This window comes from Paenibacillus sp. TCA20 (assembly GCF_000732325.1).
Lineage (GTDB): Bacteria > Bacillota > Bacilli > Paenibacillales > Paenibacillaceae > Paenibacillus > Paenibacillus urinalis.
Genome location: NZ_BBIW01000009.1, coordinates 1 through 57,671, shown reverse-complemented (window position 1 = coordinate 57,671; position 57,671 = coordinate 1). Strand labels below are relative to the sequence as shown.

Here is a 57,671-nt window from a genome sequence, read left to right as displayed (position 1 = left end):
CCTTGTTTCACCTGGACATTTGCTTCCCGGAACAGCCACTGCTCCCTGCCATACCGTTTGTTTATGTTGTGAGCTTCAAGCATCATGAGCTTATCTCCCTACCCTCGGGTTATGTTCGTATCTTCTGCGTTTAACACTGCCCTGGCAGTGAATCAGATCAGCTGCCCTTCTCTTGCTGCGGCTGCCATGGCATAGTCAATTTCCTCCGGCACGGCAAAATCGTTCTGAGGCAGCGCTCGCCATAATGCCTGTGTATACGGGTGACGAAGACGCTCGCCCTTCCCAGTAAAATCAGCAGCCTCCGCCATTTCAAGTACCGTCCCGGAATAGAACACGGCAACCCGGTCCGCAATGGACAAAGCCGCTTCCAAATCATGTGTTATAAACACAACAGCTGTGCCGGCATCCGCAAACTGCCTGAACATATTCAGCGTCTCCTGTACAACCCCCTCATCGAGTCCCGGCGTAGGCTCATCAGCAATGAGCAGTCTGGCGCCGCTGACCGATGCAATGGATACAAGCACACGCCGGGCCATCCCGCCCGACAGCTGAAACGGGTAGCGCTTCGCCGCCTTCGGACCAAGCCGCATTTTTCGAAAGGCTTTGATCTGCTCCTCGACAGGATCTCCAACCCGCACAGCTTGTCTGACCTGCATGCCAACTCTCATCAGTGGATCAAGGAAGTCAACAGATTGTGGCACAATTGCGATTTCTCTGCCTCTCAGCTTCTTAATCAGCTTTGGAGTAAGGGACTGTCCATCGAAGGTGAGACTTCCATTCCATTTAGCGTTTCTTGGTAAAATTCCTAGTATAGCGTGGGCCAGCAGGCTTTTACCTGAACCGCTGGCTCCAACGACCGCTACAATTTCACCTGGATCAATGGTCATGGAAAGATTACGGATCATGGGCATATCCATCTGCCTGAGTCCCTTGTCATATCGGGTAAACGAAATATTTAAATCGTGGATTTCCAATAAAGATGTTGTCATAGGCTCTCCCTTCTACTCCTGTGAACGATGCGGACTGATCAGCGCATGCAAATTCTCGGCCAGCACATCAAACGCACGTACGACAATAAGCAGGCATAGTCCCGGGAAGAATGCCAGCCACCACATGCCTGTGGACAAATACCTCATCGATTCCGACAAAATGATGCCGATTGCCGGCTGATGCGGTGACAACCCCATGCCGAGGAAGGTTATAGAGGCCTCATGCAGAATCGCGTGCGGGAACAGCAGGAGTGTCCCAACAATAAACTGGGGGAGCAGATGAGGCAGCAGATGCCTCGTCGCAATCCACCATTTGGACCTGCCCATCTGCTCGGATATAAGCACGAACTCGCTCGTTTTCAAATACATTATTTCTGCACGAATCAAACGGGCAAGGCTCGGCCAATGCGTCAGTCCTACCGCAATAATGACTCCCTTGACGCCGCCGCCCATGACAAATGCGAGCAATATAAGCAGAACCAGATGCGGTACACTCAGGAACAGGTCAATCAGCCATGTAATGATTCGGTCGACGGTTCTGCCAAGGCTAGCTGCCATCAGTCCAAGTACAGCCGCAATGATCCCACTTGCCAGAGCTGCTGTCAGGCCGACACCAAGACTGAGAACAAGTCCTTTCATCGTTCTGGCGAGCATATCACGTCCCAGCCAGTCTGTTCCGAACGGATGTGCAAGAGATGGTGCCTGGTTCCGCTCAGTCAAATGAGTATCTAACATGGAGCTGCTCTGCAAGAGTGCAAGCAGTACCGGAATAACTAGCAGAACGATCGCAATGACTGAATAGATCACCGTTCTCGTTCTGCGATTAAGCGTGGTCATCATAGCGATTGTCCCTCCCTGATTCGAGGGTCAATCCAGCGGTATACAAGCTCTGATAGAAGATTCCCTGTGAAAACAAACAGCGTACTGAACAGCACAATGCCCATCAATAGCGGAACGTCGCCGCGCGTGCTCGCCTCCACCGTTGCTTGTCCCAGTCCGGGGTAAGAAAATACCTGTTCGACCAATACGGCACCACCAAACAGCTCGCTAAAGGAAGCGAACTGCAGCGTCACTGCGGGCAGGAGGATGTTGCGAAGTCCATGCCGGCGGAACAGGATGAAGCCGGCTTCGCCTCTTGCCTTCGCAAACAGTACATATTCGCTATCCAGCACCTCGACCAGCTTCTCTCGGGTATGCAGAGCAATATTGGATATTCCTACAATGCTGAGCGTGAGTGCTGGCAGGATCATATGACGCACCCGGTCCAGCCAGGTAACCTCTGCCGCTTCAACCCCTGCTGGAACACCCAGACCCACCGGAAAGACAGGAATCCATACCGTAAACAGAATGAGCAGCAGCATACCCGCCCAGAACGTCGGTGTGGATGACAGGCCATAGCAGTACCACTTGATGATGCGGTCAATCCAGGTTCCCTGCTTCATCGCTGCCAGTACTCCGGCGGCAAACCCGATCAATCCCGACAGCACCCAGGCTGCAAGCATAAGCACGAGAGAGCTCTTGAATCGATCTGCAATGACATCCAATACAGGTTCGCGGTGAATCATTGAAGTCCCGAAGTCGCCTTGTACCAGCGCATTGCCCCATGCTAGAAACCGCTCTACAGGCGGATCATTCAGCCCCCAGTATTCGGATATCGCTGCACGCTGCTCTGGGCTTACACGGAGCATATCTGCTCCGATATAAGCCTGCGTCGGATCAATCGGTGTATTGCTGATTAATATGAAGGTAATGACGCTTACGGCAGCAAGCAAGAGAATAAGCTTGAAGAACTGCCGTGCCACAAATTTAACGGTAACGGTCATCACGGCCATCAGCTATTCCTTCCATTCCCATTCTTCAATATTGGCCGTAATCGGCCAGCCGTGACCATGCGGGTGAATCTGCTGTTCCCCAATATCCAGCTTCTCGTTCACGAGATATAGATGGTTCAGGTTGACGAGCCAGGCCCATGGTGCGTCACCCGATGTGCTGAGGCCGGTCGTGCCGTCCCACTGTGCTTTTTTCCACAGCTCCATTGCTTCATCTTCGTCCGCAGCAGCAAGCGCGGCTTCCATATACTCATCAACCTGCGGGTTGTTGTAATAACCCGGGTTATAATATTCCATTCCAGCAAATTGGCTGCTGTACACATTGTACATTTCGAGCGGATCATTGCTTCCGAACCCTAACAATACAGCATTTGAGAACATCAGCTTATCAATCTCGTCCCAGCTCTTCCCTTCTACTGTAATGCGGATTCCCAATGGCTTGACCATGTCGGCGGCTGCGATGGCAAGGGACTGTCTGGTAGAATCACCAGAGGAGTAGATCAGCGTAAATTCCGCTTCAATACCATTCTTGTCCACGGTTCCATCTCCATTGGAATCCTCCCATCCACCTTCAGCCAATATGTCCTTCGCCTGCTCAATACTGCCATCCTCGAATACGGTATCCGAATTCCACCATGGCAGGTTGTCGCTGATGGAATAGGCTGGTGTTCCTTCTCCTTCCAAAATCCCTTCTACGAGCGCATCGCGGTCAATGCCGACATTTATCGCCTTTCGAATCGAAATATCCGCAGTAACATCATTGCCGATCGGGTAGCCCTCTTCTGTTGTACGGCCTTCCTCTGGCACATACGGGAACATAATGCCCCGGTTGTCAACGGACTGCAAGGATTCGAGCTTCATCCCTGGAATTTGCTGTGTGCTGAATGCCGGGGTCACAAATGCAGCGTCAACCGTACCTGCTTTTGCTGCCGCAAAGGCAGCATCCTCCTCCAGGAACAGGAAGGTCAGCTTGGAGAAGCTGGGCTTCTCACCATAATATAGTTCGTTTCGCTCGACGATCAGCTGCTGCCCTTTATCCCACTGGACAAACTTGAACGGACCCGAGCCAACGGGGTTCTGCGCGTAGTTATCCCCATAGGCATGTTCGGGCACGATGCCGAGTGTCGCCAGAACATAGACGAAGGTTGATTGCGGCTGCTTGAGCGTGAGCTCCACCGTATAGTCATCCATGGCCATTACAGAATCTAGATTGGTGAGATCAACTACGGAGCTGCTATCCTTCGCTGTTTCATATGTAAACACAACATCATCCGCCGTCAGCGCCTCTCCGTCGCTGAACCGGGCATCCTCTCTCAGCTTGACGGTCCAGATGAGCCCGTTCGTACTTGTCTCATAGCTTGCAGCCAGATCACTTACGATCTCCATCTCACTGTTACGTTTGAGCAGTGTGCTCTGGAACAAGGGCGAACCATACCGGCCCCAGCCTGTCGTTGGGTCAAATCCTGTATCCGGCTCACCTCCGACGGCAAGTATCAGTTCTTCCTTCCCTGCTGACTTGTCCGCTGTCGATGCAGAGGCTTGAAGCTCACTTCCTGTCTCCTTCTTGACCGGCTGTGCAGAACAGCCTGCTGCAGCAATTACCGCAAAAGCCAAAACCGCCAGTTGAATGGAACGGCCTCTTAACTTCATACTCCCCCGCTTCCTCTCTATGAACAACATAAAATGAACTTCGACAATTTTACCACTGCTATGCGATCTGTCTGTTACCTCACGGTAAAGGAAATGTAAAATTCTTTATTTTTCAATAAAATCATTCAACTTTCTTCTCTCTTTGACATTGTCATGATTAGCTTGGTGTACGTTTCTGGACCTGGTATTTATGTGGATACACAAAAAAATAGCCAGATCATCATGGCTTAGATAAGCGATGATGATCTGGCTATGTGGTTAATGTAACGTAATATGCTCTTCAAGTGCAGGAGAATCGGGCACAATGCTGAAGAAGCTTTTTCCCGGAACGAGCGGCAGCTCCTTCCCGTCTTTATAGAACCGAATGATGTCCCCTGAGGATTTTTTCCACTCTGCACGAATCAGCTGGCCCTGCTGGAACAGCATCGCCTCACCGCCGGATGACAGATCAAGGGCGAGTCTGCCTACATCATCCAGCACCCGATGTGAGGTCGACAGCACAACAATATTTGAAGCAGCTAAGCGTGTTCCATCATTTGCATCCAAATCCTCAGTACCATTCACGCTTCTTAAATATTGCTGCCTAGTACTGTCGTATTCGTAGCTTACGGTATAGCTGTCGTTCAGATAATAAATATCAAATGAACGGACTGCTTCTCCGCTTACCTCCGCTCCTTGCTCCAAATACGAATATACGGGTGCGTTGTTCTCTAGTGAGTATCCTCGGTTCTCTGCGCCTTCTCGCAGCTGATCGACAGAAGAATACAGATTGTGCGGTGCTTTGCGGTCACTGCTGCGGAAATAATAAGGTCCGCCATTCGAGATTTCATCGAGATATGGCTTCCCCTCATTTTGCAGTATCGAGTAGGCAGCCGGGCTTCCTCCCGCATGTGCCAGTATACCTCCATAGCTCTCGCCAAGCTCGATGAGGTACGGGCGAATGCTGCGGATTGGACCTAACGTTTCGGCAGCTCCTCCGCTCTGGAAGATCGCAATCAGCCGGGTAATGCCCCCCTCAGCCAGCACTTCATATATATGATCGGCTTGACTAAGCCCGGATTGGGGTCTTGCTGCCGGGGCATTATTGATCATTACCGCAAGAGGTCTTTCATCGACAGGCTCTGCAGAGCGAATACCTGTTAACGGAGCAGCATAAGCCAGCTCAGGCTCGGGCTCCGCTTCGGGCTCTTCTGTCAACTCCTCAGCGGGCCCCGGCGTCTCCACTACCGGCTCTGACGGCTCAGCTTCCGGTGTGCTATTGGATGAGCAAGCGGTTGTAAGCAGGATGAGTAAGAATAAGATGTATAATGAGGGCTTCCATCTTTCTACGATCTGCACGTAAGTGTGTTCCTCCTTCATCATCAGGGAAAGTAGCAGCATGCTTTTCTACCATTTAATCACAAATTCGAGCGAAATGTCTTTGATTTCCTGCGAGAAATTGCACAGATCAGATGAGATTCATGGAAATAGGCGTTTTTTTTAGATATATTGTGATTTTTATCACAAACATACGATGGGATATGTTTTAAGATAAAGACATCAAAAGAGTGATCACTTTTATAGATAGAACGAGCAAAAGAGTGTACAAAGATAAAGGCATTAACTTCTATCGCTCAATCTATCTTGATATTAACGAATGATCTTCAGACAAGGGGAATCCTACGATTCCTCACAAAAAAAGGATGGAGTGGTTTATATGTTTACAACATGGCTGAGAGAAAACAAGGTTGCAATGTGGCTGCTGACCGTACTTCGGGTATATCTCGGATATGACTGGATGACTCACGGCTGGCAGAAGCTGACGGGCGGAGGCTTTGATGCTACAGGATTCCTGACAGGAGCAATCGAGAAATCGACAGGTGAGGGTGCTACAGTTCAGGGCTGGTGGGGTGCATTTCTTGAAGGCTTTGCCCTTCCAAACGTAGAATTGTTTAACTTCCTCGTACCGCTCGGTGAATTCTTGGTCGGTGTAGGCCTCTTGCTTGGATGCTTCACTACCTTGGCTGCAGTGATGGCGATGGTCATGAACTTTGCGTTCCTCTTCTCGGGAACGGTGAGCACGAATGCACAGCTGGTACTTCTGCAGATCTTCATCGTTGTCGCTGGATACAATGCGGCTAAGATCGGTCTCGATCACTGGGTGATCCCTTATATCCGCGGAATGTACAACAAGTTCAGACATCGTAAGGACCCGGTGGCAAAAGTGAACACGAAGACGCAGCACACCTAAGCCCCGAAATAGATGATATAGAAACAGGGCAGGCCGCCCGACAAATCTTCCTCCATCGAAAAAACATGGAGAGCAGGCTTATCGGGGACCTGCTTTTTGCTATAACCGTTCATACCGGCACGCTTCCGTGGTATACTCTCTTCACGGCCCGCTTGTATGGGCATTTAATCCATGATGGAGGTGTGACAACCCCTTGGCTACGAATCGCCGTTTAATTACCAACCTTGACTTTGAAGAAGCCATGACTCGCAAAAGACGCATTCGCGTTTTTAAGGATAACCAGCAGATCGACTCCGGCGGTGTTATTATTCGCTATGATGAGATGACCATTGTCATTCAATCCAGTGTCAGCGATATTGCCTATCATCAGCGGCAGGACTGTGAGTTCTTCGAGCTTAAATCTTAGGACCTGCCGGTTGCTCGTATATAAACAATAAAAGGCATCCCCTGGGGGAAGATCGTCTCTTCCATTAGGGAATGCCTTTAACTTCGTTATAAGTTAACCGAATTGCCAGCAATTCAGACTCAAACTGCCGTACTGATAGGCTTGAAACCTCTTCTGTGCTCTGCGTTCCTTGTCTGCTGCTCCCATTGCATAGAATAAGGGTGCAAAATGCTCTGATGCATAAGAAGGGACCGCATCTTGGGCATTCGGGGCTTTTTTCTCGTAATCATAAAGGTCTCGAAGATTCCACTCCTCCAGCTTCAATGTGAGCCATTCATCAAACTCGGCAGCCCACGCTGCGGGTTCTGAATCTGGACTAAGCTTCCTCAAATTATGTACCAGCCCGCCGCTGCCAATCACTAATATATCCTCGTGTCTTAAAGGCTCCAGCATACAGCCGATACGGTATTGCTCCTGCTCTGACCGCATGGAATCGACAGACAAGCTGACGACCGGAATATTCGCTTCCGGATACATATGCCGAAGAATGACCCAGGCACCGTGATCAAGTCCTCTTCCTGTAACGAGCTTGTAGGGCAGATTCTGTGCTGCCATCAATTGGCCAATCCTCATCGACAGCTCCGGATCGCCCGGGGCAGGATATTCAATCTTGTACATTTCTTTAGGAAATCCGTAAAAATCATGCATCGTTGTATGAAACTCATCTACAGACAGTGACTGCACCGGCTCATCATAATGAGCGGAGAATAAGGCAATACCTTTCGGGACCGGTAAGCTGGCACCAAGCTCTCTCAAGAACGCTGTGTAGTTGTTGTCCTCTATGACGAGGGTGGGTGAACCGTGCGCAATAAACAATGCAGGTAACGTCATTGCTGCCAAGCCTCCAGACACAGGTAGAATGGGTGTATGTGTTTATTTTACATCTAGAGGTGGACGAAATAAAGTTGATTCATTCAGTACTGAAACATTTATTTCTTCCATTAGATCATCCAATGCTGCCAGTCTTGGCTCGCATTACGCTGCTCTGTTAACCACGCACGGGTACGCTTGATGAGCTGCTCACGTTCCGGTCCCGATGAAAAGGTATGGTCTCCTTGAAAAATAATATCCTTATCACAGCGACCCTCGCTGCGCATCCAGAATACCTTCTGATATAAAAAGGCGTAATCGACCGGGATCGTATCATCGCTCGTTCCGTGAATGACCAGCACATCACCTGAGAATTTGAGCGCCTCCTGAAACGGCTGGAAATCGGCGAGCGATTCAAAGTATGCCGGAGTAAAGCGATAGCCTAAATAATCTGCCGCCCCCTCTTTGACAGAGGTGTCGTATTTGTCACGGCCTGTTATTTTTATAATATCATTAAAAGGATACCCTACAGCAGACCACAGAATAAGCTTGGTTACTCGCTTGTCCCTTACTGCGGTATGAAGTGCTGTAGCTCCTCCGAGACTGTGACCTAGCAGCGTCACCTGCTGAGGATCGACATCACAGCAATCCAGGGCATAGTCAAGCACGCTCTTCGTCTGATTTATCATCGACTGCAGCCCTTCAGCGCCATATTCACCTGTACTCTCACCACAGCCGATATAATCAAACCGAAGCACCAGGTTCCCGTCCTCCGCCAGTTCTCTCGCCGTTTTGACAAATAAACGGTCAACACCAATACGATTACCAACAAACCCATGGCAAATAACGATCAGCGGTACTCGTGCCGGCTTCTTGCCTTCTGAGATTTCGGATACCACCGGATAATGGATCGTTGCTGCTATTTCCTCTTCCCCATGCTTAATGCCAATTTGTCGTTCCATATGACTTCCTCCCAGTAAAAAGTAACACCTAAACGAATACCAAACTATATTTCAATTAATTCCGATAAGTTTAATGTGAATTAGTTGAAGATAGTGTAGCACCATTCTTTACCGAAAGTCAATCCACTCCATGGAATTCTCTATGGCCTATTCATAGCTCCGGCGAAACATCGCATGGGTTTCTGATTTGCCCTTCCATTCCACAGGCTCCGCTTCAGTCTCCCCGCGCGGTATTACTCCCTCATCATCTGATCCAAACTCCGTATCCGCTATTGTCCGATAGACGGGTGCTACATTCGCAATCTCAGCACTGATCTGGGCTGTTCCCTTCACCCGCTGGGTCTCTGCAGAACGGCTCACTTGATGAGCCCATGCAAATTCCTCATTACGACTCGTTGTTTCTTCAATATGTTCTGCCTTCACAACCTCATCCTTGACTCCTCTCGACTGGCTGTTTAACAGATACTGTCTCGTTGCATCGTTCTGTGTCATGATCGAAACCCTCCTTATATATGCGTACTGCTCTTAGATAAGCACACGACATAGTGTGTGACAGGAGATAACTGGCTATACACTCCCGCTCTGACCCTGAATTGGCCTCATAAAACTTAATGAGACGGATTAATCCAAGCTCTGATTCGGAATAATAACAAGCAGCAATCGAAGATTACAGGAAAGGAAGATATCACATGAAGCTCATGTTCCACTGGATTGAACATCACCTGGGAAGTGTATTTCTCTGTCTTGCCGTCATCGCTGCCATAATATATGTAGCTGTTCATCATACTCAGCTGTTCTATAAAGAATAAGCCTACACCTAACTTTGCTAATTCCACCTTACTCCCGTATACTTTATTCATATGATGTACGGATATAGGACAGAGGAGTGGACAATAAAGTAATGAATCGCAGCAAACAAATCATGCTGATCAGGAATCGGCAAACTACGGTCATTGGTCAGATGACATCTCCTTCCAGGGAGTTCTATGCCCTGATCGAGGAACAGGTCAGGAACTCGCGCATTCCTGAGCTCGAGCTCGAGGAGCTGCTGCTCCGCATGGGACAGGAAATCTTAGAAGCACAACGTAAGGGCACCGATCTGAAGCAATTATTCGGCGGTAAACCGGACAAGTATATTAAAGAAGAAGAGAATAAATATGCGCTGGGAGCAGCACCCGCTGCAAATTCGAAAGCCTCCTCCACCGTCTCAGCTAAAGATGCGGATAAGATTAATAATGAAAATACAGATAATACCAAAGGAATTAAATTCAATCTCATGATTGCCTGGGCTGCGGTATCGATGGTATTTCTGCTAATGGGACTCATCGGGCAGGTGACTTCGTTAGCGGGCCAAGATCCATCATCCTATACGAGTATCAGCCTGTTTACATTAGCCCTCATCGCCGGTGGCGCGATTGTATTAATTCAGATTCTCCTCTCTTTTAATCATGCACCGGAGGATGAAGAGACCCATCGGTCACCGAGACGCGCTGGATTTAATCTGAAATCCATCATCAATTATCTCATCGTCGTGGTCATCATTTTGCTTCTGGGCTACATATTCGGCAATATGCTTCCCGCTATTCAGCTGTCTGCCATTGCCCTCATCGCTATTGGAGCCATCGGACTTGTGCTCGTTAAACCGATCTTCGGAAGAAAAAAAAGGGCTTAATTCATACATAAACCCCAGAGAAGCCTCAGCCATTGCGGGATGCTCTAGGGTTTATTAACATGTGGATAACATACCAAAGAAGCTCGAATTGCCGCTAATCGCAATTCGAGCTTCTTCCTAATTCCGTCATGCTCCTAAACTGCAGCCATTATATATCCTTAGCAGCCGAGTCTTCTCCGTGTTCACCTGATGTGCGCTGTGATTGAGGTGCAGCTGCAGCAGGCAATTCCTCCATTACAATCGTGTCACTTGCTCTCGACAGGCTGTTCACAGTTGCCTTGTCTCCATCAGCTACGGATAATACAAAGATACGATAGGTAACGCCCGCCTTCAATGTGCTGCCATCTGCATCCAGCGCGTACGTATCAAGCACCGCGCTCAGGTTGTCTCCCATTCTGGAAACCGCGGTATACTGGCTTCTTGGCAATGCATTCGCTTGCTCCAGCGTAAATTGATCTGCATTCGCCGCCTTCACCGCAATGACGGCGTAGAAGGACAATCCGGCTTCATTGCCTGCCTTATTGAAATCCACCTTTATGGCGGGATTCTGAGCAGGCTTATTCTCCACCTTCGTTATGACGGCAGTATCCACTGCGACAGGTGCCTTATTGATCGCGAACGTGTTAGATGGCTGTGACAAAGCATTTTCCGAGCGTACTTTGCCATCTGCTAGCGACAACACGAACACCTTATAATTTGTTCCCGGAGTGAGACGATCACCCCTGACGTCCTTGGTATTCTCGTTCAGCACTTGTGACAGATCTGACCCTTTCTTCGCCACTGCTGTATAATTCCCCGAGTCCACCCGATTTGCCCATGCCAGATCAAACCTGCTCGCTTCATCGGCCCGCACTACCATAACAAGATAACGGGACAGCCCTGTCTCATCCGAAGCCTTCTTGAACTTCACGGTGACATCACGTCCATCCCCATTGGTTCCGTTCACTACCGCCTCTACCGAGGAAGCTGGCTGGGCACTACTCGCCGATAGCTGGATCACAGATGAAGCACCGGACAGAGAGTTCAGCTTGCTGTCACCTCTGTTACTGACCGCAAGAACGAATACGCGGTAGCTTACTCCGCTGCGAATAATGGAACCGTCTGTATCTCTCGCATCAGCAGACAAGGCTACAGATAGATTGCCGCCTGTTTTGTTTACACGCGTGTATCTTGAGCTGTTCATGCTGCTTGCAATAGATACATTAAAAGCCCCTGCATTCCCCGATTTCACGACGAATACGCGATAATGATCCACACTTGCTTCATTCGATGATTTGTTAAACGTCACTCTGAGGTCACGGCCATCCCCATAATCCTGAATATCACTCACCGCAAGTCCACTGATCGGCTTCGTTACCGAGTTGTTCACAAGGGTAATCTGGGCTGAGGCACCAGAGAGCAGATTGGAGTATCCTCCCTGCTGATTGCCCATGGATGCAACAAAGACTCGGTACGTCTCTCCTTCTCGGATTGTATTACCGCTGGTATCCTTAAGTTTTTCAGGCAAGGTGGTGGTGATATTGTTACCTGTCTTGGAGATATCGTAGTAACGGTCCGAGCCCAGCTTATTCGCTTCAGTCATATTAAATGACGATGCTTGATTATTCCTAACAACATATATTCTATAAAAACCGACCTTGGCCTCATTGCCTGCTCTATTGAAGGACAATTGTATATCCCGGCCATTGCCATAATCATTTACATCGTTGACTGCCGTAATGGATGGAGCCGTCAATGTAGCACTGTCGAGTGTAATCGCAGAGGAAGCAACCGACAGCTTGTGCTGCTTATTATTCGTGTTCGAGCTGGCCGAATAGATAAAGACGACATACGGGATGCCGTTCTTGATAATCTCTCCCGATGAATCACGTGTGCCTGACGACAACGTCGTCGTAATCGTTGATGAGCTCGACTTATTCACGGGTGTAGAATAGCTGTTCGCTGCTCTACTGGCTGCGTTCACATCAAAGGATGATGCATCCTTTTGCTTGACGACGAAGATGCGATAATTCGAGATATCGGATGTTGTTCCCGGCTGTTTAAAGCTGACTTCAACATCTCTTCCATCCCCATGGTTCGCAATATCTCGAATTTTAACTTCCGAGGCTGCAGCTACTGCAGGCTTGGCACTCATCGTAATCGGATCTTTAGCCGAGGACAGCACATAGGAGAAATCAGAAGCATCATTCCCCACGGTCAGCACATAGACCTTGTAAGCCGTGCCAGACTGTATCTTTTGACCCGCTGCATCCAGTGTGTTCTCTTTCAACGTCACACTAAGCTTGCCATTCGTTCTCGATACTGGGGTGTAGCTCGTATAAGATACATTTCTGGCTTCATTCAGATTAAAGCTTCCACTGTTTGAGGCTTTGACCAGTATGACCCGGTATTCATGCACCCCGTCTTCGTTCTGCGAAGGGGTAAACTCCACGCTGATATCTCTTGCATCCCCGTACTGTGTACCGACCCTGGTCGTTACAGTGGAAGAAGACAGATCATTGCTGCTCGTAATAATATCTACACGTTTGGCACTGGAGTTCCACAGCACTTCCTCACCAAGTGCCTCCGTCACGAAGCGGATGGGCACCATAGTGCTGCCTTTGATGATCGACGCCGGGACATCGAGTGTGACTCTGCTTCCACTGATCGTGGCATAGCTCGATCCGATCGTCATGGAGACCGTCTGGTCTCCTTTTGTCGCTGTAACTGTCTTCGTCTTATTGTTCCATATTACATTCGCATCCAGCCCTTCAAAGATCGAGCGCAGTGGAACGAGAACCCGATTGCCCTTCATTACAGGCGCTTGGGTAGACGGAAGTCTTTCATTATCGATATAAATTTGGATGGCAGTCGCCGCGTTTAACATACCTGGCGTATGACCAACGCCCGCGGATACCAGTGCAGCAATCACAACCGAGGATACCCATTTCTTCATCAACATTTCCTCCAGCTTCACATTGGATTAAAAAACATCAGATCCATTTGCAACTTATGCGGCTCATTTCACGTCAGCAATCTTATAACGCAGAATAGTGGGATAATGTTCCATATTTACAAGTCAGAAGAAAATTATTTTTTTGCGTGGGCCAAATGTTGGCTCGCTTGCTGAATCAGTAGAGACCATTGTGTGCAATTCGATCATTATTGTGCCACATCATTTCAACTAGAGCAGGTGGGCCTCGGGTAATTAGGGTAAATACTTTAGGTAACCCATGTATGTAAATCTATCCATCATTTTTAGGAGGTTATAATTATGAAGAACACGATACTTCGGCATAAGAACAACCGGAAATCCACCGTAAAATGGATGGCTGTGTTAAGCAGTGCAGCATTGCTGCTGCCTGCCGGATGGAGCCCCGCCTTCGCCCAAAATACCGCGCAAGCAAATACATCAGCACCTGCAGCTGCTGAGGCAGTTTCATCGGAGTCGTCCGTTATCCTGAACAAGTTTCGAGCTTTGCTTAAACAACCGAACGGTCTGCCGGAAGCTGCAACTTATCTGAATAAAAATATATCAAAAGCATCTCCCCATCATGCGACGCTTATGGTGCTCTATTTAGAAAATGCACGGATCAAAGCCATGCCGTCCATTGATAAGAAGTTGTACCCGCAGGACGTTCAAGAGGAGCTGCAGACCTTTTTCAAAGAAAACGACACCATGAACCAGCTGATCCAAAAGGCAAAAACTCAAAAAGTGAAAAACCTGCTGACACAGGCTAAAAATTACGGATACAAGGTCATTACCGCTGAAGGCATGTATTTCCTGACGATGGATTATTCTGCTTTTGAACGCTACAAGGAGGATGTCAAAGAGGATATTTCTGCTTACATCAGCATCCAGGCAGAGCTCTCTCGCAAACAGCTGGGTAAGGATGCCGCTCTTGCGATCGGATATCAGGAGCTTGTCAATCGCGCGTTACTGCTCGAAGGATTTGTTACCAGCTATCCGAACTCTAATCGCACACGGCAAATGGAAGATCAGTATGATTTGTACAGACACGTTATTTTTTACGGGATGAATAATACCCCTCTCTTCCAAGACAATGGAGCGATCAGACCCAATGCCAAAACAGCCTACACGTTCATTGCCGGTCTCCCGAATGAGAACAACAGTCAGCTGCACGAGCTGCTGAAGCAGTTCGTTAACGTACTGAAGGATCATCAGTTCAAGCAAACCTCTGAGGTAAAAGATTGGCTCGAGGAGCATGTCGGAACGAACGGATAGAATGCTAATGTGCAGCACAGGAAGCCCCGCTTACGATTGTAAGCGGGGCTCTATTTTTATCACCTAAAATATATCAGATCAAGAGATTAAAGAGATTAAGATCCTTGTTCAGCTCGGTATATTGAATATTTTTTCGATTCATACGCTCGATGAGCGGCTCGTAATCCTCGGTGTACATCAGCTCAATGCCGACCAGGGCCGGACCGTTCTCTTTGTCATTCTTCTTCGTATATTCAAACCGGGCGATATCATCATTTGGACCGAGCACATCCTCCAAAAATTCACGGAGTGCCCCCGCACGCTGCGGGAAGTTAATCATGAAATAATGCTTGAGCCCTTCATACATGAGCGAACGTTCCTTAATCTCTTGCATCCGGTCAATGTCATTATTGCCCCCACTGATGATGCAGACGACTTTTTTTCCTTGAATCTGATCCTTATACTGCGCTAGTGCAGCAACAGACAAGGAACCCGCCGGTTCAACCACAATGGCATTTTCGTTATACAATTCAAGAATGGTTGTACACGCCTTGCCCTCCGGCACCTTTAAGATATCATCCAGTGCGTTCTTGCAGATATCATAGGTGAGATCACCCACACGTTTAACCGCTGCACCATCCACAAATTTATCAATCTGCTGCAGGGTAACGACCTGCTTCTGATCAATGGCCTCCGTCATGGAAGCTGCGCCTAACGGCTCTACGCCAATGACCTTCGTTTCCGGATGAACGGTTTTGATATACGCACCTACACCTGCCGCGAGTCCACCACCGCCAATAGTCACAAACACATAATCCGCGGGGGTGTCCAGATCCTCCATGATCTCCATCCCAATCGTTCCATTGCCTGCAATAATCTTCGGCTGATCAAAAGGATGAATAAACGTAAGCTCCTGCTCCTTGCATACACGCATGGCCGCTTCATAGGAATCGTCATAAGTGTCGCCTGTAAGCACGACCTCCACATTGCTTCCTCCAAAACGTCTTACCTGCTTAACCTTCTGACTCGGTGTTGTGCTTGGCATAAAGATCTTGCCCTGAATTCCCAAGGCATTACATGAAAAAGCAACCCCTTGCGCATGGTTCCCAGCACTCGCGCATACAATCCCCCGTTCTCTCTCCTCCTGGGACAGACTCCGGATCATGTTGTAAGCACCACGGATTTTAAATGAACGAACGACTTGCAAATCTTCTCTCTTTAGATAAACTTCGCAATTGTATTTCGCAGATAACACAGCATCACGCTGGAGTGGTGTACGTACGATAACCTCTCTCAGCACATGGTGTGCTCTGACGATATCTTCCATTCCCACAACAGGGACATTTCCACTTTTTGATGTCTCTACTGGTTCCATTCTCTCCACACTCCGCTTGAATTTGGTACGCGCAAGGCATGTACTCGAATCCATTCCACAACTCATCAAACGATGGGTGATATGAAAAGAATTCTCTTACGCAGCATTTCTCTGTCTATGACTTAGCTATCAGCTATCATTTCTATGTATTGTACCACTTTCCTGCGCGGCATGCCCTCCTCATCTGTACTTATTTTTACCAGCGAATCGAACTCCAATCAGACCATATTTTTGGGGATCTTATTTTCAAGATACCGATAATCATGATAGCCTGACAGTATAGCAATAGAGAACAGGAGATGAACAGCCATGGTCAATGATACAGATCTTGCACATTTGAAACGCTGCATAGAGCTAGCAGGAACCGCTCTTGAAGCAGGTGACGAGCCCTTCGGTTCCGTCCTTGTATCCGCTGATGGCACCGTACTTGCCGAGGAACGTAACCATGTGGGAGGCGGTGACCCTACCCAGCATCCCGAATTTGCATTAGCACGCTGGGCTGCAGAGCACATGGACCCACTAGAACGAAGCCAAGCAACCGTATATACATCTGGCGAGCATTGTCCAATGTGTGCTGCTGCCCATGGATGGGTTGGCTTGGGACGGATCGTTTATGCAAGTTCCTCAGCTCAGCTGTCCATGTGGCTGAATGATATGGGCGCCCGCTCATCTCGGGTGCTGAGCCTCCCTATTCACGAAGTTATTCGTGATACCGTAGTAGATGGCCCTGTGCCGGAGCTAGCCGAGCAGGTCCGGAAGCTGCATCAGCAGTTACATGACCGCTAAAAAAAGAAAAAAGCCCGTATGCCCGGGACTGTACCCTGTCTCATAAACAAGGTATAGTCCCGCCCCATTCGTATGGAGCATACTGGCTTTTTTTATTGTGAGTTATCGCGTGAATTTCATTTACCCCATGCTTACCGTTACATTGACATTTCCTTTAATGGCTTTGGAGTACGGGCAATAATCATGAGCAAGCTCCACATACTTGCGAGCTGTCTCCTCATCCAAACCGTCGATTCGTACATCCAGCTCCACCTCAAGCTTAACACCGTTATCTGCCGGATCTGTTTTTAAATATACCGTTGCGGACACGGTGCTCTTCTCGATTTGTACATTGTTCTTCTTCAATTGAAACTCAAGTGCGGAGTTAAAGCAGGCACTGTATCCAGCCGCGAACAGCTGCTCAGGATTGGTAGCCGTTGTATCCTTGCCGCCTAGCTCCGGAGGTGCAGCAACCTCCAGCAAAAATACGTTATCCGGAGATTGCACAATGCCTTGACGCCCTCCTGTATTGATTACCGTTGTTTCATACAATGTTTTCATTTTCATGTTCTCCTTTTAATTTTAATTTTAGAATATAGCTGTTGTTATATTGTTATAAATTATATTGTTTGCAATTTAATTTTACTAAATTTTATTTTAGGTGTAAAGCATAAAAAAATTCATTTAGTAAATCCATCCCGTGCTTGAATGAAAAAGAACTAAAAATGACTGCCGAGAATTTCTCGACAGCCTAAAGATCCTTAAGGGATTAACTGGTCTTGCTTAATTGGTGATGAGAGTACGATCATGGTCGTTGAGTCACCATATTTTCCAAGCTCATTAATTGCACTCTCCAAGGTTAGTAAAGATTCGGTAACCAGTTTGACAAGAAAATTGTACTGATGTCCGCTGATTCGATGCAACTCAACGACATCGCGTGCTTCTTTACAGTAACTGACGAAGTTATCACATCCTTTAGTATAGAACAGAATGAATGCGGATATTTGCTTGTTGATCTTCTCTGGGGTAATGACTGCACGATAGTGATCAATAATTCCGTTCTCTTCCATGCGGCGTACTCGCTCCGTAACGGCAGGCTGTGATAAGGAGACGGCCTTTCCTAGATCCGTCATAGAGATGCGCCCTTCCTCCTGCAACCGCAGCAAGATTTGCTTGTCCAGATCGTCCATCAATCATACTCCTTTATATTCAAGGTATAATTCATCAAATGAAATGAATTTAAAGATTCGAACTCCATATTAACTTTAAAACTCTATAGTACCTAACATCGATATTATATAAAATTATTTATTATATCAATTGAAAGAAGAGGCGTGGATATGATAAATAACGAATTGTTACAGCCCGTTCGAATCGGGCCCTGGCAACTACAAACACGGATTGTAATGGCTCCAATGACGCGCTCATTTGCCAATGATGTTACGGGTACGGTTGGTGAGGATGTCATTGCTTACTATCAACGCCGAGCGGAAGACGGAATAGGCCTTATCATCACAGAAGGCATTATACCGACAATCCAAGGAAAAGGGACCTTTGGAGTACCTGGATTATATACAAGCGAGCAAGTGAGTGCTTGGCGCAAAGTCACGGAGGCAGTACATGAAAAAGGCGGCACCATTATAGCACAGCTATGGCATGTCGGCAGGCTGACCCATCCTGATTTAACAGGGGGCCGTCCACCCCTTGCCCCCTCTGCTCTGCGTGCTGAGGGGCTTGTACATCGGTTGCATAAACCTTACGCAATGCCTAAGGAAATGACGGATGAAGATATTCGTATGACCGTACATCACTTTAAACAGGCAGCTAATAATGCTATTCAAGCCGGATTTGACGGGGTCGAAATTCACGGAGCCCATGGCTATCTAATTGATCAATTTGCATCGGAATCCACAAATCGACGTACGGATGGTTATGGTGGTCACAGGACTCAGCGTCTGAGACTAATGAGAGAAATACTCTCTGCCATTGGTGAGGATATCGGTATGGAGCGTGTCGTTCTACGCTTCTCTGAATTAAAAGACGATCAGCCCAGCTTCCGATGGTTAGACCCTATCGCTGAGATCGAGTCATACATCGAGATGTTTCACGAGGTTGGTCTGCAAGTCATCCATCCATCTACAAACCATTTCTCCCAGCCGATATGGGAAGGTCTGACATTTCACGAGCTCGTGCGGAGTCGATGGGAAGGTTATATCATAGGAGTTGGCAATCTGACTCCCGATTCTGCTGTGACAGCCATCCGTTCAGGTGTCATCGATTTGGCTGCATTTGGCCGTCCCTTGCTGGCGAATAACGATTTTGTTAACCGCCTTAAGAAGGGATTGCCGCTCAATCCATATAATTCAGCAATCCATTTAGCACAATTGATCTAGAAGAGAGCATTTAGCACTTTTAATTCACTTTTAATGCACTTTTTTAAGCGACCCAGGTTAAACGATACACCACAGGTGTGTATTTTTCCGGTTACTTGAATAAGTGCTTTTTTGTGTTTATTTGCTTTTTCAAATGCTGGTGAACATCAGGTTATCTGCAAATAATCAGGATATTCAATCCATTTTTTAAAATTATTTACAATTATGTGGTCGTCCGATATAATAAGCAACAAGACTGTAAACGTTTACATTAAGTAATTAATAAGGAGATGACTGTTATGTTGGCAAAATTCAAGAAGATTCCAGCTCTCTTGGCATTATCCCTGATATTCTCCGTTATCACTCTCCTGATTCCGCCTTCCTCTACTGTCCTAGCGAGTTCAGGAGAAACGGCAAGTATTTCCGACATACTCAAATATCAGCAAGCCGATGGCGGATGGAAAAAGGATTACAGCACGACGAGCGGAGAATGGTCCAAATCTACGATTGATAATAAGGCAACTTATACCGAGATCAGAAGATTGGCCGCGGAATACCAGAAAACCAACAATGCTCAATATTCTGCTGCTGCGATCCGTGGAATCAACTTCTTGCTAAACATGCAATATGCGAATGGAGGCTGGCCGCAAATATACAACAGCTCCGGTTATCACAAGCACATTACATTTAATGACAACGCCATGATTAACGTTATGATTCTACTCGATGACGTCGCTAACAAAAAAGGCGATTTTTCCTTTGTGGACAGCACGTTAGCCAGCAGAGCCAGTAGTGCTGTATCCAAGGGAATCAACTTAATTTTGCAAATTCAGGTGTCTGTGAACGGTAAACTTACCGTTTGGGGACAACAGCATGATTCCTCAACACTAAAGCCGGCTGGAGCAAGATCCTATGAGGTTCCTTCTCTTAGCGCACAGGAAAGTGTGAACATCGTTAAGTTCCTCAAGACTAGAGCCTCTACTACGGCAATTGCAAATAGTATCAAGGCAGCGGAAGATTGGCTCAAAGCTGTAAAAATCACCGGTATCAAAGTAGTAAAGACTACGGATGATGTTGTGGTGGTTAGTGATCCGAGTGCGCCGGCCATTTGGGCTCGTTTCTATGAGATCAATACCAATAAACCGATCTTTGTCGGTCGAGACGGTATAGTGAAGTACAAGCTAAGTGATATTGAACAAGAACGAAGAGTTAATTATTCCTGGTATGGGAACTGGGCCAATAGCTTGGGCATCTATTAAGATGAAGCGGCTAATCCTCCAATGGCTGATGTGATAGGAATGAAATAACAAGCAGCTTCTTTTGCATGTCTATGGGTCATTATGGTTAAATAAGAGCATTGACCTGCAAAGGAGGAACGATCATGACTGTTAACTATGAACAAGACCTGCTGCCGATCGGTTCTGTAGTACGCATTAAGGAATGGAAGCAGAAGCTGATGATCTATGGCCGGCTGCAAAATGATACTGAGTCTCAGGGTACATGGGACTATGTGGCATGTTATTATCCACACGGCAATTTAACAGAAGACTCTAATGTCTTCTTTAACCACGAGGATATCAAGGATGTTATATTTAAAGGATTTGAGGATCATGAGGAAGTTGCTTTCCGTAAAATCCTTGCTGAAGCGATCAAGGAAGCCGAGTAAATACGTTCGGTTTTTGGCTGAATCACTCCGGTTGACTTCGTCAAAAGTCGTTCTTCATCCAAAAATCTCACTATGTGGGTGTAAAGAAGTAGCCCAGCTGTAATTTAGCTGGGCTTTCTTCAAAAATCCTTTTCAAATCTCTCTTCGAGTAACGAAATCACTTTTTTCATTATTTCAGTGCCTTGGCTGTATAGATCAGCTCGGTTTCACGGACGTTTGTTTTTCCTGCGGATTGGATCGCTCCGTATTGGTGCATGTTGGTTACAATGACAGGTGTAATCGTTTCGTAGCCTGCTTTTTCGATCTCTTCCCTGTCGAACTCCATCAGAAGATCACCCACGGATACCCTCGCCCCAGCTTGAACCTTCGGACTAAAGAATTGCCCTTTCAGCTTCACTGTATCAATACCGATATGAATCAGCATTTCCGCTCCGCTGTCACTCACAAGGCCAATCGCATGACCGCTCTTGGACAGTGAGAAGACCGTTCCGTTAATCGGAGAGACAACCCGGCCTTCGGATGGCTGAATGGCAAATCCTTGACCCATAATCTCTTCAGAGAACGCAGGGTCATTCACCGCACTCAGCGGTTTGACCTCACCTGTAATCGGGCTGTATACTTCCTGATCTTCTGTTTTTACTTCCTCCTCATTCACGGACACGGAAGCTGCAGCTCCTGCATCAGCTGTCACAGAAGTTTGTGAAGCATTGGCGCCCTGTGTATTCACTTCTTTAGCTTCCTGAGTCTCCACCGCGATCTCTTCATCAAATCCAAGAATATAAGTGAGGACTGCAGCTGCAGCCGAACCAATTAGAAGACCGATAACAGCATATACGAAAGTTTCACCCAGAATCATGGGAATACCGGACAAACCGGCAAGGCCGCCGACAACATAAGCTTTCGTATGGAACAAGCTCATGAAGGCACCGCCGATACCCGCCCCGATCAGGGCCGCGATAAACGGTTTCTTATACTTCATGTTGACCCCGTACATCGCGGGTTCCGTAATTCCCATGAAGGCCGTAACACTCGTCGACATTGCGAGTGATTTCGTTTGTTTGTTCTTGGACTTGAGCGATACGCCGAGCGCACTGCCAGCTTGGGCAAAGTTCGCTACCATCATCATCGGAATCAGGTAATCATAGCCCAATGTTGCGATCGAACCGATCATGATTGGTACAAGGGCATAGTGCATGCCTGTAATAATCAGCAGCGAGAAAGCTCCGCCAATAATAAGTCCTGCAAACAGTCCTGTGTTATCAAACAGCCAGGAGAAACCATCCGTCAAGCCATTACCGATAATAACACCCAGTGGACCAACGGCAATAAGCGTCACAGGTACAATGACGAGCAGCGTAACTGTAGGAACAACAATTAGCTTAAGTGATGCATGGGTAACCTTGTCTACGGCTTTCTCAACATAGGAGGCGAGCCACACCGCAATTAGGATCGGGATCACCGATGAAGAATAGGTGGCTGCCACAACAGGAAGTCCGGCAAAGGTTATACTTTCACCTGTTCCTAGCAAGGTGGTTATCGTCGGATGGAGTACAGAAGCCCCGATCGCTGCACCAATGTACATGTTGCTTCCCAGCTTGCGGGCAGTACTAATCCCCAAGATAATCGGCAGGAAGTAGAACGCTCCGTCTCCGATCGCCGACAGAATTTGATACGTCGAACTTGTCTCGGACATCCAGCCCAGTGTGACCAGGAGTGCGACAATCCCTTTGATCATCCCCGCTCCGGTAATCGCCGGAAGAATCGGGGTAAATACGCCGGAAATAAAATCAAACAAAGCACTCAGCGGATTTTTCTTCGTCTTTGTTTCGCTGGATGCATTCGTACCCGCATCGGGTGATTTGCTCATATTGCCGACTAGTGCGTTGTACACTTTAGGTACCTCATTACCAATGATAACCTGGAACTGACCCCCGTTGATCATAACACCCATGACACCCGGGGTATTTTGGAGTGTCTTCTTATCTGCCTTACTATTGTCATTCAGGTTAAAGCGAAGACGGGTCATACAATGCGTTACTTGATCGATATTTTCTTCGCCGCCGACCAGCTTCAATATATCTTTGGACAATTGTTGTTTATCCATGATGAATTGCTCCTTTTAGGAAATGTAATAAGTGAAAAGCTCGTATTGCACTTAGAATAGGAAAGAAAAAAACCTAAACACTGAAACCAAGACAAGATCAACTTATCTGTGATTCAACGTTTAGGTTTTGCCTGTACGACAGTAACAATCCCGTATTATTCGGTTGGCTGTTCGTTTCTGACGATCCGCTCAATATGAATGGTCAGATATAATATTTCTTCCTTTGATAATACCCGTCCATAAATTTTTCGGGTGTAATCGTTAATCTTCATGGCACAAGCGTAAGCATCAGGATATTGCTTGCTGACCAGGTCGTGAAGCGGGTTATCCTCTTCCTTCCCTTCAATCGCGGTCCCTGCTATGACCCGCTGTGCAAAGTATTTCAGATGCGTTAAGAACCGATAGTAACTGAGTGAATCTTCATCCAGCTCAATCACAAAGCTTCGTCTTACAATGTTTAGAATATCCTTGACGATATTCGTAATGCTGATCGTTTCCCTCATCTCGCCGTTCATCTGGGCATTTACAAGATGCATTGCGATGAATGCGCATTCGTCTTCCGGCAGGAGAACGCCGAGCGTTTCTTCAATAATATTCAGCGCCTTCAGACCAATTGCAAACTCCTTGCGGTACATCCGTTTGATCTCCCACAGCAGTGCGTTCCGCAGCTGCATGCCCTGCCGATGACGGTCTATGGCAAAATGAATATGATCCGTCAGCGAGATGTAGATGCTCTCATGAAGCTTCTCGCCAAGTACTGTTTCCGCATAACGGATAATCTCATCCGAGCATTCCACATATTCCGCAGGAATATCGGACAGAAGCGTTTTCAGTTTCTGTGATACTTCCTTGCTTTCAAGTGAGAATACCTTTTCAATAAGAGATTCATCAATCGAGTCTCCTGTGTGTTTCTTAAAGGCGATCCCCCGCCCCATAACAACCTGCTCATTACCACTTGAATCGATGACCGTCACAACATTGTTGTTCAGCACCTTCGCTATTTTCATCTGTTCACATCACCTTGTACTGGCAAAAAATTAAAGGCAAAACCAAAGCCGAGCATTGTTGCAGCCCCGCCTCTGGTTTTGCCTGATTTAACAGTAACAATCCAGTAATATATTAGCTATAGGCCTATCTTACCATATCAGCAGCCAAATGACAACGGTTTTATGAAAGCGTTTAACATTCCCGAAGGTGCCACTATTCGGTAATTACTTTTCGGCAGCCGGATCTGTAAGACTCGCTCCATTTGTACCAATAACTTCTTTATACCAATCAAATGATTTCTTCTTATACCGTTGGAGACTGCCTGTACCGTCATTGTTGCGGTCTACATAGATGAAGCCATAACGTTTCTTCATCTCGGCAGTAGATGCGCTCACCAGATCAATACATCCCCAGGAGGTGAAGCCCATGACCTCGACCCCATCCTCAATCGCTTTACCGACTTCAACAAGATGATCGTTCAAATACTGGATTCGATAATCGTCAATCACGGTCTTATTCCCCTGCTCGTCCGTAACAAGCTCATCAATAGCCCCAAGTCCATTCTCAACAATGAACAATGGCTTCTGATAACGGTCATAATATTTATTGAGTGTAACACGAAGACCTTGAGGATCAATCTGCCATCCCCATTCGCTTGCTTTCAGATAAGGGTTTTGCACACCTGCGAACAAATTGCCTTTACCTTCATTCCGCTTGTCCGGATCGGCTGTTTCGCAAATGCTCACATAATAACTGAAGGATATGAAATCCACCGTGTGCTTCAAAATTTCAGCATCGCCATCTTCAAACTGAATGCTGATATTGTTCTCCTTGAAATAACGATTGATATATTTAGGATAATAGCCACGGGCATGCACATCGGCGAACAGATCATTTCTTTGCTCTGCATGCATCGCTTTAACCACATCATCCGGGTTCGGCGTGAGCGGATAAGTCGGCATACTGAGCACCATGCAGCCGATTTTGGCCTCTGGCATCATCTCATGTCCGATCTTCACGGCTAAGGCACTGGCTACCAGCTCATGATGGATCGCCTGATACAAATCCTGCTTGGAGAGCTGCTCCTTTGGAGTAAAGATGCCTCCGCTCATAAATGGCTCCTCCAGAATAGAGTTGATCTCGTTAAAGGTCAGCCAGTATTTCACTTTTCCTTTGTAGCGGGCAAACAGTGTTCTAACATAGCGTTCATAGAATCCAATCATTTGGCGGTTAACCCAGCCGTTATATGTCTTGGACAGGTGCAGCGGCGTCTCATAATGAGAGATGGTGACCAGCGGCTCAATACCATACTTCAAGCACTCGTCAAACAAATCATCGTAGAACTGCAGCCCTTTTTCATTCGGCTCAAGCTCATCTCCTTGCGGGAAAATACGCGACCAGGCGATCGACGTACGGAATACCTTGAAGCCCATTTCAGCAAACAGCTTGATGTCCTCTTTGTATCGGTTATAAAAATCAATCCCTACGAGCTTCAAGTTATCTGAAGTCGGTTCTTCCGTTCTCGGCGCTGATATACCCTTTGGCAGCACGTCTTGAACAGACAGTCCCTTACCATCTTGATTATAGGCCCCTTCCAGCTGGTTGGCCGCTACAGCACCGCCCCATAGAAAGTCTTTCGGAAATGGAGTTGTCATATTAATTCAATCCTCTCTCGATTGTTATATCCTGCACAGAAGCCGGGCTGTTCATTCTATCACCCGAAATCTTCTTTAGAGCACTTCGCCGTTAGTAGCGATAACGTTCTTGAACCATTCAAAGGAATCCTTTTTCGAGCGTTCGAGTGTACCGTTGCCTGCATCATCCAGATCGACATAAATAAAGCCATAGCGCTTGGACATTTCAGATGTAGACATGCTGACCAGATCAATCGGCCCCCAGCTTGTGAAGCCCATCAGATCTACTCCATCCTTAATTGCTTCATTCATCTGCTCGATATGCTTTCTGAGGTAATCTATCCGGTACGTATCATGAATGGAGCCGTCCTCTTCGACCTTGTCATATGCGCCAAGTCCATTTTCCACGATAAAGAGCGGTTTATTGTAACGATCCCATAGATTGTTGAGTGTAACTCGAAGCCCAATTGGATCGATCTCCCAGCCCCAGTCGGAAGCCTCAAGATAAGGATTCTTCACGCCGCCAGCCAGATTGCCAGCTACCTCTTCCTCATCCGCAGATGCTGATTTCGTTACACTCATGTAATAGCTGAACGAAATAAAATCCACTGTATTGTTGATCAGAATTTCATCATCGCCCGGCTGGCGCTCGATAACCACGTTATTCTCTTCAAAGTATCGTGCCATGTAATTTGGATACTTACCACGAGCATGGACATCAGTAAAGAACAGGTTGATTTGATTTTCCTGCTGAGCCAGTCTTACATCCTCTGGATTGCAGGTCTTCGGATAGGTCTCCATACGAGCCAGCATGCAGCCTACTTGGGAGCCTGGAATAATCTCATGGGCCAGCTTCGTCACCAAGGCACTCGCCACAAACTGATGATGCAGCGCTTGGAAGGCCGTTTGGAGCTTGTTATCCACCTTGTCCACCAGAATACCGCCGCCCGTATATGGGCTGATCAGCATGACATTAATCTCGTTAAACGTCAGCCAGTATTTCACCTTATCTTTATAGCGCTTGAATACCGTTTCCGCATATCTCACATAATGGTCGATGACTTCACGTCCGGCCCATCCGTTATATTTTTGCGTCAGACCCAGCGGTGTTTCATAATGGGACAGCGTTACGAGCGGCTCAATGCCGTATTTATGCAGCTCATCAAACACCTCATCATAAAATTTCAGCCCTTCCTCGTTCGGTACTTCATCATAGCCGTTCGGGAAAATACGAGCCCAATGAATGGACATCCGGAATACCTTAAAGCCCATTTCAGCAAACAGAGCGATATCTTCTTTGAAACGGTGGTAGAAGTCGATGCCATGACGCTTTGGAAAACGCTCTTCAACCTCTCCAGCGAGGATCTGTTCGATACGGTCCGAAGTAATGTCCATGGCATGACCGCCTTTACGAAGCTCCTTAGGAACATGGGCAATCATGTCTGCGGTGGAGAGACCTTTGCCACCTAGGTTATAACCTCCTTCAAGCTGGTTCGCTGCGGTTGCTCCGCCCCATAAGAAATTTTCCGGAAATCCTTTTTTGGCTAATGTCATCATTAACAACCTCTCTTCTATGTGATATAAATATAGAAATTTCGAAATATAGATAAAAAATTCAATTTAGGACATGAATAGTACACAGGCTTGATTGTTTTCGTAGGCAGACTCCCGAATACGCCGGCTGTCATCCGAGGTCAGAAAACAAAAAAACCTAAACTCAAGGTAAAAGCACACTCCGCCAAGGAGCCTGTCATTTCACCATCAGTTTAGGTTTTGCCTGTCTTAAGCAGTAACAATCCATTAAACGATGCATCTAAAATATGTGGTTGTCATGTAATGTAAGCGTAACACAGTGCAAATATAAAATCAACTTGGTCACTGAGATGCCATCAATTGTTGCTGTGCCTATAGCTGTCATTATCTACTTTACTCCGAATGTATACTGACCAAGCTATCATTTAGATCATTATAAGAGCAAACAATCGTTTGTTTCAAGCCATAGGCACAGCTTAGGCATCAGACTATTAACAGCCCCTCCTTCAGGAGAGATTCCATAAGAATGAATCCGTCATTTCTCCTCAGGATCCTATTTGCTTCTCTTTCAGAGTTCTTGACATGACTCGGCTGACTGGGCTGGATCACAGCTCAAGTCCTCTTTGAGCACAAGGTAATAATGCCAAACATTGTCCTCCGGACCGTTTATTATTCTGCGGTATACCTTAGATGGAGGATAGATCTCATGAGGATAGTCTTCTCCGTTAATCACCTTGCTCACGACAAGAGCAATCGTATCCTCCGATACACTGCTTTGCTGCCATTCTCCCCCCAAGTGTTTGATGATCGTTTCTCCCAAATAACCGCCCCAAGCCTTGGACATCTGAATCTTCTCGTGTTCTGAAGGGCCCCTTCTAAATATCTTTCTCACACCTCGGGGCAATTCTTCATGATAGCGTTGTAATATCCCTTCCAGGCTCTTGATGCTATCTTCACTGTAATCAAGCTTCTGACCCAGCTTCTCAGCTAACTCAACAGCGTCTTCAGCATAAGCCTTCATCATGTCTGCTACGGTCGGCTTCATTTCGTCTCTTCATCCTCTGCCTTATAATATGTTCCAGCCTATTTCAATGCTTGACCACAGCTTGAAGATCGGCTATATCATTAGACGTTAGAGCGAATTAGAAGTTCTGTTATAATCTATAGTTTCTAATTACGGGGTTTCCAGAAGGTAAGCCCCTCCTGAACATGCTGCCCATACCAAGCCTTGAGCTCTGGCAGCGTCCGGACCCCATAATCCACGACGGCTTCATAGATTCGGACCGACCTAGTATCTGATTTGCTGCTCTTAAATTGTCCTGTGCTTGTGCAAAGACACTCATTGTAATCCCGTCTCCTCCAAAGAATCTAATCTATTCTAGATTTAAATCATCTGTTCCTCAAGCCGCCTAAGCCGTTCCTTCGTCTATGTATGTTATTCCTCGATCCGCTCTAGCTGCCGCCTTAAGTCCGCCTTGATAAGAAGGCACTGGCATCAGTTGATTAGCGTGATCCATATTAATCCAGGCGATTTCCCCTATCTCCTCGGGTGATGTGATTTGCAGTTCTCCTCCGATCACTTCACTTAGAAAAGTAAAGAACAGCACTTGCTCTCCGCGCTTTTCAATAATGCACTCACTTACCCCGACAAGCTCTCCTACTTGTATGAAAAGGCCTGTTTCTTCTCTTGCCTCTCTAACTGCAGCTTGCTCCAATGTTTCATTCGCTTCTACCGCCCCGCCGGGCAGTGACCAGCGTCCGTTATCCATGTTTTGAACCATGAGCACCTTAGAGCAGGTATCATCCATAATTAAGGAGTAGACTACATTCCTTCTTTGCATTTCTAATTCCTCTTCCTACAATTAAGATTGGAAATATAAACCTATTGTAGATCTAAACCATATCAGGAACAAGTGTTCTTTCCCAAAAGAATAAGACACCCTTCTCAATATTGAAGAAGAGTGCCGCTTAATATAAAAATGATAAATATGCAAACATACGATGATGATAGCTTTGTATTCGAGTTACGCAATTACAGCGTACCGAGCTCAGACCAAGGCATGCTAAACGATTGATTAGCCTGACCTTGGAAGATCATTGAATTGCTGTTTGGATCTGCCGTAATGTCCACGATGTATCTAGCCCCGATCTTATCCCAGCGCTTCACCAGATGTCCGCTTGGATCGAACGCCACGACTGCCATTCCTACCCGATTATCTATATAGCTCAGCGGCCAGTAGGTATAACCGTCCGATTTAATGATCGGATATATCGCATTCGGTTGAAGCGTATCTGGAGAAGCCAAGCATGTCGGCTTCAAATCCGATGGAATAGCAGGCAGTGTACTTTCAGGGGCTTTGGCTATCAAGAAGACCTTATGAGGCCCAGGAGATTCCGAAGGTACTTCGTCTTCTGCTGTCCATGATCCACGCTGGTGATCGAGCTGACTCAGCTCGGCAATGACGTTCTGCAGTGTCACAGCATCGGCCTGGGCCAGAGCCGGCTCCACTGTTTTTTGTACAATATTGCGCACAACTGCATCACTGATCTCAATATTGCTCTGCTGAAGAGAATCCAGAGCCCGCTGAATGCTCTTCATGGACTCCACCATGATACTGGCTTTATCGAGAGAGAGCTTCAATGAACCGCGCACTTGATCCATCTGATGTATACCATGCCGCAGCTTGCTTCTTAGGATGGCCCCTTCGATCGCATCAATGGCTAGCCCGATACCTACAACGACAACCGCCGCAATGACTCCAGCAATGAGTCCGCCTGCAAGTGTTCCGACAGCTATCTCGACGCCGAGGACAGAGCCAAGCACCGTTGCAGCCGTCTCCGCTGCCATGATGCCCGAATCGACCAACACGGCGGTTACTCCTGGAGCAAGATATTGCACGGTGATAAGAAAGCTCGCTACATCGACTAAAATATTGGTGATCCCTACAGCCGTATCGCCTGTCGAGACATCATGTGCCGCTCCGCTTGCCTGCAGGATATCAAAGCTCGTAACATCGGGGACAGCCAAGCCATGCTGTATATATAGATCTGCAATCTTGGCGTTAATATCCTGGCTCAGTATCGTAAATTCTGCATAGTTACTTTTCAATTGATTCAAGAAACTTTGTGTATCCGAAGATAGCTCAATGAGTCTCGCCTGCCGCTTATCATTGTCCGGAAAAAAGATCGACATTAATTCGTATCCTCATTTGTCCAGGATTTGCGGTCAGTGTCCAGTCCGCTCAGTTCAGCGTTGACTACATCAAGCGTAATAGCCTGTGCTTTTTGCACACTTGGCAGCACGTCTTTCGTAATCAGATTGGTGATGATCTGCTCATTCAGCTCGATGCCTGCACCCGTAATTGCATCCAGCGTCGTCTTCACGGATTGAATGGAGTTTTTCAGCTCTTTGGTCTGATCAAGTGACATTTTTGCCGTTTGTCTCATCGGGTAAATCTGATGCAGCCCTGTTCTTAATTTGTTTTTGGCAATGGAGCCTTCGATCGCATCGATACCCAGATCAATTCCAGCAACGGCAACGCCTCCGGCGATCCCCCCGAGGATGCTCCCTGCCAGGTCTCCCGCTGTAATCTCTACTTCTCTGTCGATGAGTGGTACCGTAAATTTGGTCAAGACCTTAGCGGCCGTTTCCTCTGTCATAAGCCCTGCTCTGACCAGCATCTTGGTAGCCGCTGGAGCTAGATATTTAACCGAACCGATAAACCCGGCTACATCGACAATGACCTCTGCAATCGCAACAACCGTCTCCTCCGTGTTAATATCCGTAGAAGGATCTGCCTGCTTGATGACATTAATCTGGCTGATATCCGGCTGCTTCAATCCGGCTTCCTGATACACACTTACGATTTGAGCATTGACTTGAGTACACAGAGCTTTAAAATCGTTATAATTCGCTGTTGCATCATATAAGAAATTTTCAGTGTCCGTAGCGAGTTCAATCAATCTTCTCTTTCTATTGTCGTTGTCTGGATAAAAAATTGGCATAACCTATCCCACCTTCTCATTATTTGAGTTTGAATCATTAGTCTGTTGCTGAGAAATACACATTAAGTACGTATCCATCTTGTGGTACTCGGCCAGTCCTCGCCCGCTCCCAGGAATATCTAAGGAGTTTACCTGGATGCCGACTTCCGGCTGAGCGAATCCAAGCTCACTAGCAGGAAGCTTTGGCACAATATCCGGCGCATTATAGATACGCCATGTACTGGGGACCAACTTCTCATAGGCGGACGTAAAAGTCCGATCTCCGACCATGGGAGAACCAAAGGTGTATACCTCTGTCTCCATCCCGCAAAAGGCGGCCGCATACGCCGTCAGTACAGTCAATGCTCCACCGAGGCTATGCCCCGCAACAGTCAGGCTGCTTGCTTGGAGATTCTGGGTATACTCTGTCATGAGCAGGGATTTGTCTCCTTCAAGCAGGTGAACCTTAAGGGAGCGGTACATTCTGGCGAATCCCTCTTCCACCTTGCCAACGCCTCCAGGTTCCGTGTAGGACAGCAGGAAGAATTCAAAATCATCAATCCACTCCAGCTCTGTCTCCGTTCCCCGATACACAATTCCCTTGCGGGAAGGGTCGGTCAAGGATTCCATAACGCAGCCAATCCATTCTTCGGAATGCGATTTGAACAGAGAAGGCTCAATTGAAATCCCGGCGATGATCTTCCAGTTCGGCAGTTCAATCTCGAGGAGTGCGTTCGCATCACTAACTGTTCGATCTGCACTGTAGACGGACTTGATGAAGCCTCCCCATCGCATTGCCTCGTCGTGGTTAAACACCGAGCTACACATATCCGGGATCTCCCAAATGAACCTCAATGCTCTGAATTACAATGGCAGGATTGGACTGAATGAACATCCGTATAATCTCCATCCTTTCTGATTTCGGATAACTTCTTGACATTTCATATCTTACAGACCCGCGTTAAATTTACGTTCAAGCCAATCTAAAGAATCGTTAAAGATACGCTAAAGATACATAAAAAAACACCGTCTATACATAGACGATGTTCTATAACTAATATGAAGTTGATCATCTTCACATCATTGGTGCTTGTTATTGATCCAGTGCATTCAGTTTGCAAATGAGATCTTCGAGCTGTTCCTCGGAAGAGTGATTTTACGAGAATCTTCAATAAGTGGACAGGAATAACCCCGCTTCTATACCGCAAAAAAACGGGGATACGCGAGTAGTCACAATGATCGTGACTGACTCCGTATTCCCCGCATTGCCAGGTTTAACATCATCATTTATGTGATTAATATTTTAAGCTTTGAATTGAACCTTGAACCAGGCAGCTGCGGCAATGACTTCATTACGGCTCAGCTGGTGACCGTTATTCTCCCAATGCATCTTCACGTTGGCACCGGCGCCGGTAAGGAGTTCTTCAAGCTCTTCCGATTCCTGCGGAGCGCACATCGGGTCGTTTTTTCCTGCGGCAATAAATACCGGAGCACCTGCCAAATCCGGAAGCACAGCGTCCCGAAGAGGTACCATGGGATGGTGAAGTATCGCCCCACGCAGCGAATCCGCGTAATGGAACAACAGGCTGCCTGCAATATTGGCACCGTTAGAGTAGCCGATGGCCACGATATTGCGGCGGTCAAAGCCGTACTGCTCTGCCGCTTCATCCAGGAATTCATGCAGCTCTCGTGTACGGAAGATCAGATCCTCTATATCAAATACCCCTTCAGCCAGACGGCGGAAAAATCGGGGCATTCCGTGTTCGCTTACGTTTCCTCTCACCCCAAGTACACTTGACTCTGGAGATACCAGCTCTGCAAGCGGAAGAAGATCGGTTTCTGTTCCTCCTGTGCCGTGGAGCAATAGGATCGTTGGTGCTGAGGGGTTGCTGCCTTCACGATAGATATGCTTCATATTCATACTTTAGTTCCTCCTTCAATATTACGGACAATGACGTCCGGCAAATTTGCTTCGATTGCTTCACGGTGAGGCTCATACCAGGATGGAAGCATGATCTTCTCACCCAGTTTATCAGGTGTTTCATCATTTGCGAACCCAGGAGGGTCTGTGGCGATCTCAAACAGGATGCCGCCCGGTTCTCTGAGATATACAGCGTTAAAATATTGACGGTCAATGATGCCTGTTGGATGAAGTCCAGCCTCTACGGCCATGTTCCGCCAAGCTTCATGTTCTTCGAAATCTTTGGCGCGCCATGCAATATGATGGACTGTTCCGGAGCCGCCGCGTCCAGGAGCCATTTTTACTTTGTTGATATCAATAATATTACCCAAATTTCCTGTTCCTTCGAAACGAACCCATCCTTCCTCTTCAGCTACTTTCGTCAGCCCAAGGAAATTTTCGAGCACCCGGATCGTTTGCTCCGGAGCCAGACTGTACAATACAGAACCGCCAAAGCCTTTGATCGCTTTATCTGACGGAACTCCATTGAAGGACCAGGTATTCAAATCCCCCGCCTCACGTTCAACGAGCTCAAGGACAAGTCCTGCGTTATCCAAAAACCGAATATAGCTCTCGCCAAAACGATGTTTCTCTTCAAAACGGATATCAAATGAGGTCAGTCTTTCCTTCCAAAAATCCATGCTGCCCGGTGGAATTGCATATACGGTTACTCCTGTTTGCCCGCCTCCGACAGCACCTTTACGTGCACCAGCCTGCGGGAAGAAGGTGATGATTGTACCCGGACTTCCTTTCTCATCTCCGAAGTAGAAGTGATATACTTCCGGTGCATCGAAGTTAATGGTCTTCTTCACCAGGCGAAGTCCGAGCACGCCGGCATAAAAATCGACATTGCGCTGAGCATCGCTCACAAAAGCGGTAATATGGTGAATTCCTGCGGTTTGTAACATGTTAATTTCCTCCACTCCATTATTGAATTTTGGTTTATACATTTCCAATCTATATCTGAGCTGCTAAGCTTTGTAAAACATTTCAAATTATAATATCTTAAATTTAAGATAATTTCTATGTCCTTATCATAAACCCTCCACAACGAATTTGCAAGAGGAGATTTTCTATTGTTTTCCAACACAAAAAAACGGCCTCTTTGTATGATGAACCATAATGAAGTTCTGCATACAAAAAAGCCGTTATGGTTTAGTTATTCCTGTGTTGAAACTTATACCAGTGCTTTGGCCGCAATATCGGTCCGCTGATGCTTTCCTTCGAAATCAATGCCTTCCGCTGCTGCATAGGCTACCGCTCTCGCTTCTTCAATAGTGGTACCCCGTCCGACAATACCCAGTACGCGTCCACCGTTGGTTACCCATTCTCCCGCCTCGTTCTTCGCCGTTCCCGCATGGAATACAAGCGCAGACTCCCCGCTTGATACCTCATCCAGTCCTGAAATAACAATTCCTTTAGGGTAAGAAGCCGGGTAGCCGCCCGATGCCTGGACGACACACACGGCAGCTTCTTCACTCCACTCGATGTCGATATCAGCCAGCGTTCCGTTGACGGCGGCCAGGAAGATCTCGAGCAGATCGGTCTTCAGCCTAGGGAGCACGACTTGCGTTTCCGGATCTCCAAAACGTGCATTGAACTCTATTGTCTTTGGTGTTCCATCGGGAGATATCATCAGCCCGGCAAACAGCACTCCACGGAATGGACGTCCTTCTTCTACCATTGCCTTTGCGGTAGGAATGACTATGGATTCTATGGCCTTGTCAATAATGGCTTGATCAATATGAGGAAGCGGAGAATAGGTTCCCATTCCGCCTGTATTCGGCCCTTTATCTCCATCATACACCGGCTTGTGATCCTGTGCTGCCGGCATGCAGCGAACCGTTTCTCCATCCACAAATGCAAGAATGGACATTTCCTGCCCTTCCAGAAACTCTTCAATAACGACTTGAGTACCGGCATCGCCAAATACCTTGTCCAGCATCATACTGCGCAGCGCCTCTTCGGCTTCTTCCATCGTATAAGCTACGGTTACCCCTTTGCCCGCAGCAAGTCCATCGGCCTTGATGACGATTGGAGCCGTGCGTGAGCGCAAATAAGCGAGCGCCTGTTCATAGTCACCAAACTTCTCGTAGGCTGCCGTAGGAATGCTGTATTTCCGGAGCAGATCCTTCATGAATGTTTTGCTGCCTTCGATTTCTGCCGCATTTTTGCGTGGGCCAAACACAGGAATGTCCTTCGCTTCGAATGCATCCACAATTCCGTCGGCCAACGGATCATCCGGTCCAACGACCACCAATCCGATTTCTTTTTCCAACGCAAAAGCGGTCAACTGCTCGAACTCGCTGACTGCAATCGGCACACACTCCGCAATCTGGCCGATTCCTGCATTTCCCGGTGCACAGTAGATCTTGCCAGCCTTTTCCGATTTCGACAAAGCCCATACGATCGCATGCTCGCGGCCGCCGCCGCCAATGACGAGAATATCCATAGGTTAGGTTCCTCCTTAATATCATCCTATAAAAAAGCTTCTATCTAGTGTAAAGCTGAGGACCGGCGACAAGTTATCGCTAAGCCCTCAGCTTCTTTTTCTGGGTAAAGATAAGGATCTGATCACGCTCCGCTTGTCCGTTCAAATCCCCTTTTTGATCTTTTGTGCAGATAACGCTCGAATCCTCTATTCAATTGTTTATCTATTGATTAGTGTTTGAAATGACGTACGCCCGTGAAGACCATGGCAATGCCATGCTCATTCGCAGCCTTGATGGATTCCTCGTCTTTGATCGATCCGCCAGGCTGGATGATGGCTGTAATGCCGTGTTTTGCAGCAAGTTCAACCGTATCGCCCATCGGGAAGAATGCATCAGATGCAAGCGCCGCCCCTTTGGCTTTGTCTCCCGCTTGCTCAAGCGCAATCTTGGCTGCACCGACGCGGTTCATCTGACCAGCGCCTACACCCACCGTCATATCATCGGCTGCAAGCACGATCGCATTGGATTTCACATGCTTAACAACTTTCCAGCCAAAGAGCAGCTGCTTCATTTCTTCGGCAGAAGGTGCACGATCCGTTACAACTTGAAGATCACCTTCATCGATGGAGTGAATGTCACTTTGCTGCACGACCATACCCCCGTCAATGGAAGTGACAACAAACTGGCTTGTACGCTCCTTCGCAGAGCCAAGCTCACCCATTTTCAGCAAGCGGATATTTTTCTTTTTGGTCAAGATTTCCAGTGCTTCCGGTGTAAAGTCCGGAGCAAGGACGATCTCAAGGAAAATTTCACTGAGCTTTACAGCTGTATCACTGTCAATTGTCCGGTTAGCTGCAACAATGCCGCCAAAGATCGAAGTTGGATCTGCATTGTAGGCTTTCATGTAGGCTTCATAGATATTCTCACCTGTACCTACGCCGCAAGGATTCATGTGCTTAACTGCGACTACAGTTGGAGCATCAAATTCCTTCACGATCTGCAGTGCTGCGTTCGCATCGTTGATATTGTTGTAGGACAGCTCTTTACCATGCAATTGCTCTGCAGTAGTGAGTGTCCCGTTCGGTGCAAGCGGTTTGCGGTAGAAGGCAGCCTGCTGATGCGGGTTCTCCCCATAGCGCAGATCCTGGATTTTTTCATAAGTCACGGTGTAGCGCTCTGGTAGTGGATCTCCGTTGACATTAGACAGATAATCAGAAATAAGGGCATCATAAGCCGCCGTATGACGGAAAACTTTTGCCGCAAGCTGTTTACGAGTTTCAAGAGTCGTATCACCGCTCTCACGAACTTCAGCAAGCACCTGCTCATAGTCGGCTGCATCGACAACCACACTGACAAAAGCATGGTTCTTGGCTGCAGAACGAAGCATAGTCGGACCACCGATGTCGATATTTTCGATCGCGTCCTCATAAGAAACGCCCGGCTTCGCAATGGTCTCTTGGAATGGATACAAATTAACGACAACGAGGTCAATGTAATCCAGACCCAGATCTTTCATTTGCTGCTGATGCTCAGCATTGTCTCTAACTGCCAGCAGTCCGCTGTGCACAGCAGGATGCAGTGTCTTGACGCGTCCATCCATAATTTCAGGAAAACCGGTTACGTCCGATATCCCGATCACAGGAACGCCTTCGTTCGACAGCAGGCTGCTTGTTCCTCCTGTCGAGATAATTTCCACACCCAAATTAGACAGCTCACGGCAAAAATCCACGATACCCGTTTTATCCGAAACGCTAACCAGCGCTCTTTTAATACCCACGATTAAGATCCTCCTCTTGTTCATCCCATTTTGGTGCTAAAAATTGTTGTTTTATTTCCCGAGAAATATCATATCTTGCAGCGAACAAATGAGTAATATCGCAAAATGTTACTTTTCCGAATCCTGCCTCTTACTTTCTGACATCATTCTCCGCAATCGTAACTTTGCGTCCATCCAGCGTGACAAGCCCTTTGGTGAACCAAGATACGACCTCTGGATACAGCTCACGTTCCAATTCATGAATCGAAGCAGCAAGTGTCTCTGTTGTATCCTCCGGTGAAACCGTAATGGCTCTCTGGGCTATAATAGCTCCTGTGTCCATTCCTCCGTCCACAAAGTGCACCGTAATCCCCGTCATCTTTACTCCGTAATCCAGAGCTTGTCCAATGGCATCCTTACCCGGAAACGCGGGCAGCAGGGAAGGATGAATGTTAATCAGCCTGCCTGCATAACGGTCAACGACAACAGAGGTTAAGAGCCGCATATAACCGGCAAGGACTACAAGATCAATCTCGCGCTCCTCCAGCTTGGCGACAATCTCCTGCTCGTAGGCTTCTCTTGAAGCATACTCTTTAGGCTTAAACACATGGCATTCAATTCCAGCGGCTTCCGCCTTCTCCACTACTGGAGCCTGTGGTCGATCACTGACTAACAGCTCAATCGTTGCATCCAGCTTACCGCTCGCTGCAGCATCCACCAATGCCTGAAAATTGCTGCCCTGTCCCGAAGCAAACACGGCAATGCGATAGCCAGGCATTAGACTTCCACTCCTGTAAAGGTCACGATTCCGCTGCCTTCGGTCACACGGCCGATGGTGTAAGCTTCCTCACCATTCGCACGAAGGACTGCGAGTGTGTTCTCCGCATCCGCTTCACTGACAACAAGGACAAGACCAATTCCCATATTGAAGGTTGTGAACATATCGCGATTAGAGATGCTGCCTTTGTCCTGCATCAGCTTGAAGATCGGCAGAACCGGCCAAGAGCCATGATCGATGTCCACGTTCACGCCTTCAGGAAGCATCCGCGGAATGTTCTCGATGAATCCACCGCCTGTAATATGCGCCATGCCTTTTACTTTCACTTCATCCAGAAGTGCGAGGACTGGCTTCACATATATCTTGGTCGGCGTAAGCAGCGTACCGCCCAGTGTTCCGCCAAGCTCTGCAATCTCATCCTGCAAGCTGTATCCCGACTGCTCCAGCAGCAATTTGCGAACCAGAGAGAAGCCGTTGCTGTGCACGCCGCTGGAAGCAAGACCGATCACCGTGTCGCCAGGTGCAATCGTGCTGCCGTTAATGATCTTCGTTTTGTCCACGACCCCTACCGTAAAGCCGGCAATATCGTATTCCCCTTCACTGTACATGCCTGGCATTTCGGCTGTTTCTCCGCCGATCAACGCAGCTCCAGCCTGATGACATCCCTCAGCAATACCGGCTACAATCGCTTCGATCTTGTCAGGTACGACCTTGTCACATGCCAGATAGTCGAGGAAGAACAATGGTTCTGCACCTTGTACGACAATGTCGTTCACACACATGGCCACTGCATCAATGCCGATCGTATCATGCTGATCCATCGCAAATGCAATCTTCAGCTTCGTTCCGACACCATCTGTGCCAGACACGAGTACGGGCTCATCGTATTTATCCTTGTTCAATCCGAACAAGGCACCGAATCCGCCAAGATCGGTCATAACTTCAGGGCGAAATGTACGTTTTACGTGTTTCTTCATTTTCTCAACCGCTTCGTTGCCTGCCGCGATATCGACGCCTGCATTTTTGTATGCTTCTGACAACTTGGTCACCGTCCCTCAAATATAAATTCACCCTCCTAAATCCTCCCTGACAGGGAGGACCCCAAAGAGGCCGCGGCCCCTCTGGACACCCGCAAAATGGATTCGCGGACCGGAGTTTGGTTGGATCCTGCTATGGTTACTGTGGTGCTGGGATTCGCTTTCGTCTTGCAGACACGCTCTACTGCTGATTGCGCTATGCGCGCAGGGGCTTCACCCGAGCTTACCCACTGTTTGCCTTCGGCAAATGTGTAGGGATCATGGTGAAGCTCTCTGGCACGCTGCGCGTGGCTGCTCCGCTGGGACCTCCTGCTGTTTGCCTTCGGCAAATGTGCCGGGTCCATTGCGATGCCCTTGGCGCTGCGCGCCTTGCTTCCCTTGAGCCTTCCCGCTGTCTGCCTTCGGCAGATGCGCTGGGGCTCGCGGGGAAGCTCTTTGACACGCTGCGCGTGGCTGCTCCGCTGGGACCTCCTGCTGTTTGCCTTCGGCAAATGTGCCGGGTCCACTGCGGTGCCTTTGGCGCTGCGCGCCTTGCTCCATCAGAGCCATCCCCTGTTTGCGTCGCAAATGTAGGGCGGCTCTTCATGGAGCAATGAATTCTGCGGCTTATTAACAGCCGCAGCCCGCCTTCGCGTCCTTGAAGTCCAGCGTCGTTGGGTAGTCATTATCGAAACAGGCAAGACATAGGCCGCCTTTATATTCATCCTGGTGGTTACCTTCTATAGAAGAGATCAAACCTTCGGGACTGAGGAATGACAGTGAATCTGCGTTAATCTCCCGGCAGATCTCCTCAATCGATTTGGAAGAAGCAATCAGCTCATCCCGGTTCGGGGTATCAATCCCGTAGAAGCATGGATTCTTGAACGGTGGTGATGTAATACGTACATGCACCTCAGTCGCTCCTGCATCCCGGAGCATGTTCACGATCCGGCGTGATGTCGTACCGCGCACGATGGAATCGTCAATCATGACAACCCGCTTGCCTTCTACGACCCGGCGCACCGCACTCAGCTTCATCTTCACTCCCTGCTCACGCAGCTCCTGACTTGGCTGAATAAAGGTACGTCCCGTATATTTGTTCTTAATCATCCCCAGCTCATAGGGAATACCCGTCTGCTCAGCATAGCCTATTGCCGCGGAAATACTGGAATCGGGAACACCCGTTACGACATCCGCATCCACAAACGATTCAATCGCCAGCCGGCTGCCCATCCGCTTCCGTGCACCATGCTGATTGGCTCCATTCATATCACTGTCCGGACGCGCGAAGTAGATATATTCCATCGCACACAGCGCTTTCCGGTGCTTTTTCTCCTCGAAGCGGTCTTCATGCAGCCCATCGCTGTCAAGCACCAGCATTTCTCCTGGCTCAATGTCCCGGATCAGCTCAGCACCAATCGTCTCCAGTGCACAGGTTTCGGAAGCAAAAATATAGGCATCGCCGAGTTTGCCCATCGTCAGTGGACGCAGTCCATGAGCATCCGATGCAACGATCAGCCGATCGTTGGTCATGATCAGGAAAGCATAGCCTCCAACAATCCGGCGGAATGCATCTTTTGCCGCCTCAACCAAATCCTTAGGTGAACGAGCGATCAAGTGTGCAATAACCTCGGTATCACTCGTCGTTTGAAAAATGGAACCGCCTTGCTCCAGCTCCTTGCGAATCTCTGGCGCGTTCACGATATTTCCGTTCGTCGCAACCGCCAGATCGCCGTCACGATATTTAAATACGAGCGGCTGTGCATTCGTCAGCTTGCTGTCTCCGCTGGTTGAATAACGCACATGACCGATCGAAATATCTCCGGAGAGGGAAGCCATGAGATCCTTGGTAAACACCTCTTTGACAAGTCCCATTCCGCGGTGATAGTGAAATTCGCTGCCGTCACTGACACACATTCCGGCACTTTCCTCGCCGCGATGCTGCAGGGCATGCAGTCCGTAATAGGACAAGGAGGCCGCGTCAGGGTGTCTATACACCCCGAACACCCCGCACTCCTCTTTCAATTTATCAAACAGTCCCTCTTTGCCCGAACCCTCGTTGTAGTAATCGCCGGTCCAAAACTGCGGGGTCTTTACTTCATCAGACATGGAATAACATCCTCCCAGACCTGTTTCAGAACCGCTACCGGTTCGTCCACAGCTGATGTGCCGTTCAACTCCAATTTAAGATTGCTTCCTTTCACTTGTCCGATCACTTGAACCGGAACGCCGCTGTTTCTCACGAACGCTTCCAGTTCCTCTGCCTGTGCTTGGTCTGCCGTCAGTAGAATACGGGATTGGCTCTCGCTGAATAGAGCCACGTCTCCGCGAAGGTCTGTTGTAAAGCTCACGCTCGCACCAATACCGCCGCTGATACAGCTCTCGGCCAGTGCCACGCCAAGTCCGCCTTCAGACAAGTCATGCGCAGATTGTACGAGTCCTTTTTGAATAGCACCCAGTACCGCTTCCTGCAGCTTCTTCTCCACTTCAAGATCAAGCTGTGGAGGGCGTCCTTCCGTCAAGCCATGAACCGCATACTGGAACTCGCTGCCGCCAAGCTCAGCATGTGTATTCCCAAGAAGAAGAATGACATCTCCTTCTTTCTTGAAGCCTTGTGTCGTAATATGGTCTGTATCATGCACAAGTCCGACCATACCAACGACAGGCGTTGGGTAAATTGCACCTTTGGCATTTTCGTTATATAAGCTTACGTTACCCCCGATAACCGGCGTACCCAGTACCGTACATGCCTCAGCCATTCCGTCTACCGCTTTTTCCATCTGCCAGAAGATGTCCGGCTTCTCCGGCGAACCAAAGTTCAGGTTGTCTGTAATCGCCAGCGGCTCTGCCCCAGAGCAAACGATGTTACGGGCAGCTTCGCTGACCGCAATTTTGCCGCCTACTTCAGGATCCAGATATACATAACGGCCATTACAGTCTGTTGTCATTGCAAGACCTTTACGAGTGCCATGCACCGTTACTACCGCCGCATCCGATCCTGGACGAACGGCAGTGCTGGTCCGTACCATATAGTCATATTGGTCATACACCCAAGCTTTGCTGGATACGGTCGGAGAGGACAGCACTTTTTTCAAAGCTCCTGTCAGATCCGACACTTCTTCATAACGCAGGGTGTCGATTTTTTCATTTTCAATATAATAAGCAGGGACAGAGGATGGTTTGTTATATACCGGGCATTCGTCAACCAATGCCGTTACCGGCATGTCGCCAACGACTTCACCGTGATGGTACAGCTTCAGTCGTCCGTCATCCGTAACCTTGCCGACTTTTGCACAGATCACGCCCCAACGCTCAAAAATTTCACGTGCTTGTGCTTCGTCTTTAGGCTCTACGACGAACAGCATGCGTTCTTGAGATTCGGACAGCATCATCTCGTATGGTGTCATACCTTCTTCACGCTGAGGCACTTGATCCAGATACAGCTCCAGTCCATTTCCTGCCTTACTTGCCATTTCCGCACTGGAGCACGTAAGACCAGCAGCACCCATATCTTGAATACCGAGCACGATGCCAGTATCAATCAGCTCAAGACAAGCCTCCATTACCAGCTTCTCCATGAACGGGTCGCCGACCTGTACTGCTGTACGCTTGGATTCAGATTCCTCTGTCAGCTCCACCGAAGCAAAGGTTGCTCCGTGAATACCGTCACGTCCAGTTGGAGGTCCCACGTAAAACACCGGGTTACCTACCCCTTTAGCAACTCCACGCTGAATTTTGTCATGATCGATCAGACCCACGCACATCGCATTTACGAGCGGATTACCGTCATAGCTCTCGTCAAACATCACTTCTCCGCCTACCGTCGGAATGCCGATACAGTTACCGTAGCCCGCAATACCGGATACGACGTGCTCAAACAAATATTTCACACGATCACTTTCCAGCTTGCCGAAGCGCAAGGAGTTGAGGGATGCGATCGGTCTTGCACCCATGGAGAAAATGTCGCGGATAATTCCGCCAACTCCTGTTGCTGCACCTTGGAAAGGCTCAACCGCGGAAGGATGGTTATGACTCTCGATCTTGAATACAACCGCCTGGTTATCTCCAATGTCGACAATCCCTGCACCCTCACCCGGTCCCATCAGGACACGTTCGCCTGTCGTCGGGAAACGGCGCAGCAGCGGCTTGGAGTTCTTGTAAGCACAGTGCTCTGACCACATAACACTGAATACACCGATCTCCGTGTAGTTCGGCTGACGTCCCATGAAGGACACGATCAGGTCATATTCACTGTCAGATACGCCCATTTGCTGATAAAGTTTATGCTCGGCAATCTGTGCTGCGGTTGGTTCTTTAGCGGATACTTGCTGTGTCATGCTGATCCCTCCAGGAGTTCAAAATCGATGTAAACATGCGTTTGCCGTCTGTCGTTCCAAGCACTTCATTCACCGCACGTTCCGGGTGAGGCATCATGCCTACCACGTTGCCGCGCTCATTGCTTACGCCGGCGATGTTATTCAAGGAGCCGTTCGGATTGTTTTTATAAGTAAAGACGATTTGATTGTTTGTTTTAAGCTTCTCAAGCGTCTCTTCATCACAATAATAGTTGCCTTCCCCATGCGCGATCGGGATAATAATCTCTTCCCCAAGTTCATACTCGCTTGTAAATGGGGTGTTGTTGTTCTCCACTTGGAGTACGGAGTCATGGCACACAAACTTCATACCTGTATTGCGCAGCAATGCGCCAGGGAGAAGCCCTGCTTCCGTCAGGATTTGGAATCCGTTGCAGATCCCGATAATGTATTTACCTTGCTCTGCAGCCTTGGCTACTTCGTTCATCACTGGAGCAAATCTGGAGATTGCTCCGCATCTTAAATAGTCACCGTAAGAGAAGCCGCCGGGAACGATAATGCAGTCATAGGCAGATAGGTCTGTTGCCGTATGCCATACATAATCCACGGGCTGTCCAATCGTTTCTTCTACTGCCTTATAGCAGTCAATATCACAGTTGGATCCAGGAAACACGAGAACTGCAAATTTCATGAATTAAACCTCCAATTCAAAGCGGTAGTCTTCGACAACCGTATTTGCGAGCAGCTTTTCACACATGACCTTAACGCGTTCTTCTGCTTCATTACGATCACTTGTATCCAGTGTCAGCTCCAGATATTTGCCGATGCGTACCCCTTCCACTTCACTGAAGCCCATGGAATGGAGCGCGCCTTGTACGGCAACGCCTTGAGGGTCAAGTACACTTTGTTTAATCGTAACGTATACAGTAGCTTTTATCATGATCGGAAGTTCCTCCTAAGGAATGTTTTTAAGGTATGGACTATTAATGATGATAATGATTGCTAATATGAAGCTTTTATCTGCTAAGTTTCCATAACACGGATACGGGTACTTCCCCAGTTCCTATGTCTAAATTAACGGGTCAGCCTGTCCTTAATCTCTTTATAGCGTCGGCTTGTTTCCTCCACGACATGCTCAGGAAGCGGCTCCGGCTGGCTGTTCTTATCCCAATCCGTGGATGCCAGATAGGCTCTTACCGGCTCTTTATCCATGCTGTCGATTTCAATGTCCAGCGCATACTTCTCCTTGGCCCAGAACCGGGAGGCATCAGGGGTAAAGATCTCGTCTATCAAAATGACCTCGCCATCCACGATCCCGAACTCAAACTTGCAATCTGCCAAAATAATACCTCTTTGCTCGCAATAGTCTCTCGCAAACTCATACAGCTGCAGACTCTTCGCTTCAAGCTCAAGCGCAAGCTCCTCACCGACCGCCGATTTCATCTGCTCAATGGAGATATCCTCATCATGGCCGACATCGTTCTTGGCCGCCGGCGTGAAGATCGGCTTATCCAGCTTCGCATTTTTGCGTAGTCCTTCTGGAAGCTTAATTCCGTTAACTGTTCCAGAGGATTGATACTGTCTCCAGCCATTGCCGGTAATGTATCCGCGAACCACGCACTCGATATCAATACGCTCGGCTTTTTTCGTGACCATAATCCGATCCCTCAGCGCTTCTTTATCCAGCACGATATCGCCCAGTTCTTCTACATTGGTATGGACAACGTGGTTTGGCATCCATTCCTTCGTTTGGTCAAACCAGAAAGCACTAACTGTATTGAGTACATTGCCTTTCTCCGGAACAGCCGGCTCCAGCACATAATCAAATGCTGAAATCCGGTCTGTTACGACGATCAGGAAATGCTCACCCAAATCGTACAACTCTCTAACCTTGCCTTTGTATAACAGTGGTGCGTTAATGAGCTCTGCTGCGGTGGATAAAGCCATAACGTTAATCACTCCACGTTTTATTATTTTTTCAAGCCGTATCAGCCCTTCAGATACCTTGCTGGACTAGTTTAATCCCAATTTGTCAAAAATCGTATCCACATGCTTCAGATGCCATGCCGGATTAAAGGCGTCCTCGATCTCCTCTGTGCTGAGCACTTCCGTAATCGCCGGCGTCGCTTCCACGATGTCGCGGAATTGGCGCTGTGTCTCCCATGCTTCCATCGCACGAGGCTGAACTGTATCGTACGCTTCTTCACGGCTGAAGCCTTTATCAATCAGCTTCGTCATAATGCGTCCGGAGAACGGAACACCGAAAGTACGGGCCATGTTGCGCTTCATGTTCTCAGGGAACACCGTCAAGTTCTTGATGATGTTGCCAAAACGGTTCAGCATATAGTTCAGCAGCATCGTGGCATCCGGCAGAATGACGCGTTCAGCAGAGGAGTGCGAAATATCACGCTCATGCCACAGCGTTACATTCTCATAGGCTGTCAGCATATGTCCGCGAATGACACGGGACAAGCCGGAGATGTTCTCGCTGCCGATCGGATTGCGCTTGTGCGGCATAGCAGATGAGCCTTTTTGACCTTTAGCAAAAGCCTCTTCCACTTCACGGAATTCACTCTTCTGGAGTGCACGTACTTCGGTCGCGAATTTGTCCAAGGAAGTCGCGATCAGTGCAAGGGTTGCCATATATTCAGCATGGCGGTCACGCTGCAATGTTTGCGTTGAGATCGGAGCCGGCTTCGTGCCCAGCTTTTTACATACGAATTCCTCAACGAAAGGATCTATGTTCGCATAAGTTCCTACAGCACCTGAGATTTTGCCAAACTGGACATTGTCAGCAGCATGACGGAAGCGTTCCAGGTTGCGCTTCATCTCTTCATGCCATAGCGCCATTTTCAGACCAAAGGTGGTTGGCTCGGCATGTACACCATGTGTACGTCCCATCATTGGAGTGTGCTTGTATTCAATCGCTTTGTCTCTTAGGATCTGAATGAAGTTCAGAATGTCCTTCTCAAGAATTTCATTCGCCTGACGAAGCAGGTAACCGTTCGCTGTATCAACAACATCTGTAGAAGTCAGACCGTAATGCACCCATTTGCGTTCCTCTCCAAGACTTTCGGATACGGTACGTGTGAAGGCAATGACATCATGACGTGTCTCCTGCTCAATCTCGTAGATCCGGTCAATGTCAAAGCTTGCTTTCTCACGAAGAACAGCTGCATCCTCTTGTGGTATGACGCCCAGCTCAGCCCAAGCCTCGCATGCACAAATTTCCACTTCCAGCCAAGCCTTAAATTTATTCTCTTCCGTCCAAATCGCCCGCATTTCGGGTCTGCTATAACGTTCAATCATTTCTATTCGTTCCTCCATATATTGGTTTTGTCTATCCAATCCAGTGCATGCTGCACATCATGGCATAACAGGTTGATATGTCCCATCTTACGTCCAGTCTTGGCTTCGGCTTTGCCGTACAGGTGAAGCTTAGGTACAATGCCCAGTTCGTCTGCGTCTGAGTCCTTTTTGGCAAATCGATCAATTACGGCTTCAATATGTTCTCCCAGGACATTCACCATCACAACAGGGCTCAGCAGGCATGTATCTGCAAGCGGGAGGCCGCATATAGCTCTTACATGCTGCTCAAATTGTGATGTGCTGCACGCCTCCATCGTATAATGACCTGAGTTGTGTGGTCGAGGTGCCAGCTCGTTAACGTACAGCTGTCCATCTCTTGTCACAAACATCTCCACAGCCAGCAGCCCAACGGCTCCCATCGATTCGGCGATCTTAGCTGCGAGCTGCTGCGCTTCGAGCTGGAGCTCTGATGATACTCTCGCCGGTACAACGGAAGTGTGCAATATATTATTCACATGCACATTCTCAGCTGGGGGAAATGTCCGAATCTCTCCTTGGGGATTACGTGCAGCAATAACGGATATTTCGCAGTTAAAGGCTACAAACTGCTCTAATACGAGCTCTGTACCAAGGCTCGCCAGCTCCTCGTAAGCCTCAAGTGCCGCCTCTCTGTCACGAATCACCCGCTGGCCTTTGCCATCATAGCCTCCAGTTACCGTCTTAAGCACACAAGGAACGCCTAGCGCCTCAACCGCTGCGCTCATGTCCTCTGCACTCGTAATTTCCCGATATGGAGCAACCGGCACACCCGCCGCTTCAATGGCACGCTTCTCCCGAAGACGATGCTGAGTCGTATACAGCAGTCTGCTTCCTTGGGGGACATACGCTTCGTTCTCCAGCAAGGCCGCCACTTCGGCATCCACATTTTCAAACTCATAAGTGATTACATCGCACTCTTCTGCAAGCTGGCGTGCTGCATTCTGATCATCGTAACCTGCTACAATCTGCCGCGCGACTTGCCCGCAAGGTGAATTCTCGGTCGGCTCCAGTGTAATAAACCGGTATCCCATAGCTGTACCTGATAGTGTCATCATCCGTCCAAGCTGTCCGCCTCCAAGGATTCCAATCGTGGCTCCAGAAGGGAAGACCTTCGCGCTCTCGCTGATTAGCTTATTTATCATAACGTATCACTGCTTTCTAGTACTTCTTTACGGATTCGATCTCTGCGTTCCTGTGCTCTAACCGCAACCTCAGGTTCAAACGCCCCGATGATCTGTGCAGCGAGCAGCCCTGCATTGGTTGCTCCTGCTTTGCCGATGGCCACTGTAGCTACCGGAATACCGCCAGGCATTTGCACGATCGAGAGCAGAGAATCCAGACCATTCAGTGCCTTGGACTGAACAGGAACACCGATCACAGGAACCAAGGTTTTGGATGCGACCATTCCAGGCAAATGAGCGGCACCTCCTGCTCCTGCAATAATCACTTTGATTCCGCGGTCATACGCGCCCTCTGCGAATTCGAACATAAGATCCGGCGTACGGTGAGCAGAGACAACCTTCTTCTCATAAGCAATGTCCAGCTCGTCCAACACTTCACAGGCATGTCTCATCGTTTCCCAATCTGATGTACTCCCCATAATTACGGCAACTTGCACTGACATGATATCCACTCCCTCGAATTAGATCACAAGCACCTTCAATTTGACGAAAAAAAACCGAAATCCTCGAGTTTTGATGACACTATACGGATTCCGGACGATATGAAGATATCAGAGCTGCAGCCTTACGGGAGAGACAATTACCCACCATGGATGTGCTTCCACACAAGCCAAACCCTGCATCAGCGGCGGCTCATAACACTGATATCCTCGTAGTCCGAAAATTAACGGTTTTCGGGTAGAAACTTCCGGGCCGTATCCCCGGTACTATACGAGATCATTCTATATTTTGAACGAATCAATTACATAACTACGACTACGATCGGTATTAGAATAATTGATTCTTTGTTCTGCAGTTTTACTTATTTCTTTGATTTCCGAGTTTATTCTTTTTACCTTTAACAGTTTAACAATCCCCTACACCTCATGTCAACTTAAAGACGAACATTTTAATCTTTACCATATTTAATGTTCGGATATTTATTGAATTGAAACATAAATAAAACCAGCAGCTCCCATGAAGTACAGGAAAGATACTGGTTTTTTCGAATAAAATGCTCTGTTTCATCTTGTTTATTTCACTACGAGTACGGGAACGTCTGCTTCCTGAACTACACGATGGCTTACACTGCCCAGCACGAATTCACGTATCCCGCTGAGTCCTCTGCTGCCTATTACAATGAGATCCGTTTCGTTCTGTTTCACATACTCCAATATGACATCCACCGGAGAGCCTTGAATGAGTTCAACCCTAGCACCGATCTGCTCATTAACAAGACGTCTCTTAATCTTGTCTACGGTCTCTTCAGCAAGCTCATATACATCACTGTTTACCGACGGTGGGATTGGTGCCAGACCTTCGCCGATAAATACCCGCGGGAAATCATATACATGAACAATATGCAGCTGTGTATTGTCAGATAATTTGGCTAACTCCACTGCGCGCTCAAACGCTTTGTTCGCTAACTCTGATCCGTCGTATGCAAGTAGAATATTGGAAAAAGTCATCAGGAACGCCACCTTTCTGTATGTACTTCTATTTAACCGATTACGGATTTGTTTGAATCACAAGCTGTCTGTCAGCTTCACTAAGCGTTATAATAAACTCAGCTTAAAAAATAGCCATAAAGTATAGCATTAACGAAGAGAAGAACAGGTACGCCAATGGTAAAGCTGGCATGCCTTGTTTTGTGCCGCTTCCGGTACATTGCAATCAGTATGCCGAGGGAACCTCCGATCGCAGCAAGTAAAAACAACGTTTTTTCCGGAACCCGATCTCGTCTTTTTTGTGCTCTTCTCTTATCCTCTGACATCACAAGATAGGCTACCACATTTATAAAAACAAACCATAGAATGATGCCTGTCCGCATTGGCAATTCCCCTTTCTTTAGGGATCGCATTCCCCACTCCATTATAGCTTCTGAAGAAACAGAGTGACAATGAGCTCGGACAGGCTCCGATGTTGTTGGCTGAATATAGTGTATCTATATGGGCTTTATTCTATGCGTCAGTTATCCATAACTTCATACTGCGCCTAAAAGCATGCAAAAGAACCAGATTCAATATTGAATCTGGTTCTCATGCAGCCAGCTTATCACTGCGAATAACAGCTTACAGCTTAGGATTCCTGCTTAGGAATGCCGTTCAAGCTTGGCGGAGTGTGGGCGGCCTTGGCCGGACGAATGGTTCTGCTTTCCTCTAGCACACTAGACTTATTTTGCTGGTTTTTAATTTTCAGCGGTTTATGATAAGGCATGTGTCGCTCACCCCCTACGACATAGATTGTCATCTTCGGACGAGCATTATACGAATACTTCGTATTGCGCCGCACACTGCCCTATTTACCTTCTTTCTTTTCCATCGCTGCCTTCAGCAGATCACCAAGATTCGAGCCAATCGGCTCCTTTTTCTCGAACTGCTTAACAAGCTTCTGCTGCTCACGTTTATTAACCCGCTGCTTGTCCTTATCCAAGGTCTCCGTGATGCCGCATGGCAGACACTGCACATACATCCCTGCCTTGCCCTCTTTAAGCTCCATCTTCTTATGGCATTGCGGACAACGGCGGTTGGACAAACGTTTCTCTGCCGATCGCTTGTAGCTGCAATCCTCCGCAGGACACACGAGGAACTTGCCTCGCTTGGATTTCTTCTCGAGCAGTCTTGTACCACAATCTGGACAATGGCTGTTAGATACATTGTGCGGCTTGTATTCCGTGGTACTATTCTTGACACTGCGCACAAGTTCGTCCGCCATCTTCCGAATTCCGTTTAAGAATGGTTCAGGAGATCCCTGACCTTTGCCAATGCGCTCCAGCTCAGACTCCCATTTGGCAGTGAGCTCAGGTGTACGAAGCTGTGGTGCTGCCAGTTCAATCAGCTGTTTCCCTTTGCCAGTAGGGTGCATCACATTGCCCTGACGTTCAATCGTGTCACTGCTGACAAGCTTCTCGATAATATCAGCTCTGGTCGCAGGTGTACCCAGACCATGCTTCTCCATCTGAGCCAGTAAAGCTGCTTCATTATAGCGTTTAGGCGGCATTGTACGAGCTGACTTGATGATGCATCGCTGAATCTTGATGAGCTCCCCTTCGCGAAGCTCAGGCAGCTGCTGCCCACTTCCTCTTGAATCCGAGGAGTCATCATCAGAAGTCTCTTCATCCTCATCGCTGTAACCTTCTGCACCATATACTTCACGCCATCCGTGATTTTTAACCGTTGTTCCTTTTACAATAAAAGCTTCATTCTCTGCTTCAATCTTAACCTGAACCGCATCATATCGGGCTGGTGGATAGAACAGACTTATAAATCGTCTTACAATCAGATCGTAGAGCTTGCGCTCCTCCGCAGACAATTGATTGAGCAGAACCGTTTGCTCTGTAGGGATAATGGCATGGTGGTCACTCACTTTACTGTCATCCACCACACGCTTCGTGACCAGAAGCTTGGTCCGAAGCAGCGGTCTTGCTAATGAACTATACGGGCCTACCGCTACACTTTCCAGACGCTCCTTGAACGTCTCTGTCATATCTGAAGGTAAGTATCTGCTGTCTGTCCGTGGATAAGTGACCAGCTTATGCTGCTCGTACAATTTCTGCAGGAGATTAGAGGTTTGTTTCGCTGAGAAGCCATATCGCTTATTGGCATCTCTCTGCAGCTCGGTTAAGTCGTATGCCAGCGGATGGGTTTCAACCTTCTCGCTTTTTTTGACTTGAACGACCTTGCCGGAACGTCCTTCAAGCTTGCGCTTAAGCTCTTCTGTCCGAGCTTTATCAAAAATACGAGAGTCTCCCTGAGGCGCTCGCCACATTGCTTGGAAGCTGCCAAAATCAGCAGACAACGTGTCGTATTCCTCTGATCGGAAATTCATGATTTCCTTTTCCCGATTCATGATCATGCCAAGAGTCGGGGTTTGGACGCGTCCCGCAGACAGCTGGGCATTATATTTAACGGTAAGAGCGCGGGTGACATTGAGACCGATCATCCAGTCCGCCTCAGCACGGCAGCGTGCCGATTCATACAAACGATCAAACTGCTGACCCGGCTTCAAGTTTGCAAACCCTTCTTTGATGGCTTTGTCCGTCTGAGACGAGATCCATAAGCGTTTAAAAGGCTTCTTGAAATGCGCCATCTGCATAATCCAGCGGGCCAATAGCTCACCTTCACGAGCAGCATCAGTTGCAATGACGAGTTCCTTGATATCTTGTCGCTTCATGAGCTGCTGCACTGCTTTATATTGATGCTGGGTTTCTCTCAGCACCTTCAGCTTCGTCTGCTTCGGTAGAATCGGCAGGTCCGCAAGGTTCCAGGTTGCATATTTATGATCATAATCCTCAGGCTCAGCCAATCCGACCAGATGGCCCAAAGCCCAAGTCACTACATATTTAGGTCCTTCAAAATAGCTCTTATGCTTCTCTCTGCTTCCCATTACACGCGCAATCTCACGTGCGACGGAGGGCTTTTCTGCTAGAACAAGTACTTTCATGAGACTCTCCTTTCTATAACATCCTTCATTATATCATTCCTTTAAAGTGCCTGCGAAAGAAGAAGTCCTTACATACCAAGAACGTTCATTATGAACGATTGACACTACAAAATTCACAATACGGAGTAAGTAATAGAAAACCAAATAAAGTGAGAGCCCCACTCTCCTAACATGTTAGACAAACGCAGAAGTATACTCGAGAGAACTAACTAGATACTCATAATGTCAATTTAGTTTACATTGAAGCTGTGAGAATAGTCTTAAGACTCCTTGATCAATTTTATTTTCATAGAGATATTTATCTGAAATAAAGAGCAATTTGCAGAAAACAATTGATGTAATCGCTTTATTACATACCTGCTATGCTTGTAACAATTTATGACATTAAATAAGATCTAAGTGACACGAGTTAGGATATGCTATCGACTCTGAGCTCAAGATCAACCTACAAGGAGAGTGTTTATATGAATGTGAACCAGCCGTTACGCCGATGGAAAAAAAGTGGACAAGCCTTGCTTGCAGCTGCACTCCTAACCAGCTCCTTCCTGCTTCCTGCCTATACAGCATCAGCAGCAGACGGAACAACTTCAGGTGGTACATCCTCTGCCGAGCTCACCGGTAACAAGCCTGCAGACGCCGCCTATTTTTACGATCAAATGAAGCGGGCTGCAGAGACTGCGGGGGTTCCATTTACCTTGGAGAGACCCACCAGCACCGTGATATCAAGACAAAGCGCAGCCCAAACCATTCAGGAATGGCTCTCTCTGCCTGCAGCAGACCGTTCATTTAAAGATACCCCTCAAAACAGCTCCTATGCTGATGCGATTAGTGCTGTAGCTCAAGCTGAAATTATGACAGGCTACAGTAAAGACTCCTTCTTCCCAAGAACTCCGCTTACCGTTTCAGATGTCCAGCTTATCTATGAACGTGTCTTAGAATACATACAGCCTTTTGAAATCGAGGAAGCTACCATTTCAGATATGCAACAAGCGATGGAACAAGGAAAGCTGACCTCTGTCCAGCTTGTGCAAATGTATCTGGATCGGATTGAACAGTATGATGATCAAGGTCCTTCTCTAAATGCAGTACTCACAATAAACGATGATGCTCTTGATATTGCAGCTGAACTCGATAAGGAACGTACAAGTACAGGACCTCGCAGTCATCTTCATGGGATCCCGATTCTGGTCAAGGATAATTATGATACGAATGATATGCCAACCTCAGCAGGCTGCCTATGCCTCAAGGATTCTATTCCAGATGAAGATGCAGAGCAAATCGCCAGATTGAAAAAAGCCGGTGCAATCATCTTGGGCAAAACAAATCTGCATGAATTTGCCTTCGGCATCACAACATCCAGCTCACTCGGTGGACAGACCTTAAACCCTTATGCACTGGATCACTATCCCGGCGGTTCAAGCGGGGGGACGGGTGCTGCGATTGCCGCCAACTTTGCAGCTGCAGGCTTAGGCACAGATACCGGAGGCTCAATCCGTATCCCTTCCAGTTTTAATAGTCTTGTAGGGATTCGTCCAACGATTGGACTAGCAAGCCGTGACGGAATCATTCCGCTTGCACTCACACAGGATGTAGGCGGACCTATGGCGCGCACCGTCGAAGACGCTGCGATCATGCTGGATGCTATTGCAGGATATGACCCTGAGGATGTGAGCACCGCAGCAAGCGTCGGACGAATTCCAGAGAGCTATCTCGATCATTTGGACCCACAAGGCCTGCAAGGCGCTCGCATCGGTGTAGCTACTGAGCTTTTCTCCACCAGCAGTGATGCAGAACAAGAAACCTCCTCCATTATTTATAATGCGATTGATAAAATTGAAGGACTTGGCGCTACTGCTGTAGAGATCAAGCTCCCTAATTTGGCCGAACTCTCTAAGTATCCAAGTCTCAGCAGCTATGAGTTCAAATTCCAGCTTAATGACTACCTTAAAGGACTTGGTGAAGATGCTCCATACGCCACCTTGTCTGAGATCATTGCATCTGGCAATTATGATTTAGACCAAGAGCAATCGATGAAGTCCCGCGATGCCCGTGAAACATTGGAAACCGAGGAATACAAAGATATCGTGCTGAAGCGAACGAAGCTGGCCAAAGACTCTCTTCTACAAGTGATGGCAGACCATAACCTGGATGCCATTGTGTATCCTAGTACAGCTGCGGCTGCTGCGGTAATAGGTGAGCCTCAGAATGCCGGCGGTAATAACCGGCTTAGCGCATTCTCTGGATTCCCCGCTATCACGGTTCCAGCTGGTTTCACCAAGAACGGACTTCCTGTCGGGATTGAATTCCTTGGCAGAGCCTATGATGAAGGTAAACTCATCAAGCTCGCTTATAGCTACGAGCAGGGAACACAGCACCGTATAGCCCCTATGTTGTCTGAGTAGTTATGATATCGTTTATAGACACACAACGATTTCATAAGATGAGCACATGCCGACCCAGTCGGTATGTGCTCTTTTTTCAGGGAAAGGATTTAGATAGCCGAGCGGCAAGAAGTTTTATATAATAGAACTCACTGTAAATATTTTGAAAAGTAGTGGAACGCAGCTATGTTTAAGCCGTAAATAAATGCCATAATCCAGCTGCGCTACACAAATTAAAAATGAGGTGGGCTATGCTTTTTTGGCGTAAGGCTTTCGAGAAAATGTTTAAAATGAGCAATATAACGCTTATCTATTTTACACTATCCTTCTTCTTCATAAGCCCGATCATCATTCATATTCTGGAGCCTGAGAAATTCTCGACCTATATCAAAGGTCTCTGGTGGGTTATTGTTACGACCACAACGGTCGGTTATGGGGATTACTTCCCTGAGACCCTACCTGGAATGATTTTCGGTACGATCGTTATTTTTACAGGACTTTTTCTGATCGGGACGCTCGTTGCTAAAGTATCGGAACGATTTATTAAATGGATCAAGATGAAGGAGGAAGGAAAAATGGATTATAGAGGTGAGGATCATTATGTCATTATTGGCTGGTCTGACGATAAGATCAAAGACACCATTAAGGAAATGCTGAACAGCGACAGCGTTCATAACATCGTACTTATCGCTGATCTTCCTTCGAGCCCCATAGATCATAGTCAAATTCATTACATTCAAGGCGAGCCGACAGAATACGAGACACTTGATCGTGCAAATGTGGCCAAATCAAAAGCCGTTATTATCTTTTCTCCTCAAGGAGTACCGGCCAAATATGCAGATGGACAGACACTGCTGATTGCCACAACAATTGAAAGCTACGGCGAGAAAGTGAACCGCCATATATACACCATAGCAGAGATTCTTAAGGAGAATCACCTTATGAACTTTAAGCATGCGAAGGTAGACGAGCTCATCCTTTCACAGCAGTCTATCTCCTATCTGATCGCCCATGCAAGTGTACATAAAGGTTCTTCCAAGCTTTTTATGAATCTGCTCAGCACAGAGAGTGGCGAGAAAATATATGTTATTAACAAAAAGAAAGAATGGATAACTTACAATGACGCGTTCGAGGAAATAAAAGCAATGGGTGCCTTATTGATTGCTGATCACGATGATACTAGTATCATAAGAAGGCCTAATACTATCATTCCAGAACAAGCTAAGTTATTTATTATCGCGGATGAAAATACATTCCAAAAGATAAGCGAGGGATATGTCATAAATTCATAATAGATTTTAATCATGCCAATTCATCGCAGGTCTCTTGATACTCAAATCCATTATGTAAAAGGAATGAGGACAAGCTCCCCATTCCTTATTGTTTTAGTCCCTATCCGGTACGGTCCAGCGCATAATCACTCCTGCATACGTTAGGCCACCACCAAATCCAAACAGCAGCATCTTATCATTATATTTCAGACGCCCGTCATCAAGTCCGAGCTGAATTGCCAAGGGGATCGAGGCAGCCGAGGTATTTCCTCTATACTCTACACTAGTCAATGTACGCTCAATAGGAATCGGGCCTTTCACACAAATGGATTCAATCATTCTTAAATTCGCGCTGTGCGGTACAAACCAATCGATATCTTCCGGCTGCAGCCCTGATTCCTTAATCAGTTGATTAGATGCCTCAGGCACATGGCGTACTGCCCATTTGTAGACCTCCCGTCCGTTCTGAACAAGAAATGAGTCCTTCTCAATATTCAGTCCATCAATCTCTGTAGCAAATGTTCTTCTATATAAATGACCTCCACCACTGCCATGAGTGCCGGATACCGTAGATATAAATCCTGGATGCTCCGCATCTCTTTCGATCAACACAACTCCGGCCCCATCCCCAAAGAGGATGCAGGTAGATCGGTCTGTATAATCTGTGATTTTGGAAAGAGTCTCAGCACCAACAACAAGCACTTTCTTGTGAATACCACTGGATACCATTCCATCTGCCAACTGCAATCCGTAAACAAATCCCGCACAAGCTGATCCTAGATCAATAGCACCTGCTTGTTTAATATTAAAATGCTGTTGAATTCGGGAAGCGACGTTCGGAAAAGTATACTCCGCTGTACTAGTGGCCACCAGAATCATATCTACATCGGTTACATCAACAGCGTAGCGTTTAATCATGTCTGCAACTGCTTTATAGCTCAGATCAGATACAAACTCGTTCTCAGCAGCTATTCTTCGTTCTCGCATGCCTGTACGCTGTACGATCCACTCATCATTCGTATCTACCATTTTTTCGAGATCTTCGTTAGATAATATTTTCTGCGGTACATAAGTACCTATTGCCGTAATTTTCGCATTTGACTGATACATCCTGTTCACCTTCCTTACAGTTAGTATCACCATTATAACACTTGGTACTAGTACTTGGTACTAAATTATTCGATATTTTATGTTTAAGCTCTCGAGCAAAAAAAAGACACTATCGAATTTCATCGATAGTGTCTTATGTGTGCTTGGCGACGTCCTACTCTCCCAGGACCCTGCGGTCCAAGTACCATCGGCGCTGGAGGGCTTAACGGTCGTGTTCGGGATGGGTACGTGTGGAACCCCTCCGCTATCGCCACCAAACAGGATTTTTCGAAGCTTTCGCTTCTTGAAAAATCACTATAACAAGGATTTACTCCCTGAAAACTAGATACGAAACAATGTGCGATTTAGTGCTTCCCCGTTGTTCTCGGGGTTCTGTGCTTATGCTTCCGAAGCAAGTTTTCTTCGAAAACTCTTAGGATAAGCCCTCGACCGATTAGTACTGGTCAGCTCCATGCATTGCTGCACTTCCACCCCCAGCCTATCTACCTCGTA

Annotated in this window: 52 protein-coding genes, 2 rRNA genes and 1 riboswitch (1 of these 55 running past the window's edge); of the genes, 10 read left to right on the top strand and 44 right to left on the bottom strand. The window is 47.6% G+C overall.

Annotated features, from left to right (window positions below):
• The 6 genes from TCA2_RS17055 to TCA2_RS17030 form a co-directional block, all read right to left on the bottom strand.
• A protein-coding gene (locus TCA2_RS17055; RefSeq protein WP_047912817.1) for an ABC transporter ATP-binding protein crosses the window boundary here: on the bottom strand, positions 1-86 show its start. 523 nt of this gene lie to the left of the window's left edge; only the first 86 of its 609 coding nucleotides appear in the window; the start codon lies at positions 84-86; the stop codon falls past the left edge of the window.
• A 66-nt stretch (positions 87-152) separates the two neighbouring features.
• The gene (locus TCA2_RS17050) at positions 153-989 is read right to left on the bottom strand and encodes an ABC transporter ATP-binding protein (RefSeq protein ID WP_052512113.1); all 837 of its coding nucleotides are present in this window, start codon (positions 987-989) and stop codon (positions 153-155) included.
• Between the two features lie 12 nt (positions 990-1,001).
• The gene (locus TCA2_RS17045; protein WP_047912816.1) at positions 1,002-1,829 is read right to left on the bottom strand and encodes an ABC transporter permease; all 828 of its coding nucleotides are present in this window, start codon (positions 1,827-1,829) and stop codon (positions 1,002-1,004) included.
• Positions 1,826-2,812: an ABC transporter permease gene (locus tag TCA2_RS17040; RefSeq protein ID WP_047912944.1), complete on the bottom strand. Its 987-nt coding sequence runs from the start codon at positions 2,810-2,812 to the stop codon at positions 1,826-1,828. The genes TCA2_RS17045 and TCA2_RS17040 overlap by 4 nt, the downstream gene beginning before the upstream one ends.
• Before the next feature lie 12 nt (positions 2,813-2,824).
• Positions 2,825-4,468 carry an ABC transporter substrate-binding protein gene (locus tag TCA2_RS17035; RefSeq protein ID WP_047912815.1) on the bottom strand — a complete coding sequence of 548 codons (1,644 nt, stop codon included), beginning with the start codon at positions 4,466-4,468 and terminating at the stop codon, positions 2,825-2,827.
• 258 nt (positions 4,469-4,726) lie between these two features.
• On the bottom strand, positions 4,727-5,806 hold the full coding sequence (locus TCA2_RS17030; RefSeq protein ID WP_047912814.1) for a DUF3048 domain-containing protein: 1,080 nt from the start codon (positions 5,804-5,806) through the stop codon (positions 4,727-4,729).
• A gap of 358 nt (positions 5,807-6,164) precedes the next feature.
• On the opposite strand from TCA2_RS17030, the gene TCA2_RS17025 reads away from it, so the two are divergent.
• Complete coding sequence (locus TCA2_RS17025) at positions 6,165-6,698, top strand: DoxX family protein (protein ID WP_047912813.1); 534 nt, start codon at positions 6,165-6,167, stop codon at positions 6,696-6,698.
• Between the two features lie 193 nt (positions 6,699-6,891).
• Positions 6,892-7,104 (top strand): hypothetical protein, encoded by a 213-nt coding sequence (locus TCA2_RS17020; protein WP_047912812.1) that lies wholly within the window; start codon positions 6,892-6,894, stop codon positions 7,102-7,104.
• A gap of 93 nt (positions 7,105-7,197) precedes the next feature.
• Here TCA2_RS17020 and TCA2_RS17015 read toward each other — a convergent pair whose 3' ends face one another.
• The 3 genes from TCA2_RS17015 to TCA2_RS17005 form a co-directional block, all read right to left on the bottom strand.
• On the bottom strand, positions 7,198-7,974 hold the full coding sequence (locus TCA2_RS17015) for a class III extradiol ring-cleavage dioxygenase (protein ID WP_047912811.1): 777 nt from the start codon (positions 7,972-7,974) through the stop codon (positions 7,198-7,200).
• 110 nt (positions 7,975-8,084) lie between these two features.
• On the bottom strand, positions 8,085-8,915 hold the full coding sequence (locus tag TCA2_RS17010; protein WP_047912810.1) for an alpha/beta hydrolase: 831 nt from the start codon (positions 8,913-8,915) through the stop codon (positions 8,085-8,087).
• A 147-nt stretch (positions 8,916-9,062) separates the two neighbouring features.
• Positions 9,063-9,407, bottom strand: coding sequence for a hypothetical protein (locus tag TCA2_RS17005; protein ID WP_047912809.1), 345 nt, complete (start codon positions 9,405-9,407; stop codon positions 9,063-9,065).
• Positions 9,408-9,816: 409 nt separating this feature from the next.
• Between TCA2_RS17005 and TCA2_RS16995 the strand changes: the two genes are divergently transcribed.
• A complete protein-coding gene (locus tag TCA2_RS16995) occupies positions 9,817-10,587 on the top strand; it encodes a DUF1129 family protein (protein WP_047912807.1) in 771 nt (256 codons plus the stop codon).
• 148 nt (positions 10,588-10,735) lie between these two features.
• Here TCA2_RS16995 and TCA2_RS16990 read toward each other — a convergent pair whose 3' ends face one another.
• Entirely contained in the window at positions 10,736-13,522 is a 2,787-nt protein-coding gene (locus TCA2_RS16990) for a copper amine oxidase N-terminal domain-containing protein (protein ID WP_052512111.1), read from the bottom strand.
• 318 nt (positions 13,523-13,840) lie between these two features.
• Here TCA2_RS16990 and TCA2_RS26240 point away from each other — a divergent pair, with 318 nt between their 5' ends.
• Positions 13,841-14,812: a hypothetical protein gene (locus tag TCA2_RS26240; protein ID WP_052512109.1), complete on the top strand. Its 972-nt coding sequence runs from the start codon at positions 13,841-13,843 to the stop codon at positions 14,810-14,812.
• A 73-nt stretch (positions 14,813-14,885) separates the two neighbouring features.
• Here the strand turns inward: TCA2_RS26240 and ilvA are convergent, their stop codons facing one another.
• Positions 14,886-16,166: a threonine ammonia-lyase IlvA gene (gene ilvA / locus TCA2_RS16980; protein WP_047912806.1), complete on the bottom strand. Its 1,281-nt coding sequence runs from the start codon at positions 16,164-16,166 to the stop codon at positions 14,886-14,888.
• Positions 16,167-16,475: 309 nt separating this feature from the next.
• Here ilvA and TCA2_RS16975 point away from each other — a divergent pair, with 309 nt between their 5' ends.
• The gene (locus TCA2_RS16975) at positions 16,476-16,952 is read left to right on the top strand and encodes a nucleoside deaminase (RefSeq protein WP_047912805.1); all 477 of its coding nucleotides are present in this window, start codon (positions 16,476-16,478) and stop codon (positions 16,950-16,952) included.
• A gap of 120 nt (positions 16,953-17,072) precedes the next feature.
• On the opposite strand, the gene TCA2_RS16970 is transcribed toward TCA2_RS16975, so the two are convergent.
• Both TCA2_RS16970 and TCA2_RS16965 read right to left on the bottom strand, forming a co-directional pair.
• On the bottom strand, positions 17,073-17,492 hold the full coding sequence (locus TCA2_RS16970) for an organic hydroperoxide resistance protein (RefSeq protein WP_047912804.1): 420 nt from the start codon (positions 17,490-17,492) through the stop codon (positions 17,073-17,075).
• A 200-nt stretch (positions 17,493-17,692) separates the two neighbouring features.
• Entirely contained in the window at positions 17,693-18,121 is a 429-nt protein-coding gene (locus TCA2_RS16965) for an Lrp/AsnC family transcriptional regulator (protein WP_047912803.1), read from the bottom strand.
• Between the two features lie 150 nt (positions 18,122-18,271).
• On the opposite strand from TCA2_RS16965, the gene TCA2_RS16960 reads away from it, so the two are divergent.
• From TCA2_RS16960 to TCA2_RS16950, 3 genes are all read left to right on the top strand, one after another.
• Positions 18,272-19,324, top strand: a complete 1,053-nt coding sequence (locus TCA2_RS16960) for an oxidoreductase (protein WP_052512107.1) — start codon at positions 18,272-18,274, stop codon at positions 19,322-19,324.
• A 278-nt stretch (positions 19,325-19,602) separates the two neighbouring features.
• Complete coding sequence (gene pelA, locus TCA2_RS16955) at positions 19,603-20,562, top strand: pectate lyase (RefSeq protein ID WP_081872609.1); 960 nt, start codon at positions 19,603-19,605, stop codon at positions 20,560-20,562.
• Between the two features lie 122 nt (positions 20,563-20,684).
• Positions 20,685-20,969: a DUF4176 domain-containing protein gene (locus TCA2_RS16950; protein ID WP_047912800.1), complete on the top strand. Its 285-nt coding sequence runs from the start codon at positions 20,685-20,687 to the stop codon at positions 20,967-20,969.
• 169 nt (positions 20,970-21,138) lie between these two features.
• Here TCA2_RS16950 and TCA2_RS16945 read toward each other — a convergent pair whose 3' ends face one another.
• The 28 genes from TCA2_RS16945 to TCA2_RS16815 all read right to left on the bottom strand — a co-directional run bounded on the left by TCA2_RS16945 (position 21,139) and on the right by TCA2_RS16815 (position 52,417).
• Complete coding sequence (locus TCA2_RS16945) at positions 21,139-23,073, bottom strand: beta-glucoside-specific PTS transporter subunit IIABC (RefSeq protein ID WP_047912799.1); 1,935 nt, start codon at positions 23,071-23,073, stop codon at positions 21,139-21,141.
• 155 nt (positions 23,074-23,228) lie between these two features.
• Positions 23,229-24,080, bottom strand: a complete 852-nt coding sequence (gene licT / locus TCA2_RS16940; protein ID WP_047912798.1) for a BglG family transcription antiterminator LicT — start codon at positions 24,078-24,080, stop codon at positions 23,229-23,231.
• A 204-nt stretch (positions 24,081-24,284) separates the two neighbouring features.
• Positions 24,285-25,715 carry a glycoside hydrolase family 1 protein gene (locus tag TCA2_RS16935; protein ID WP_047912797.1) on the bottom strand — a complete coding sequence of 477 codons (1,431 nt, stop codon included), beginning with the start codon at positions 25,713-25,715 and terminating at the stop codon, positions 24,285-24,287.
• Positions 25,716-25,790: 75 nt separating this feature from the next.
• Positions 25,791-27,248, bottom strand: coding sequence for a glycoside hydrolase family 1 protein (locus TCA2_RS16930; RefSeq protein ID WP_047912941.1), 1,458 nt, complete (start codon positions 27,246-27,248; stop codon positions 25,791-25,793).
• 547 nt (positions 27,249-27,795) lie between these two features.
• Positions 27,796-28,272: a hypothetical protein gene (locus TCA2_RS16925; RefSeq protein WP_047912796.1), complete on the bottom strand. Its 477-nt coding sequence runs from the start codon at positions 28,270-28,272 to the stop codon at positions 27,796-27,798.
• A 364-nt stretch (positions 28,273-28,636) separates the two neighbouring features.
• A complete protein-coding gene (locus tag TCA2_RS16920; RefSeq protein WP_047912795.1) occupies positions 28,637-29,068 on the bottom strand; it encodes an NUDIX hydrolase in 432 nt (143 codons plus the stop codon).
• 191 nt (positions 29,069-29,259) lie between these two features.
• Complete coding sequence (locus TCA2_RS16915) at positions 29,260-30,420, bottom strand: hypothetical protein (protein ID WP_047912794.1); 1,161 nt, start codon at positions 30,418-30,420, stop codon at positions 29,260-29,262.
• Positions 30,420-31,232 carry a hypothetical protein gene (locus tag TCA2_RS16910; protein ID WP_047912793.1) on the bottom strand — a complete coding sequence of 271 codons (813 nt, stop codon included), beginning with the start codon at positions 31,230-31,232 and terminating at the stop codon, positions 30,420-30,422. The genes TCA2_RS16915 and TCA2_RS16910 overlap by 1 nt, the downstream gene beginning before the upstream one ends.
• A 3-nt stretch (positions 31,233-31,235) precedes the next feature.
• Positions 31,236-32,039: a lipase family protein gene (locus tag TCA2_RS26235; protein WP_052512105.1), complete on the bottom strand. Its 804-nt coding sequence runs from the start codon at positions 32,037-32,039 to the stop codon at positions 31,236-31,238.
• Positions 32,040-32,514: 475 nt separating this feature from the next.
• Positions 32,515-33,132: an alpha/beta hydrolase gene (locus TCA2_RS16900; RefSeq protein ID WP_047912792.1), complete on the bottom strand. Its 618-nt coding sequence runs from the start codon at positions 33,130-33,132 to the stop codon at positions 32,515-32,517.
• Positions 33,129-34,079 carry a ring-cleaving dioxygenase gene (locus TCA2_RS16895; protein ID WP_047912791.1) on the bottom strand — a complete coding sequence of 317 codons (951 nt, stop codon included), beginning with the start codon at positions 34,077-34,079 and terminating at the stop codon, positions 33,129-33,131. The genes TCA2_RS16900 and TCA2_RS16895 overlap by 4 nt, the downstream gene beginning before the upstream one ends.
• A 269-nt stretch (positions 34,080-34,348) precedes the next feature.
• Positions 34,349-35,623, bottom strand: a complete 1,275-nt coding sequence (purD, locus tag TCA2_RS16890; RefSeq protein WP_047912790.1) for a phosphoribosylamine--glycine ligase — start codon at positions 35,621-35,623, stop codon at positions 34,349-34,351.
• 209 nt (positions 35,624-35,832) lie between these two features.
• Positions 35,833-37,380, bottom strand: coding sequence for a bifunctional phosphoribosylaminoimidazolecarboxamide formyltransferase/IMP cyclohydrolase (purH, locus tag TCA2_RS16885; RefSeq protein WP_047912789.1), 1,548 nt, complete (start codon positions 37,378-37,380; stop codon positions 35,833-35,835).
• Positions 37,381-37,510: 130 nt separating this feature from the next.
• Entirely contained in the window at positions 37,511-38,137 is a 627-nt protein-coding gene (purN, locus tag TCA2_RS16880; RefSeq protein WP_047912788.1) for a phosphoribosylglycinamide formyltransferase, read from the bottom strand.
• Positions 38,137-39,177: a phosphoribosylformylglycinamidine cyclo-ligase gene (purM, locus tag TCA2_RS16875; RefSeq protein ID WP_047912787.1), complete on the bottom strand. Its 1,041-nt coding sequence runs from the start codon at positions 39,175-39,177 to the stop codon at positions 38,137-38,139. The genes purN and purM overlap by 1 nt, the downstream gene beginning before the upstream one ends.
• Positions 39,178-39,432: 255 nt before the next feature.
• Positions 39,433-39,741 (bottom strand): hypothetical protein, encoded by a 309-nt coding sequence (locus TCA2_RS16870; RefSeq protein WP_152557776.1) that lies wholly within the window; start codon positions 39,739-39,741, stop codon positions 39,433-39,435.
• A 42-nt stretch (positions 39,742-39,783) separates the two neighbouring features.
• Positions 39,784-41,262, bottom strand: coding sequence for an amidophosphoribosyltransferase (gene purF / locus TCA2_RS16865; protein WP_047912785.1), 1,479 nt, complete (start codon positions 41,260-41,262; stop codon positions 39,784-39,786).
• A complete protein-coding gene (purL, locus tag TCA2_RS16860) occupies positions 41,247-43,490 on the bottom strand; it encodes a phosphoribosylformylglycinamidine synthase subunit PurL (protein ID WP_047912784.1) in 2,244 nt (747 codons plus the stop codon). The genes purF and purL overlap by 16 nt, the downstream gene beginning before the upstream one ends.
• Positions 43,468-44,157 (bottom strand): phosphoribosylformylglycinamidine synthase subunit PurQ, encoded by a 690-nt coding sequence (gene purQ, locus TCA2_RS16855; protein ID WP_047912783.1) that lies wholly within the window; start codon positions 44,155-44,157, stop codon positions 43,468-43,470. Before purQ ends, purL begins: the two co-directional genes overlap by 23 nt.
• 3 nt (positions 44,158-44,160) lie before the next feature.
• Positions 44,161-44,406, bottom strand: coding sequence for a phosphoribosylformylglycinamidine synthase subunit PurS (gene purS, locus TCA2_RS16850; RefSeq protein WP_047912782.1), 246 nt, complete (start codon positions 44,404-44,406; stop codon positions 44,161-44,163).
• 134 nt (positions 44,407-44,540) lie between these two features.
• Complete coding sequence (locus TCA2_RS16845; protein WP_047912939.1) at positions 44,541-45,422, bottom strand: phosphoribosylaminoimidazolesuccinocarboxamide synthase; 882 nt, start codon at positions 45,420-45,422, stop codon at positions 44,541-44,543.
• Between the two features lie 57 nt (positions 45,423-45,479).
• Positions 45,480-46,775 (bottom strand): adenylosuccinate lyase, encoded by a 1,296-nt coding sequence (purB, locus tag TCA2_RS16840; protein ID WP_047912781.1) that lies wholly within the window; start codon positions 46,773-46,775, stop codon positions 45,480-45,482.
• A gap of 2 nt (positions 46,776-46,777) precedes the next feature.
• Positions 46,778-47,956, bottom strand: a complete 1,179-nt coding sequence (gene purK / locus TCA2_RS16835) for a 5-(carboxyamino)imidazole ribonucleotide synthase (RefSeq protein WP_047912780.1) — start codon at positions 47,954-47,956, stop codon at positions 46,778-46,780.
• On the bottom strand, positions 47,953-48,438 hold the full coding sequence (purE, locus tag TCA2_RS16830) for a 5-(carboxyamino)imidazole ribonucleotide mutase (RefSeq protein WP_047912779.1): 486 nt from the start codon (positions 48,436-48,438) through the stop codon (positions 47,953-47,955). Before purE ends, purK begins: the two co-directional genes overlap by 4 nt.
• A 190-nt stretch (positions 48,439-48,628) precedes the next feature.
• Positions 48,629-48,730, bottom strand: a riboswitch (purine riboswitch).
• 278 nt (positions 48,731-49,008) lie between these two features.
• On the bottom strand, positions 49,009-49,443 hold the full coding sequence (locus TCA2_RS16825; protein WP_047912778.1) for a universal stress protein: 435 nt from the start codon (positions 49,441-49,443) through the stop codon (positions 49,009-49,011).
• A gap of 98 nt (positions 49,444-49,541) precedes the next feature.
• Positions 49,542-49,805, bottom strand: coding sequence for a DUF1294 domain-containing protein (locus tag TCA2_RS16820; protein WP_047912777.1), 264 nt, complete (start codon positions 49,803-49,805; stop codon positions 49,542-49,544).
• Between the two features lie 248 nt (positions 49,806-50,053).
• Positions 50,054-50,191, bottom strand: a complete 138-nt coding sequence (locus TCA2_RS27250) for a hypothetical protein (RefSeq protein ID WP_177178806.1) — start codon at positions 50,189-50,191, stop codon at positions 50,054-50,056.
• Positions 50,192-50,272: 81 nt separating this feature from the next.
• The gene (locus tag TCA2_RS16815) at positions 50,273-52,417 is read right to left on the bottom strand and encodes a DNA topoisomerase III (protein ID WP_047912776.1); all 2,145 of its coding nucleotides are present in this window, start codon (positions 52,415-52,417) and stop codon (positions 50,273-50,275) included.
• Positions 52,418-52,881: 464 nt separating this feature from the next.
• Between TCA2_RS16815 and TCA2_RS16810 the strand changes: the two genes are divergently transcribed.
• Both TCA2_RS16810 and TCA2_RS16805 read left to right on the top strand, forming a co-directional pair.
• On the top strand, positions 52,882-54,819 hold the full coding sequence (locus TCA2_RS16810; RefSeq protein ID WP_047912775.1) for an amidase family protein: 1,938 nt from the start codon (positions 52,882-52,884) through the stop codon (positions 54,817-54,819).
• Positions 54,820-55,088: 269 nt separating this feature from the next.
• Positions 55,089-56,090 carry a potassium channel family protein gene (locus TCA2_RS16805; protein WP_193746072.1) on the top strand — a complete coding sequence of 334 codons (1,002 nt, stop codon included), beginning with the start codon at positions 55,089-55,091 and terminating at the stop codon, positions 56,088-56,090.
• A gap of 93 nt (positions 56,091-56,183) precedes the next feature.
• On the opposite strand, the gene TCA2_RS16800 is transcribed toward TCA2_RS16805, so the two are convergent.
• The 3 genes from TCA2_RS16800 to TCA2_RS16790 all read right to left on the bottom strand — a co-directional run.
• On the bottom strand, positions 56,184-57,179 hold the full coding sequence (locus TCA2_RS16800; protein ID WP_047912773.1) for a ketoacyl-ACP synthase III: 996 nt from the start codon (positions 57,177-57,179) through the stop codon (positions 56,184-56,186).
• A 141-nt stretch (positions 57,180-57,320) separates the two neighbouring features.
• Positions 57,321-57,437 (bottom strand): 5S ribosomal RNA (gene rrf / locus TCA2_RS16795).
• A gap of 155 nt (positions 57,438-57,592) precedes the next feature.
• Positions 57,593-57,671: ribosomal RNA gene (locus tag TCA2_RS16790) — 23S ribosomal RNA — on the bottom strand; the annotation flags it as partial.

Excerpts from the sequence above, each read along its gene's own strand:
- TCA2_RS17050 (WP_052512113.1), bottom strand. The coding sequence starts at position 989 with ATGACAACATCTTTATTGGAAATCCACGATTTAAATATTTCGTTTACC.
- TCA2_RS17045 (WP_047912816.1), bottom strand. The coding sequence starts at position 1,829 with ATGATGACCACGCTTAATCGCAGAACGAGAACGGTGATCTATTCAGTC.
- TCA2_RS17040 (WP_047912944.1), bottom strand. The coding sequence starts at position 2,812 with ATGACCGTTACCGTTAAATTTGTGGCACGGCAGTTCTTCAAGCTTATT.
- TCA2_RS17035 (WP_047912815.1), bottom strand. The coding sequence starts at position 4,468 with ATGAAGTTAAGAGGCCGTTCCATTCAACTGGCGGTTTTGGCTTTTGCG.
- TCA2_RS17025 (WP_047912813.1), top strand. The coding sequence starts at position 6,165 with ATGTTTACAACATGGCTGAGAGAAAACAAGGTTGCAATGTGGCTGCTG.
- TCA2_RS17015 (WP_047912811.1), bottom strand. The coding sequence starts at position 7,974 with ATGACGTTACCTGCATTGTTTATTGCGCACGGTTCACCCACCCTCGTC.
- TCA2_RS17010 (WP_047912810.1), bottom strand. The coding sequence starts at position 8,915 with ATGGAACGACAAATTGGCATTAAGCATGGGGAAGAGGAAATAGCAGCA.
- TCA2_RS17005 (WP_047912809.1), bottom strand. The coding sequence starts at position 9,407 with ATGACACAGAACGATGCAACGAGACAGTATCTGTTAAACAGCCAGTCG.
- TCA2_RS16995 (WP_047912807.1), top strand. The coding sequence starts at position 9,817 with ATGAATCGCAGCAAACAAATCATGCTGATCAGGAATCGGCAAACTACG.
- TCA2_RS16990 (WP_052512111.1), bottom strand. The coding sequence starts at position 13,522 with ATGAAGAAATGGGTATCCTCGGTTGTGATTGCTGCACTGGTATCCGCG.
- TCA2_RS26240 (WP_052512109.1), top strand. The coding sequence starts at position 13,841 with ATGAAGAACACGATACTTCGGCATAAGAACAACCGGAAATCCACCGTA.
- ilvA (WP_047912806.1), bottom strand. The coding sequence starts at position 16,166 with ATGGAACCAGTAGAGACATCAAAAAGTGGAAATGTCCCTGTTGTGGGA.
- TCA2_RS16975 (WP_047912805.1), top strand. The coding sequence starts at position 16,476 with ATGGTCAATGATACAGATCTTGCACATTTGAAACGCTGCATAGAGCTA.
- TCA2_RS16970 (WP_047912804.1), bottom strand. The coding sequence starts at position 17,492 with ATGAAAACATTGTATGAAACAACGGTAATCAATACAGGAGGGCGTCAA.
- TCA2_RS16965 (WP_047912803.1), bottom strand. The coding sequence starts at position 18,121 with ATGGACGATCTGGACAAGCAAATCTTGCTGCGGTTGCAGGAGGAAGGG.
- TCA2_RS16960 (WP_052512107.1), top strand. The coding sequence starts at position 18,272 with ATGATAAATAACGAATTGTTACAGCCCGTTCGAATCGGGCCCTGGCAA.
- pelA (WP_081872609.1), top strand. The coding sequence starts at position 19,603 with ATGTTGGCAAAATTCAAGAAGATTCCAGCTCTCTTGGCATTATCCCTG.
- TCA2_RS16950 (WP_047912800.1), top strand. The coding sequence starts at position 20,685 with ATGACTGTTAACTATGAACAAGACCTGCTGCCGATCGGTTCTGTAGTA.
- TCA2_RS16945 (WP_047912799.1), bottom strand. The coding sequence starts at position 23,073 with ATGGATAAACAACAATTGTCCAAAGATATATTGAAGCTGGTCGGCGGC.
- licT (WP_047912798.1), bottom strand. The coding sequence starts at position 24,080 with ATGAAAATAGCGAAGGTGCTGAACAACAATGTTGTGACGGTCATCGAT.
- TCA2_RS16935 (WP_047912797.1), bottom strand. The coding sequence starts at position 25,715 with ATGACAACTCCATTTCCGAAAGACTTTCTATGGGGCGGTGCTGTAGCG.
- TCA2_RS16930 (WP_047912941.1), bottom strand. The coding sequence starts at position 27,248 with ATGACATTAGCCAAAAAAGGATTTCCGGAAAATTTCTTATGGGGCGGA.
- TCA2_RS16925 (WP_047912796.1), bottom strand. The coding sequence starts at position 28,272 with ATGAAGCCGACCGTAGCAGACATGATGAAGGCTTATGCTGAAGACGCT.
- TCA2_RS16920 (WP_047912795.1), bottom strand. The coding sequence starts at position 29,068 with ATGCAAAGAAGGAATGTAGTCTACTCCTTAATTATGGATGATACCTGC.
- TCA2_RS16915 (WP_047912794.1), bottom strand. The coding sequence starts at position 30,420 with ATGTCGATCTTTTTTCCGGACAATGATAAGCGGCAGGCGAGACTCATT.
- TCA2_RS16910 (WP_047912793.1), bottom strand. The coding sequence starts at position 31,232 with ATGCCAATTTTTTATCCAGACAACGACAATAGAAAGAGAAGATTGATT.
- TCA2_RS26235 (WP_052512105.1), bottom strand. The coding sequence starts at position 32,039 with ATGTGTAGCTCGGTGTTTAACCACGACGAGGCAATGCGATGGGGAGGC.
- TCA2_RS16900 (WP_047912792.1), bottom strand. The coding sequence starts at position 33,132 with ATGAATATGAAGCATATCTATCGTGAAGGCAGCAACCCCTCAGCACCA.
- TCA2_RS16895 (WP_047912791.1), bottom strand. The coding sequence starts at position 34,079 with ATGTTACAAACCGCAGGAATTCACCATATTACCGCTTTTGTGAGCGAT.
- purD (WP_047912790.1), bottom strand. The coding sequence starts at position 35,623 with ATGGATATTCTCGTCATTGGCGGCGGCGGCCGCGAGCATGCGATCGTA.
- purN (WP_047912788.1), bottom strand. The coding sequence starts at position 38,137 with ATGCCTGGCTATCGCATTGCCGTGTTTGCTTCGGGACAGGGCAGCAAT.
- purF (WP_047912785.1), bottom strand. The coding sequence starts at position 41,262 with ATGTCTGATGAAGTAAAGACCCCGCAGTTTTGGACCGGCGATTACTAC.
- purL (WP_047912784.1), bottom strand. The coding sequence starts at position 43,490 with ATGACACAGCAAGTATCCGCTAAAGAACCAACCGCAGCACAGATTGCC.
- purQ (WP_047912783.1), bottom strand. The coding sequence starts at position 44,157 with ATGAAATTTGCAGTTCTCGTGTTTCCTGGATCCAACTGTGATATTGAC.
- purS (WP_047912782.1), bottom strand. The coding sequence starts at position 44,406 with ATGATAAAAGCTACTGTATACGTTACGATTAAACAAAGTGTACTTGAC.
- purB (WP_047912781.1), bottom strand. The coding sequence starts at position 46,775 with ATGATTGAACGTTATAGCAGACCCGAAATGCGGGCGATTTGGACGGAA.
- purK (WP_047912780.1), bottom strand. The coding sequence starts at position 47,956 with ATGATAAATAAGCTAATCAGCGAGAGCGCGAAGGTCTTCCCTTCTGGA.
- purE (WP_047912779.1), bottom strand. The coding sequence starts at position 48,438 with ATGTCAGTGCAAGTTGCCGTAATTATGGGGAGTACATCAGATTGGGAA.
- TCA2_RS16825 (WP_047912778.1), bottom strand. The coding sequence starts at position 49,443 with ATGACTTTTTCCAATATTCTACTTGCATACGACGGATCAGAGTTAGCG.
- TCA2_RS16820 (WP_047912777.1), bottom strand. The coding sequence starts at position 49,805 with ATGCGGACAGGCATCATTCTATGGTTTGTTTTTATAAATGTGGTAGCC.
- TCA2_RS27250 (WP_177178806.1), bottom strand. The coding sequence starts at position 50,191 with ATGCCTTATCATAAACCGCTGAAAATTAAAAACCAGCAAAATAAGTCT.
- TCA2_RS16815 (WP_047912776.1), bottom strand. The coding sequence starts at position 52,417 with ATGAAAGTACTTGTTCTAGCAGAAAAGCCCTCCGTCGCACGTGAGATT.
- TCA2_RS16810 (WP_047912775.1), top strand. The coding sequence starts at position 52,882 with ATGAATGTGAACCAGCCGTTACGCCGATGGAAAAAAAGTGGACAAGCC.
- TCA2_RS16805 (WP_193746072.1), top strand. The coding sequence starts at position 55,089 with ATGAGCAATATAACGCTTATCTATTTTACACTATCCTTCTTCTTCATA.
- TCA2_RS16800 (WP_047912773.1), bottom strand. The coding sequence starts at position 57,179 with ATGTATCAGTCAAATGCGAAAATTACGGCAATAGGTACTTATGTACCG.